The following is a 55,818-nucleotide window of genomic DNA, read 5'->3' as shown; positions in this document are numbered from 1 at the left end:
GATGTGCAAAAGCATGAAATGCGCCCTCGCAAGCGCCGAAGGCAGACTGTTCTGCAGGACGGTCGGTATCCCGGCTACGCCCCCACCCCCTATCACCCGCGAAATGCAAAGGCCCCGACGCTTATGCCTCGAGGCCTTTTGATGGCGAATGTCGTGTTAAAGCGACTCTCGGCGACGGCGATAGCCTTAAATTGTTGATCGGCCGCCCATGCTCTGTCCGGCATTCCCTACCCAAATGCCAAGCCTTTCTGACCTAGGTACAAGCCGATGCCTAACGAGCCGACTTGGTAAGGTGAGACATTTCCTCAGGCAGGCCGGAGTTGCCCTTTCTGCTCGCCGCAGCATCACGCCAAACGCCTGCACAGAAGGGCGGATTGCCGACATTCGCCGCGCAATCCGTTGAGAACTGCGATATACGGAAAGCGGACGAACGAATGTTCGCCCACTTCCTGCAATTCACATCAAGCGAGCGCAGCTTTCACCGTGCCCACCGGCACGCCCGTCGCGGCGCCCGATGCCCTGATATGTTCGGCAGAGCGCTGGATGTAGGCGCGCGCCTCCGGGTAGCCGTAGGGCTGCACCTCGTAGCTCGCATAGCCATAGTTGCGGGCTTCGTAAGCCGCCCAATCCTCGATCTCTCCGGTCGCGATGCGGTCCTCGTAGCTGTCGACCATGGCCATGTAGGCGTCATATTCCTCGGGCGTCAGATCCGGGTGCGCGGCGCGCCAGACGGGATCATTGATCTCGATGCATTGGCGGGGGCTGGCTGCGCGGGGGCGGTCCTCGCAGGAGGCCGCCATTTCGAGCGACAGGTTCAACGCGGGGTTGGCCCCGTGAAGGATCGGCAGGATGGCTGTAAAGTCCACGATGCCCTCGCCGCAGGCGCGGCCCTGGAAGTCAAGGCCACCAGGCGCGCGGGCGACATAAGCGTCCTTGATGTGGGTCTGGCGAATGTGGGGCGCGAGGCGCCGGGCCGCCCAGACCGGATGCTCTCCGCGTTGCAGCCCATTGGCCGTGTCGAAGACCGCGCCGGTGACGTCCTCACCCACAGCCTCGATCAGGCGCAGGATCTCGAAAGAGGTAATCTCGTCATGGGTTTCCATGTTCATATGCGAGCCATGCGCACGCAGCACCGGGGCGAGGCGGTGCATGATCTTTTCCATCGCCGTCAGCTGGTCGGCCCAGTCGATGTCGCTCCGGAAGCGATCGTTGGCAAGGCGGCCGGGGAACTGGCCCTTGAAGTTGCCCGGCGAGATCCAGAGTTCATGCAGGCCGATCCCGGCAACCAGCTCCACCATCCGGGTGAGGCCGGCGAGGATGTCGCCGTTTCCGGCGGCGCGCAGCTCGGGGGCCTCGGCGCTGCAATAGGGATTGATCTTGCCAAGGCCCGCTTCGAGGTAGAGGCCCATACCGTCGGCCTTGGCCTTCAGCTCACGCAGGAAGCCGGCGTCCAGCGTCGGGGACATGTCGAGAACGGTGGGAAAGAAGATCCCGTCGAGGCCCATCTCCCGCACGTGGTCGAGGCTGGCCATCGGGCCGCGCTTCAGGGCTTCGGGCAGTTTCTGCCAGTCGATACCGAGTTTCATGGATGGGTCCTTTCCGGGGGATCAGCTGCCGCGGCCCTTGGGGGCGAAGCGTTTTTCAAGGTAATGCTGGCCGATCTGCGCCACCGTGGTGATGCCGAGGTACCAGATGGAGGCCACGAACAGCAGTTCGATGACCAGGAAGTTGGCGGCGTAGATCTGCTGCGACATGGTCAGCAGGTCGCGCATGCCGATGACCGAGACGATGGCCGAAGCCTTGAGCATGCCGATCGCCTGGTTGCCGGTGGGCGGGATCACGAGGCGGACGGCCTGCGGCAGGATGATGGTGCGCATGATCATCATCGGCTTCAGCCCCAGCGCCTGCGCCGCCTCGCGCTGGCCCTTGCCGACGGCGTTGAGCCCGGCGCGGACGATCTCGGACATGTTGGCGGCCTCGTGCAGCCCAAGGGCGAGGAAGCCCGCCACCGCCGGGGTCACCAGCATGTTGATGTCCCAAAGGCCAATGCGAGGCACGAAGAGCGCGATATTGAACCACAGGAAGATCTGCACGATCAGCGGCACGCCCCGGAACCACCACACGAAGCCCGCCGCGATGGCCCGCAGCACGAGGTTCTCAGAGATGGCCATGGCGGCGACCACGCAGCCCACGACGATGCCGAAGACCATCGCGCCAATGGTGAGTTGCAACGTCAGCACCACGCCGTTCAGGACGCGCGGATCGACGAGATAGGCGGGGATCTCGCCCCACTGGATGCTCTGGCTCTGGGCGACGACCCAGGCCATTGCGAGGATGAGCAGAAGCGCGGCGCCGCCCGTTGCGATCTGCCCCCACCGGATCTTCAGCCGTGCGGGCGGGGCGCGGAAGTCAGCGTCGATGGAGGCCATGATCGATTACTCCACGGTGACGGGCATGGAGGCGGCGTCGTTAACCTTGACGGTCTCGACGGCGAGCGGGCCGAGGCCCCATTTCTCCATGATTTGTGCATAGCCGCCGTCGTCGACCATCTGCTGAAGCGCGGCGACCACGGTGTCGCGCAGCTCGGGGTTGTCCTTGTGGACCAGCATCCCGAGATAGCCCACAGCAAGCCGGATTTCCGGCAGTGCCTGAAGGCCGACGCCTTTGCCCACCTGGTTCTCGGTGGTGTAGACGCTGGTGGCATAACCGTTCACCGTCGCATCGGCGCGGCCGGTGCGCACAGATTGCAACACGTCCGGCATCTTGGGCAGGGACATGATCTGCATCGGCTCTTCGCAGCTTTCAGCGAAGGCGGTCACAAGGCGGTTCTGGAAGGTGCCCACGGGCACCGCGACGCGCTTGCCGCAGAGGTCATCCATCGACGACACGTCGAGCGGGTTGCCCTGCGCCACCATGATCGTGGTCGCATCATACATGTAGTCGATGACATCGACCTGCTTTTCCAGCTCCACGTCGTCGTTGATGCCCGAAATAGTCATATCGAAGCGGTTGGAGAGGATGGCGGGGACAATACCTGCACCAGCGCCGAGATCAGTCATCTGAACCTCGACCCCGAGGATCACGCCAAGCGCGCGGGCGATGTCGGCGTCGATGCCGATGAGCTTGCCTGCGTCGTCGTAGAAGCTGATTGGCGGCGTCAGGTCGGTGGCGACGCGCAGCACCCCTGTTTCCCGGATCGCCTCAGGCAGCGCTGCGGCGAGGTCTGCATTGGCTTCGACGCCCGGCAGGGCCGTGATCTCGTCCGAGGGATGCATGATCTCGGTCATCCCTTGGGCGAGCAGCGCAACGGGAGAGGTTACCAGGATGGCAGCAAGGGCCGGGCCGATGGTCTTGCGGAGGAGAATAGTCATATGGAAGGTCCCTGTTGGAGGAGGCGCCTGTTCCGACGCTACAGGGAGAAGGATTTACTCACGGCAAAACTTGCGCAACTTCTTTCGAAACTTATGGCGCGAGAAATCGGATAGATTGGCGCAGTGCGCCTGCGGACCCGGCGAAATGCGAGTCTCGTAATCATCTTGTCGCAAAAGCGGGCAGAGTGCGAACGGTGCCGACGATTCGGCACCGGCTTCGATGGAGAAGATCAGGTTTTGCCTGTCATGCGCTCGAGAATAGCGAGGAACTCGTCCTTTTCGCCGTCCACCCCCTCGTAGACGATGTTGTCAGCCATATCCTCGAGATGCACGGCCATTGCTTCGCGCGCGGCATCATAATCTTCGGATTTGAGGTGCTCGAGGATGACTGCGTGATGCGAAGTGCCGCAATTGCATTCGGTTTTGCGCTCATAGAGCGACTGAACCAGCGAGAGCCGGGTCAGAACATTCTCGAGCATGGTCAGAAGCACGTCGTTGCCCGCGTATTCCGCCAGCATATGGTGGAAATCCCCTGCAATCCGCTTTTTTTCCATGCTGTCGTGGCCGGAATGGACTTTGGTCTCGTTCTCCACGTGGCGCGCGAGGACGTCGAAGTCCTTCGCCTTGAGGCGGCCCGGGATGGTGTCCATCACGGCCATTTCCAGCACGCGGCGGGTCGCCAGGAGGTTCTGCGCCTCTTCCTTGGAGGGGGTCGCGACGAAAGAGCCGTGGTTGCGGCGCCGCTCCGCCAGCTTCTGCTGCGCCAGCATGGTCAGGGCACCGCGAACCACCGTGCGCGATGCTTTGAAGTGCGTGGCGAGCACGTCCTCCTTCAGCTTGTCGCCGGGCTTCAGCGAACCTTCGAAAATCGCCGCACGCAGAGTTGCGCAAATCACTTCGGAGATGTCGTCGGATAGAATCATGGTGTCTTTCATCGCAAACGCTCCTCGGTTCGACGCCTTGGCAGGGGCAGATCTATCGCTCCAGAGGGCGGAGTTACAGGGAATCCGTTCGCACAGCGCCTGAATTGGCCGCAGGGCAAGTGTATCTGCACATTAATTCTACGCAATGCTTGCGATTAGACTTACGCAAAAACTTACGCATTGATTTGCGCACAACCTCGCCGCAAGGGTCGATTCATGACATGACGCAACCAGCGGAGCACGAGATGATGTCCGACACCGGATTGCACATACGCAACGTAGACCACAGCTACGGGGACAAACAGGTCCTCCACGACGTCAGTTTCGACGTGCCCGACGGCAAGGTCGTAGCACTGCTGGGCCCCTCGGGTTGCGGCAAGTCGACCATCCTGCGCGCCATCGCCGGGCTTATCACACCCGATCGCGGCACCATCAGCCTTGCCGGATGCGACCTGACCCGGGTGCAGGTGCGCAATCGCAAGCTGGGCATGGTGTTCCAGAACTTCGCGCTGTTTTCCCACATGACCGTGGCCGAGAACATCGCATACGGCCTTGCCCACCTTCCAAAGACCGAGCGCAAGGCTCGGGTCGAGCGACTGCTCGAGCTGGTGCGGCTGATGCCCTTCGCAGACCGCTTTCCGCCGAGCCTCTCGGGCGGGCAGCAGCAGCGCGTTGCTGTGGCCCGGGCGCTGGCCACCGATCCCGCGGCGCTGCTCATGGACGAACCCTTTGGTGCGCTTGACCGTGCGCTGCGCGCCGAGTTGCAGGCCGAGCTGGTGCGGATGCAAGATGACGTGGGCATCACCACGGTCATGGTCACCCACGACCAAGAAGAGGCGCAGGCGGTCGCAGGCCAGCTTGTCGTGATGAACGACGGCCGGGTCGAACAGGTCGGAACGCCCGAAGAGATCTACGACCGCCCTGCCAGTCTCTTCGTCAACGGCTTTATCGGCCACGCCAACCAGGTGGCGGCCACCGTGACCGGGCCGGGAGGCCTGCGCACCGCCGACGGCACCGAGATCGCCATGAACCGCGCGGTGAACTTCATTCCCGGCGCGCCGGTGACCGTCACCTCGCGGCCCGAGCACCTCACGCTGTCCACCAGAATACATCCCGGCGCGATGCAGGCGCGGTTCGACCGGGCGGTGGTGATGGGCCAGTTCCTCACCATCGACGCCACGCTTGCCGATGGCACCGCCGTCAAGGCGCAGGTCCTGCGCGACGACGGCCCCCGTCCCGAGAAGGGAGAGGCCGTCTGGCTGAGCCCCGACACGTCCCGACTTCACGTTTTCCCCGCAAACACCAACGGAGCCTGATCCCATGACCAATATGTCCCGCCGCGCCTTTACCCTGACCGGCCTTTCGGCACTGGCCACCCCGGCACTGATCCGTCCCGCCCGCGCGCAAGGCGGCAGCCTCGTCGCCGCGACCTTCCCCGGCAGCTGGGAAGATGCCTATCGCACCGTTCTGACACCGATGGTGCAGGAGGCAGGCTATGAGCTGACCATCGCGCCGTCGATGGCGCAGGACCAGATCGCCCGCCTGATGGCCAGCCCCGGCCAGCCGCCCTATGACGCGCTTCTTGTGTCGCCCGGCCAGTCCGACATCCTGGTCAAGGAAGGTCTGATCGAAGAGATCGACCCGACCCGCCTCAAGAACTGGGACAAGCTGACGCCCGCCGCACAGGACGCCTGGGGCCCGCACGTGACCATCGAGGTCAACGGCATCGCCTACAACCCCGAGGTCGTGGACAAGCCGTCGGGCTACCGCGCGCTGTTCGAGGACGAGCAGTACGATTACAACCTCGCGCTCATCGGCTTTGGCTCGAACACCGCGACCATGGCCTACACCGAGATCAACAAGGCCTACGGCGGCACCTACGAGAACATGCAGCCGGTGTTCGACCTGCTGGAATCCTACCTGCCGAAGATCGGCGCCATCGCGACCTCGGGCTCCAACCAGATGACCATGTACCAGCAGGGCGAGATTGCCGTGTTCATGGCCTCCACCGGCAACGTGGCGCGCCTGCGCGAGCTGGGCATGCCTTGCGAGTTCGCCCACCCCGAGACCGGCTCCCCCTCGGTTCCGGTGGCCATCCACATGGTGAAGGGCGCATCAAACCCCGATGCGGTTTACGCCTACATGGACGCGGCCATCGACGCCGCGGCGCAGGTCCAGCTGGCCGAGCCACCCACCGCGATGATCCCGACCAACACCGAGGTGCCGTATTCCGAGGTCATCTCGCAGTTCGTCACCCCCGAGCAGGTTGCCAACGCCGTCTACCCCGACTGGCAGGCGATCAACGAACACCGCTCGGAATGGACCGAAACCTTCGACCGTCTCGTCGTTCGCTAAGCCTCGGGAGGCCGTGATGATCCGCAAAGACACCCTTCTGTCGTGGCCCATGATCGCGTTCATGGTGCTGTTCTTCATCTCGCCGCTGCTGCTGCTGGCCGGCATCAGCCTGCGGGGCGAAGATGGAAGCTGGGGCCTCGGGAATTTCGCGGCCTTCCTGTCCGACCCCTTCGCGCTCGGCGTACTCACGGGCACGCTGGGGCTGGGGGCGAAGGTCACCGCCTTCGCCAGCCTCGCGGCGCTGCCGCTGGTGATGCTCTATTGGCACTCGGGCAAGCGCATGCGCAGCGTCATCCTCATCTGCACGCTGCTGCCGATGCTGACCGCCAACGTGGTACGCACTTTTGCTTGGGTCGTGCTGCTGGGCCGCAACGGGCCGATCAGCCAGACCATCTTCGGTCTTGGCCTGTCGGACCGGCCGTTCTCGCTGCTGTTCTCGGAAACCGGGCTGATCATCGCACTGGTGCAGATCGAGCTGCCGTTGCTGCTGCTGCCGGTCTTCGCCGTGCTCAACCGCGCGGATCGCAAGACGCTGGAAGCGGCCGAGGTGCTCGGCGCCGGCCGCTGGCGGGCGTGGTTCAGCGCGATTTTCCCGCAGATCATCCCGGCCGTGCTGGCAGGCTGGGTACTGGTCTTTGCCTCGGCCACCACCTCCTACGTCACGCAAAGCGTCATCGGCGGTGCGCGTCTGATCTACCTGCCTCAATACGTCTATCGCGAGGTCGGGGTGCTGTTCCAATGGCCCATGGCCGCGGCGATCTCGATCCTTCTCCTGGCGTCCACCGGCGTCATCATGCTGTGCCTCACCATGCTGGCCCGTCACGAAAGGCTCCAAGGTCATGCTTGATACGCGCGCCAAGTTCTCCACCGCCCTCTACTGGGTCTTCGTCTGGGGCTGCGGCCTGCTGGTGCTGGCCTTCATGATCGGGCCGATCCTCCTGGCACTGGTGATGTCGTTCAACTCCGGCTCCACCCTGCGCTTCCCGCCCGAAGGCTTCTCCCTGCGCTGGTACGAAATGCTGTTCGATCCCATCGCCTCGGGGCCGATCCACACGGCGGCAAAGAACTCGATCGAGGTGGCGCTGTCGACGGTGGCGCTGGTGACGCTGATCACCGCCCCCGCCGCCTGGGCCCTGGCCCGCGCCCCCAAGCGGTTCTCGGGCTCGGTCGAGCCGATCCTGCTGGCCCCGCTGGTGCTGCCCAGCCTCGTCTACGCCTTGGCCGCGCTGCTGGCGCTGAGCCTTCTGGGCCTCGGGCCGTCCTTCATCGCGGTGCTCATTGGCCATGCGGCGGTCTTTGCCCCGCTGATGTTCCGCACGGTGCTGGGCCTTGCTCAACGCCAGAACCCGGCGCTGGAGGAAGCCTCGGAAACCCTTGGCGCCAGCCGGATCCGGACCTTTCTGCGGATCTCGCTGCCGGGGATTCTGCCGGGCATCTTCGCAGGGGCCTTCCTCGTGTTCATGCAGTCGCTCGACAACGTGTCGGTGACGCTGTTTCTCGGCGATCCGGGGCGGACCATGCTGCCCCTGCGCCTCTTCGCCATGCTCGAGGAAAGCCTAGATGGCCGGGTTGCCGCCGTGTCTGGCGTGCTGATCCTCGCCGCCGCCATTCTACTGGTCGTCCTGCAGCGCTTCGGCGCCCGGGATGCCCGCTGATCCAATGACTACAGAAAAGGACCCTGCCATGAACGTCCATACCTCCGGCGCGCGCCTGTCCATCGAAAGCCTGCTGGGTAATTTCACGCCCGACTTCGACTTCACCCCCGCCATGCCGATCCCGCCGTCGGAATACGCCGAGCGGATGCGCAAGCTGAAGCGCGAAGGCGTCTCGGCGGGCCTCGATGCCGTGGTCGTGCATTGCGACAGCGTGGGCTGGTTCCACGCGGCCCACGCCTACCTGCGGTATCTCTGCGACTGGATGCGCGAAGGCGTGCTGATCGTGCCCATGGACGAGGACAAGGCCCCCACGCTGCTGTCGTTCTTCACTCAGTCGGTGATCCTGCCGCCGGGCGGCGAGCCGGTGGGCGTGGATCGCATCCTGCAGATCGGAGCCGTGGGCCGCGAGTACGCCGACATCCCCGGTGACAGCAATGCCAAGACCATGCAGGCGCTGGTGGGGATCCTCGGCGAACTGAAGGCCGGCAATATCGGCTTCATCGGGGACAAGCGCTCGGCCGCGTTCCGCGCCGGGCTGGTGGCAGAGATGCCCAAGGCAACGATCAGTGACCAGCACGGCATCCTCGACCGGATGCAGCGCAACCGCACGCCGAACGAGATCGCCCAGTTCCGCACGGCGGCACAGCTGATCTCGATCGCCACGCAGGCGGCCTATCATGTCGCCCGCCCCGGCGTGACCGACTACGAGATCTACGCCGCCTTCACCATGGCGCAGATGGCGCGCGGCGGTGAGACCGGTGATGGCTACCAGATCGGCGCGAACCAGTGGGGCACCCATTGCGGCAAGCCCTACGGCCACACCATGCGCAAGGGCGACATCGGCAATCTCTACGTCTCGAACGTCACCTACCAAGGCTACACCGCCCAGACCGCCCGCATGTTCGCCTTCGGCGCGCTGACCGACCGGCAGGAGCTTGTGCTCGACGCCTGCACGCGCGGCGTCAAGGCCGCCGAGAAGCTGATCAAGCCGGGCACCCTCATTCGCGATCTCAACAACGCCGCCTTCGAGTCCTACATTGAAGCGGGCATGCTGACCGACGCCGAGGCCCGAACCATGCCCTACAACTGGTCCACCGCCGAGGATGGCGGCCCGCGCGAGATCCCGCACCAGTATATTCCGGACGCCGAGTACGAGGCGCAGGGCCGCAAGCTGATGCACGTCTACCCGGCAACCTTCGGGCCGCATAACCCCAACCTCGGCCATTCCGTCGGCATGGCGGGGGGGCAGAACGCCTTCAACATCTCCTCCCACAACTACGACAAGCTCGAGGAAGGCATGGTCTTCGTTCTGCACACCCAGTGGCTGGAACCCCAGTCGGCGGGCTGCAACATCGGAGACATGTACGTGGTTACTGCAGACGGGTTCGAGAACCTGTCGCGCCACACCCCGCTCGAGACTTTCCGGGTGGAGGCATGAAAGACATGACGATGACAAGCCACGCCTTTGATTTCGCCGATCTGACGCCGAAGGAGCGCTACAAGCTGCTCATCGGCACGGTGATCCCGAGGCCGATCGCGCTGATCACCACCGTGGCCGAGGACGGCACGCCCAACGCCGGCTCATTCAGTTTCTTCAACATCCTTACCCATGATCCGGCGATCATGGCGGTCGGGATCGAGCACAAGCCCGATGGCACTCCCAAGGACACGGCCGCGAACATCCTCGCCACCGGGGAGTTCACCGTTCATATCTCGGACCACGCGCTGGTGGATCAGATGGAGATCTGCTCGATCAAGTTCCCGGAGGACGTGGACGAGCTGACGCTTGCGGGGCTCGAAACCGTCCCGGGCGAAGTCGTGCGCTGCCCGCGCATCACCGCCGCCCCCGCTGCGTTCGAATGCCACCTGACGCAGACCGTTCCTGTCAGCCCCGCGCGCACGATCGTACTGGGCGAGGTCAAGCGGATGTTCGTCCGCGAGACTCTCGTCGACGTCGAAAACCACTATGTGGACCAGATCGGCATCGACGCGGTGGGCCGCCTCGGAGGACACCTCTACGCCCGCCAGCTCGACCAGTTCGAAAGGGTGACGCCGACGGCAGAGGCCTTCATGGCGGATCTGGAGGCAAAGGGCTAAGCACGGCCGCCAAATGGGAGCGCGGCACGCAATACGTGCCGCGCCTGCTTGACCCATTCGCCCCGAGGAGCGATCCCCGATTAGGGTGGCCGAGTTTGCGACCGTCCGCTAACGATCGAGAATGGACATGTGCCGAGGCAAGCAAAAAGGTCGGCTTTGGGCCTAGTCAACCAGTGACACCGGCGCTTTGGGGAGCCGCGGCGGCTTCAACCGGGGCCAGGTCTATTAGGCGCAAGGCTTGGTCAAGCTCCCCACTATCGAGGGCATGCCACGTTCGCCTCGGGCTGCGGGAGACTGAAGAGTGCGATGAAGTCTCGGCAAACAGCTGCCTCACCGAGGACTTCCAGGCCAACCGCCTCCGGCGTCACACCCCCGTAGAAGACAGCCGCAAGGGGCGGCGCGGCTTGCGCTTTGAAACGGAGGTCAGCCCGCCCTGCCGCCCCGCGTTCCACTGGCATGGCGCCGTCATCCAATCGTGCGGTAAACTGTGCCGTCCCGATTTCAAAGACTATGACCAGGGACATGCCGCGTGCGGCTGACGTATCCAGCATGGTGCGCAATGACAGCATGAAGGAGACAGGGGAGAGTGGCAGCGTCGGGTCGTGCAATGGCGATGCGGCGGCCCAGCGGCCGATCGCCTGCAGGATCGGCTCGACCGCGTAACCCCATTTCGTCAGGCCATAGAGCTGCGCCGGAGTTGGCTCGGGAGCGGTTGAGCGAACGACAACGCCATTGGCCTCGAGGCCAGCAAGGCGTTCTGTCAGCACCTTGGCGCTGACCCCTGGAAGGTCTGCGCGGATGTCACTGAAGCGGCGCGGCCCGAACATAAGCTCCCGCACGATCAGCATCGCCCAGCGCTCGCCAAGAAGCTCAAGCCCGAAGGCCGTGCCGCAGGCATCTGCATACCACCGTCCGTGGGGGAAATTTGCCGACTTAGTTACTTTTTGTTTCTTCATAGTTGCTTTTTGTAACTTAATGCCGCTACGCTGTCCATAATGACGATACGACAAAGGAGGAATGGCAATGCCGCAAATGATTTTTGTGAACCTTCCGGTCGCGGACCTGAGGCGATCTGTCGAATTCTACGAAGCCATCGGCTTTTCCCGGGACCCGCAGTTCAGCAACGATCAGGCGGCCAGCATGGTCCTGTCGGACACTATTTGCGTCATGCTGCTGACCCATGAGTTCTGGGCAACCTTCACGGATCGTCGCCGCGTCGATCCGGCGAAGGAGGCACAGGTGTTGCTTTGCATCAGCCGTGAACACAGGGCAGCCGTTGATGCCATCACCGATGCGGCGGTTTCTGCCGGGGGCACGGCCGACCCATGCCCGGCGCAGGACCACGGCTTCATGTATGGACGCAGTTTTGCGGATCCCGATGGCCATATCTGGGAGCCCATGTGGATGAGTGCCGAGGCCGCCGAGAATGGTCCGGCGGAGGTGTCCAATGCCGGTTGATCCCGAAGCCGCCATCACCATCACCGCCTACGACTGGGTGCCCGACTTTGCCCAGGGACAGGTCCGCGATCTGCGGGTGCGCTGGGCGCTCGAGGAAACAGGCCAGAACTACGCCGTTCGCTATCTCTCACAAGGGCAACAGAAGGAAGCCGCGCACCGCGCGCTGCAGCCCTTCGGCCAGGTGCCGACCTACGAGGAAGGTGATCTTGCGCTGTTCGAAAGCGGGGCAATCGTCTGGCATATCGCAGAGCGGTTCCCCGGTCTGCGGCCGACAGAGCCCGCGGGCCAGAGCTTGTCGCTGGAATGGCTGTTTGCCGCGCTGAACACTTTGGAGCCGCCGATCATGGATCGGGCACAGATGACGATTTTCGAAGTGGCAGAGCCCTGGGCCAGACCGCGCCTGCCGCGCATTGACGAGCGGATCAACGAACGCCTGCAGGAGGCGTCCGATCGCCTCGGCACCGCGGAGTGGTTCGGTGCCAGTTTCTGTGCCGGCGATCTGATGATGGTCAGCGTTCTGCGGATCATCGAGGGCGAGGGCCTCGTCGAAGCCTTCCCAAATCTTGCCGACTATGTCGCGCGGGCCACCGGACGGCCGGCCTTCCAACAGGCCCTGTCCGATCAGATTGCCGGCTTCACGGGCAATCCGCCGCCCGGTTTCGATGAATGGATGGCGGAGCTTAAAAGGAAACAAGGAGAACTCGCATGACCTACGTTGCCGGATTTCTGACCCCAGTGCCGAACGAGAACAAGCAGGCCTACATCGAAAGTGCCCGCAAGGCTTGGCCGCTCTTCAAGGAATATGGGGCCCTGCAAATCATGGAGACCTGGGGCGATCAAGTTCCCGCGGGCGAGCACACCGATTTCAGGCGGGCCGTCGCGCTGGAAGACGGCGAGACGGTCTGTTTCTCGTGGATGATCTGGCCTGACAAGGAAAGCCACGACAGGTGCGGCGCCAGCATGGCAACCGATCCGCGCTGGCAGGAGATGGACATGCCCTTCGATGGCAAGCGCATGATGTGGGGCAGCTTCACGCCGATCTTCGAAGACAAGGCCTGACGCCATGAACCAGACGGCACCAGAGCAGCTGACGATCTGGACCTTCGACTGGGTGCCGGAGGGGCCGCGGGGCTATGTGCGTGACTTGCGGCTTCGCTGGGCCTGCGAAGAGGCCGGGCTGAGCTATCGGATTGGCTCCGTGCCCTTCGAGGATCGCGGTGCAGAGCATCTTGCCATGCAGCCCTTCGGGCAGGTGCCCTACCTGACGGACGGGGATGTCAGCCTGTTCGAAAGCGGCGCCTGCCTGCTGCACCTCTCAGAGAAAAGCGAGCTGCTCATGCCGCGGGAAAGAGCGCTGCGGGCCGAAACCTTGTCTTGGATCCTCTCGGCCCTGAACTCGGTCGAGATGGTCAGCGTGCCCTGGTGGTTCGTCGGGCTGTCGTGCCCGACGGAGAACCCCTTGGAGGGCTGGCTGCGGGCCCGTCTCGCTGTGCTGGAAGACCTCCTGACAGCGCGCGACTGGCTGGTGAATGGTCGCTTTACCACGGCGGATCTGATGCTGGCCGACGTGTTGCGTCCGCCCTGGATACGGGGGATCGGTCATTATCCCGCAACCGATGTCTACATCGATCGGATTTGCGCGCGGCCAGCCTTTGCCAAGGCACATGCGGACCAGATCGCGCATTTTTCCAGGGCCGACAAGACCCGCGAGGCATGAACCGTGGCTTGCCGTTTCCGGGCAAAGACCACAACGCAAGGGAAGAACAAATGATGCCCCTGCCGTCGCCTTCACGGTCCTGCATGGGAGCCCTGCAGGCCTCTGCCCTTGTCGGAGCGATGGCCGCACCCGCGCTGGCGCAGGACACCGAAGGCCGGGCCATGTCCGGGGATCTAGGGATCCATGATCAGGTTCACGGCGATCTCGGCTCCGGCATGGTGCCATTTCTCGTGCTCTATGGGGGCATGGGCAGCATCGAAGGGGATTTCGGTGCTCACTTGCCGTCCCTCGCCGCAAGGCGCCCCGTGATCGGTGTGGAACAGCGGACGGGTGGACGTGACACGCTGGTCACCCTGGCGGCAATGCGCGCAGACACCCTTTCCGTGCTGGACGCGCTCGACGTCGGGCGGGCTCACGCGGTGGGCTTTTCCATGGGCGGCATGCTGGCGCTCGACCTGGCACTGTCCGCGTCCGAGCGGTTGGCCACGCTCACCGTGATATCGGTCAGCCAGAACCTCGACGGGATGCATCCGGCCATTGCGAAGATGAACCGGAATCCGACGACTGCGCCCTCAGCGGACGCGCTGAAGCTGCTGCCAAGCGAAGAGGATCTCGCGCGCATGCAGGCAGGTTTCTCGGACAACCCGGATGGCCCGGAGCAGTTCGGCCGCACCTTTGCGCAACTGCAGGCCTTCATCGTCAGCGACTGGGGCTGGAGCGATCAGGAGCTTGCCGCGCTCGCTGTGCCCACCCTGCTTGCCCTTGGCGACAGTGACTTCACCCCGGTCGAGCATGGCGCGCATATTGCGGCGATAACCGAGGCACAGCTGGCGGTTCTGCCGGACGCCACACACCTCTCGATCACATGCCGCTCGGACTGTCTGTTGCCCCTTATCTTCCTCCGGATCACCACGGCAGGAACCGGCGATGGTGCTTTCGACCGGAAAGGGGACAGGCCATGACAGGGCGCAAGGCCGTCGTATTCCTCTGGTTCGATACCGAGGCCGAAGCTGCTGCCGAGTTCTATACGGCAACCTTTCCGGACAGCCATGTGGACCGGATCGTGCGATTGCGGGGCGAGACGCCGAGCGGGCCCCCGGGCAGCATTCAGGTGGTTGAGATGGCACTGCTGGGCTTGCCCTATGCGTTGCTCAATGCCGTTCCGCATGTGCGGCCCAACGATGCCTACTCGCTTCAGGTCTATACCGAGGATCAGGCCGAGACGGACAGGCTTTGGAATGCGATCGTTGGAAATGGCGGCGACGAGATCATGTGTGGTTGGTGCAAGGATCGCTGGGGCTTTCGCTGGCAGATCACACCCAGGGTCCTGATGGAGGCGCTGTCGCATCCGGACGCCGTAGCCTCGGCCCGGGCGCAGTCAGCCATGATGAAAATGCGCCGGATCGAGATCGCTGCGATCGAGACGGCCTTGCGTAGCGAACCGCAAACATGACCGCTTGCTTGACGGAGATCATCAGGAGCGCGGGTTGCGGGAACGCCCCGAAGAATGCATTCGTGCAGGACATCGCGATTGCCTTGGAAACCGGTGTCGCTTCGGCCGAAACCTTCGATCCAGAGGTCACGTGGATCCGGTCTTCGGCAGAGACGGTCGAGGGTCAGGCCGCGGTCCTTCGGGCGTTGTCGTCGATCCTTCTACCGACGAAGATCATGGTCGAGCACGCAATCTCCCACGGCAAGGTCGGCATGGCCAGCGGGGAAAGAACCCTGGCAGATGGCCAAAAGCGTTCTTTCTGCCATGTATTCGAGTTCACGAATAGCAAGGCCGGAAGCGTGGTGTCGATCAAGACCTACCTGTGAAGTTGGCCATGCCTGCTGCCAATGGCTCAGGACGAACCCTGCGACCGGTCCTGCCCCAAACATGAACACGGTTTCAGCAGAGGATGTGGCGATAGTTGAACGGCTGTTGTGCGGAGCCACCGGCCTTTCGTCGCGCCTGGCGCGACGGTCGGCTGGGGGCCCAGAGCGCCGAGTTGCCGCACCAAGGTGGTCGCGCGGCACGCCGCAGTGCCGCATGGCCGGTTCGAGCCCACTTTGACCGATGCTGCGTCATGAGTCATTGGCGCGTTGCGCCGTTGGACGATGGTGTCCGAGCCCTGATCGCACGTGGGAGGTTTCTGACAGCTCTGGATATGATTCAGCCACTCTAAACCGTCGAGCAGTGTTTTGCGGAGTACGCAGTCTTGCCGGAAAATCGCGGTCTCGGTTGACTCGAAGTGTTGCTGGTGGCTAAACTTCAGACGTGCAACGACGCACCTGACATTATCAAGCATCGCAGCTGAGCATTTGTTCTGTTGCGATTTTTTTGTCGAATCACCGCCCGGATGCTCAGCCTGTGAGAATAAACAGGGAGACTATCCGAAATGAAAAAACACCTCACAACCAGTATGATTGCCGTTGCCGCAGCACTGTCGGCGCAGGCGGCATTGGCGGAAATCAAGATCGGTGCGATCTTCGATCTGACCGGCGGCCTGAACATCTACGGCATCCAGCAGGACAACGCGCTCGACCTTGCCGTCGAGAGCATCAACGCGGGTGGCGGCGTGCTGGGCGAACAGGTTGAGGTGGTCAGCTACGACTCCCAGTCCGAACTGAGCAAGTATACCCAATACGCCAATACATCCGTGCTGCGTGACGGGATCTCGGCCATGTTCGCCGGGCTGACCAGCTCATCCCGAGAAGCGATACGTCCGATCTTCCGTCGTGCGAATATTCCCTATTTCTACTCGTCGCTTTACGAAGGTGGCGCCTGCGACCGGCAGACCTTCGTGACGGGTTCGTCGGCATCGCAGCAGCTTCAGCCGCTGGTCGAATGGGCCGTCGAAGAGTATGGTCCGCGCGTCTACATCATGGCTCCGGACTACAATTTCGGCACGATCTCGGCTCACTGGATCAATGAATACGCTGAAGCGAACGGCGGCGAAGTGGTCGGCGAGGATTTCCTTGCCCTGACGGTCACCGACTACGCCCCCACGATCCAGAAGATCCAGCAATCCCGGCCCGATTTCGTGGTCGCGCTTCCCGTTGGTGCAAATCAGACCGGCTTTCTGGAGCAATTCGCGGCCGCAGGTCTGAAGGACAGCATCGGTGTGGTCTCCTCGAATTACGGATCGGGCAACCAGCAGGTCGTGGTTTCCCCGGAAGCAGGTGAAGGGCTGATCGCCAGCCAAGGCTACTTCATGCAGGTCGACAACCCGGCCAATGCCGAATTTGTCGAGATGTGGACCGCGAAATACGGCAATGACACTCCCATCGTTTCCGGCGCGGTTGATGTCTGGAACGCCGTTCATGTCTGGGCGGCCGCCGTCGAGGAAGCCGGTTCGGCTGACCCGGAAGCCGTGATCACGGCGCTGGAAAGCGGCATCACGTTCGACGCTCCGAACGGCACTGTGACGATGGAGCCGGGTTCGCACCATCTGCGCCAGAACATCTACATCGCGCGCGGTGACGACCGCCACGGTTTCGAGATCGTGGAAACGTTCGAAGACGTTGCGCCGACCTACGAGAACGAGATGTGCGATCTGCTCGCCAGTCCCAACCTCGCAGAGCATTTCACACCTGAAAGCAATTAAGCCAAAGGGCGCCCCGCGCCTGACAGCGGGGGCGCACATCCTTCAAGGGAGGAAGCCATGGAACTCGATTTCCTGGCGACAGTGCTGCTGTCGTCCTTGTCCAGCGCGTCGATCCTGCTGATCGCGACCATCGGCCTCGCGGTCGTCTTCGGCCTCATGGGGGTCATCAATCTTGCCCATGGCGAATTTCTGATGATCGGGGCCTACACAGCCCTGACCGTCACCCAGGCTGGGGTGCCCTACATCCTTTCGATTCCGATTGCGGTGGCTGTTACCATGGTCATCGGGGCCATCGTCGAGCTTCTGATCATCAACCGGCTCTATGGCCGATTGTTCGACACCATGCTGGCGACATGGGGTCTGAGCATCGTGTTCTACCAGCTCGCGGTTCTGATTTTCGGGACGGTGACTCCGGGCATCGGTATGCCGCAGTTCAGCATTGCCGTCGGTGAATACAGTCTTGCCGGGTATCCGCTTCTGATGATCGGTGTGGCCGCTGCAATGCTGATCTTCGTCTATCTTCTGATGACGAAATCCGTCTACGGCATGAAGGCGCGCGCGTCGATACAGGTGCCGCACATGGCACAGGCCATCGGCATCGAATCTTCCCGCACGAACATGCTGACTTTCTCGGTCGGCTGCGGTCTGGCGGGGTTTGCAGGCGCGGTTCTTCTCCCGATCGTGCCTGCAACACCCTCCATGGGATTTGCCTTCGTCATCAAGGCGTTCCTCACGGTCGTCGTGGCCGGTCCCGTCACCCTGACTGGCAGCGCAATCACCGCGCTCGGTCTAGGGGGAGGCGCATCCGTGACCGCAAGTTTCATGACCTCCGTCGTCGGCGACGTCTTCTTCTTCGTCATCACCGCACTGCTGCTCTGGCTCTACCCGATGGGTATCTCGGCCAAGTGGCGTCGCAAACTGTAAGGCCCGCCATGTCTATTTCTGAAAACCTCTACAAACACGCGGGTCTCGTCTTTCCGGCTGGCGCGGTGGTGCTTGCTCTCGTCTTTGCCGGACAGATCGACCCCTATCTGGCCTTTGTCGCGACGTCCTGGGTGATCTTCGGTCTCTTGGGGCTAAGCCTTGATGTGGTCTGGGGGCGTGGCGGATTGCTGAGCCTCGGCCAGACCGCGTTTTATGGCCTGGGTGGCTATTTCGGCAGTGTCGTCGCCATCAACCTCGCACCCGCAACCGGAAACAGCCTGATCTGGGCGCTACCGGCAGGCGCAGCTTTCGGGGCACTGGCGGCTGCGGCTCTCGGCTATGTCATCTTCTTCGCACGTATGGGGCCGCTGCAAAGCACCATCCTCTCCTATACATTCACTCTTTTGCTCTGGTCCGTGACCCAGACGTTCAAGCTCGATGTCGGCGAGGCCTCCATCGGTGGCGATAACGGTATGTCAAATATTCCGGGCATCGTCCTAGGCTTTGGCGAAGACGCAGAGCCGCTCGGGCCCAACGCGGCTTTCGCGGCGGCGATCGTCATCGCCGCACTTCTCTACTTCTTCACCCGCTGGCTGATGCGCGGCACTTTTGGCCGGATCGTGGATTGCATCCGGATCGACGCCGAAAAGACTGAACTGCTAGGCTATGACGTCAGGAAATACCAGCTTCTGAACTTTGCCTATTCCGGCGCCCTAGCCGGTCTTGCAGGCGCGCTGTTCGGTCTGTGGGCCAACTACCTCAACCCGTCGATCTTCTCGGTGCAGGAGGCTCTGCTGGTTCCGATCTACGTCCTCGTCGGGGGGCTCGGCACGCTCTCGGGCGCATTCCTTGGTGCGCTGGCTATCGGCGCGTTGTCCTTCTTTCTCGGCGGCGGAGCGGTTGGGGGCCAGACAACCCTGATCCTGGGGGGCGTCCTCATCCTGCTCGTTCTCTTCCTGCAAAATGGGATCCTCGGCGGATTGGGAAACCTGTGGCGCAAGTCGCTTTCTGATCCCAATGAGGCTGCCCGGAATGCAGGTGCGGTCAAGATCGACAGCACGGTTCTGGGTGAAATTCTGCAAGATGCCGCCAAGGATGCGGGACCGGCGAAAAACATGGGCACTGACGAAGCTTTCAAGCAATTCGGCGGAGTGATCCCGGTCAACAAGGTCACGCAAACGTTCACACCTGGCAAGCCCTACTCGCTGATCGGGCCCAACGGCGCGGGCAAAAGCTCGTTCCTGAAAACCTGCGTTGGCATGTACAAGCCCGAGGGCGGAACGGTCACGCTCGGCCATGACGACATCACCCATGCACCGATCTTTGATCGTGTGCGCAAAGGGATGGGGGTCAAGAACCAGAAACCACAGGTCTTCGGAGAGCTGACGGTTGCGGACAACCTCTGGACAGCCGCCTTCGCCCGGACGCACGACACAGACAAGGCCGAGGAAGTCGCGGCCAAAATCCTCTCCATGCTCGGTCTCGAAGGGCAATCGGGAGTCCAGGCATCAGCCCTGTCGCATGGACAGCAGCAATGGCTGGATATCGGTATGGTACTTTGCCTCGCCCCCCGCGTCGTCCTTTTGGATGAACCTGCCGCCGGCATGACCAACGAGGAAACCCGCGAGCTGTCATCGCTCGTCCGGACGCTCGCAAAACACACAACGGTCGTCGTGGTCGAACACGACATGGAATTCGTCCGGACGCTGGAGGGCCATGTGACGGTGCTTCATCAGGGTGAAGTCTTCGCCGAAGGCGATATCGAAACGCTTCGCGCCGATGACCGGGTTCTCGACATCTACCTAGGGAGGAGCGAGCATGTTTAAGGTTGTGAATGCCACAGGAGGCTACGGCAAGACCACCATCATCCGCAACGTCTCACTTGAGGTGAAAAGCGGCGAGGTCGTCGCCCTTCTCGGTCGCAATGGCGTTGGAAAATCCACGCTCATGCGCTTCGCGACAAACCTCATTCCTCCCATGGAAGGTCATGTCGAAATCGACGGCAACCCCGCGCCAAATTCGCCGGCGAAGCGGGCGAAATCGGGGCTCGGCTATGTGCCCCAGGGCCGCTTTGTCTTCCCCCGGATGACGGTGATCGAGAATATCGCCGTCGCTGCCGCAACCAACGGACACGATCCGAAGAAGGCGGTAGAAGAGGCGCTCGCCGACTTCCCCATGCTGCGCCCCAAGGCACACGATCTGGCCGGAGGACTATCGGGCGGCCAGCAGCAGGTTCTGGCCCTTGCCCGGGCGCTGGCGATCATGCCGCGTATCCTGTTGCTCGATGAACCTACCGAAGGTGTCCAGCCCTCGATCATCGACGAGATGGCCGGCATCCTGAAGCGGATCAACCGGGACAGGGGCATCGCGATCCTCGTCGCCGAACAGAACCTCGATTTCTGTCTGTCCATCGCCGAGCGCGCCTATGTCATGGAGAAGGGAGAAATCCGGATGGAAACAGACCGGGACGCTCTGCTGGCGGACAAGGAACTTCAGCAAGAGCTGCTGGGGGTCTGACATGAGCAGGCCCGAACAACTGACCGAGGATCAGCAAAAACGCATCAAGGCGACGCTGGCGCGCATCCGCGGCGGATTGGCTGCGATGCCTCAACCGCCCTCTGCCGAGCCCGCCCACGTTTTTCATCCGGAGAGTTTCAATGTCCCCAAACCCTGAGACCGTTACTTCCCAGGCCGACGCGCTCGCAAAAGGATCGACAACATCCGGCGATCTGACCAGAACGGCCTTGAGACGGGCCCAGGAGAGGGCTGACCTCAACGCTTTCGTTTCTCTGGACCCTGACGTTGTGCTGGATCAGGCCAAGGAATCGGACGCGCGCCGGGCTGCCGGAAAAGCCCTCAGCCCTATCGACGGCATCCCTATCGCGATCAAGGACAATTACCTCACGCGGGATTTTCCGACCACGGCCTGTTCCAAAGCGCTCCCGCGTGCTGCGACCGGTGTCGATGCGACTGTCGTGGCAAACCTACGCGCCGCAGGTGCCATCATCTTCGGCAAAACGAACATGCACGAATGGGCTTTTGGGGCAACAAACACGACTTCCAGCATCGGACCGACACGCAATCCGCACAATACCGACCATATCACAGGCGGCAGCAGCGGCGGATCGGCAGCAGCCGTCGCTGCCGGAATTGTCGGTGCCGCTCTGGGAAGTGACACCGGCGGGTCCGTCCGCATCCCCAGCGGGGCCTGCGGCGCATACGGTTTCAAGCCGACTTATGGCCGGGCGTCACGACATGGCGTGCTGCCGCTCAGTTGGTCGCTGGATGCGCCCGGCCCGATTGCACGCAGTCTCAATGACATCGCGCTTCTGCTCCCGTATTTTCTGGGGGTCGATCCAAACGATGCCTCCACCGCCCAAGCGAAACCGTTCAAGGAACAATCGGCTCCCGCCACGCCCCGGCTTCTGAATCTTGTGGGGAAGGGACTGGAACGCTCGGAAGAGGTCGATCTGGCGGTGCGGAAGGCTCTGGAGGGCGGGGAAGCGTCTGTGGAGGACGCTGAAATTCCAAATGTGCAAAGCTTCTTCGCCGCGTGGGAAGCGATCCTGCATGTGGAGGCGGCGTCGTATCACCAGAAACTCTTGGCGGATGAGCCTGCCGCGTTCACATCTGTCACGCGCGCGCATCTCGAAGCCGGGCGGCAGATCACGGCCACCGAAGCCATGCATGCCCAGAAACTGCGCGGGCGGTTTATCGAGCTGTTGCTGAACGATCTGGGGGGCTGGGACGCCCTCGTGCTTCCAACCCTCCCCGTGCCTGCACCGCGACACGGGCAAGACAGGCAACGCTTTGGCGGGCGCGATGTTACCACCCAGGACAGCATGACATGGTTCTGTTGGCCGGGAAACCTTGCCGGTTTGCCCTGCATCAGCCTACCGGTGGACACCTCCACAAATGGTCTGCCAATCGGTATGATGCTCATGGGGCGGCCCGGAAGCGACGAACGCCTTCTGAATATCGCAAATCAATTCGACAGGGACAGGTAACGGTAAATGGATGAGCAGAAAATCAGGGTTGGCGTTCTGTTCTCGCAGTCCGGACCAATGAAAGTGACGGAAGAGGCGCTTCTGAAGGGAACCCTGCTGGCAATCGAGGAAATCAACGAAGGCGGCGGGGTTGCGGGCCGTCAGATCTACCCCGTCATTCTGGACCCGCAAGGCAACGATCAGCGCTGTGCGCAGCTCGCCACAGCGCTACTCGTCAATCAGGGTGTGAATGTGATTTTTGGCTGCTGCCTGTCGGCCAGCCGAAAGCGGGTTCTGCCGGTTGTCGAGCGCTTCAACGGATTACTTTTCTACCCTTCCGTCTACGAAGGATTCGAGTATTCCCCAAACGTCATCTATGGCGGAGCCGTGCCCAATCAGCTCGTTCTGCCGCTGATGCAGCACATCTATGCTGAGCATGGGAAACGCATCGCCCTGATCGGCACGGACACCCACTATGCGCGGGAAATCAACCGCATCGTGGGTGCGTTCGTCGCGGAAAGCGACGGTGAGATCGTCTGCGAAATCTATGTACCATTCGGGACCGATGCGGAACTGGCGGCGGCCAAACTGCGCGAAACCGCAGCGGCGCGACCCGATGTCATACTGTCGACAGTGGTTGGTGAGGAAAGCGTCACTCTTTACTCCGCCTATGCGGAGTTGGATGAGCCGGACAAGAAAGCCCCTATCGCCTCGCTGACAACCACAGAAGCCGAACTCCAACAGATGCCCGAAGCGGCCCGCGCGGGACACATCACGGTGTCACCGTACTTCAGCACGACCGACCGGGAGGCAAACAGCCGGTTTGTCGCCAAGTTTCATGAGCGTTTCGGAGCGGACCAGATTCCAAGCGTCTATGCCGAAACCACTTATGCCCTGGTTCACTTCTTCGCCGATGCCGCGCGGGTTGCCGGTCAGTTCGACACCGACAGCCTGATGTCCGCGCTCTCCGGTGCCGTCTTCAAGGCACCGGGCGGCGACCTGTCGGTCGATTTGGAAACAAACCACTTCACGATGCGCCCGCAGGTCGGCAGATCGACCCGAAGTGGAGAGTTCGACATCGTATGGAGCAGCGCGCAAAGCGTCCGTCCTGACCCCTATCTGGTGACCTACGACCGGTCGATTGGCGAGTTGGAAAGTGCATGAGCATTTCCGGCACCAACGATCAAAATCTCCTGCGGAGGTTGCGCCAGAAACGGGTATTGGTCATCCATCCCGACGACGAGGATCGCCGCATCCTGTTGGCGCAACTCCGAAGGATCGGCTGTCAGACCGAAAAGCTCGCATCCCCGCCGGACACACTGCCCCGCGAAGTCGATGTTGTTCTCTTTCTTTTGCTCCGCAACCAGACTGACGGCACCGTGCAATGGATGGCCGAGAGCTCGAATATCACCCGCATTGCAATCATTTCCTATGAAACGCCGGAAATCCTGACTGCCCTTGAACGTCTTCATGTTCACGCGGTTCTATCGAAACCCATTCGGATCTTCGGTGTGCTCGCCGCCCTGACCAATGCCGTAAGCCTTACTCAGCACGAAGCCCGGCTTCAGCAAAGGATCAGGTCTCTGGATGAAACGTTGAGGGCCCGGAGGCGTATCGAAAAGGCAGTCGCTATACTTTCTAAACGACACGGCATTACTGAAGAACGGGCTTACAAACGGATCCGAGACAAGGCGATGAAGGACAACGCAACTATTGCAGATATTGCCGACGCTGTAATTGCCTCCGATGATGTTTGAGGTGAAATCGCAAAAAGCCGCACCTGTCAGTTTTTCGGCAAGAAGTCCGGCCAAAAGCCTCCGAAACCGGACGCTTCACCGTGCACGGCGAAAGCCCGCCTTATCCCGTTGAGCGGACCTCGGCCCGTCGTACATGCAGCGCCGTGGCCTGAACGACCGCTTCGGTGAAGCCGCACAGCAGCGTCCAGCATCATCGCAAACGTCTGGAAAGGGCCGAGAGCGACTACAGCCCCGGCGCGCCAGAGCGAGGCGCCTGCCGCGCCGCTGCAGATCTGCTACAAGCCCTTTCTGGACCTCAACGGAGGCATTGTAGATGATATGCCTGCGCGCTGAGCGACGTCGGCAAGCTCGCCCAAGAACACGAAGGTTCCTTGGAACTGAACAGACTACCAGCAGTAACCACGGTCCCCCATCGACGGTAGCGTTCTGAAGCATCCGCATCGTGCAGCAATCCGTTTTCAAGGAGGTACCCCACCGTCTTTGTGGTGACGTGTAGCTCCTGTGCGACGGCGCTGCTGGAGATGGGCGTCACCCGCCGCTTCTCCAGCGTCGGCACCATGCGCCTTGACAGGCACTCTTGCACCAGAGCCCTTAATGACCGGGAAGAACTTCTTTTTGCGCTCGTATGCCACAAGCATTCGCTGCGTCACGAAGCCCATCGGAACGATACTGCCATCAGCGCCTGACGCTTTGCGAGGCCGCGGCGCACCAAGCCCTCTGCGTTGCGTTTGGCAAAGCTCTTGAGCGGAAATGGCTTCTGCGCGTTCAACGCAGCCTTTCCCTCCGACGGCACCCCAAGCACCAGCACTCCTCTTCTGACCGAGAAATGGTCGAAGACGTGCCGCCGCACGACGTCACGCAGGGGTTCAAACTCGTCACCGAGACGCCGGCTCTTCAGCCATGTGGTCCAAGGACCGAAAAGCCGACCGAAGAAACGCCCATCCACGCCCTCCTCACGCGCCATCGCCGCGAGGCAGCCTGAGAGAGCCACAGGGCCGCTCTTCAGCACGTCGTAGCCTGAGGCGCCGAAACTCCTCCAGTCGGCCTCGCTGTGCCCCGTCAGCGAGGCGTCTGGTCCCTTGGTGATCCGCAGCCCCAGCACCTCGCATGCGCGCGACACCACATTGAGCTCGAGACGGTCGGTCCATCGATCGCCCCGCCCTTTCAGGATGCAGTCGGTGAGGTACTGCTCGAAAGGGCTGAGTCCTGCGTTGATCATCGGATGATCCACGCCCCATCCGTAGTGCTTCCGAAGCTGCGCCGAGAAACCCCTGGCATCTTTGCTAAATCTCTCTGGCGGAAGGTTCACCAGCATGCAGCCGTGCTCGGGGCAGCTTCTGATCGATGAGAATTTCCACTGCAGGCGGCGCGGTACACGCCACGATTCAGCTGCAGACGGCGACTCCGCCCTTACACACTCGGGACAGACACGGACCCGCAAGCGTTGAAAGCTCTGGCGGGAGGCAAACTCGTCTCGCAGTCGGAAATGCCCTTTACCAAGATGGCAGACAGACACCCGCTCCAACGCAGCCGCATCGCACCCGGCCAGCTGCGCCAATTGCCCTATCGCGACCTTCTCCCCCCGGAACAAGGGATCGATCGGAAAGGCAATGTCGCCGAAGAAGCGCTGCATGCGGCTTGCGCCTCCCCTCGCCGCGGGTCGGGGCAACAAGGACGATGCCGGCTCGAACGCCGCATGCCGCACAGTCAGCGGCAACTGAGGAAAGGTATTTCAGGGGAGGCAGGGAGGCTTTTGCCCAAACAAGACCTCCGAGATCAGACAATGGCAGGATTGTCCTGACCCTACGATCGCGGGCTCAACGGGCAACGCCACTCCGTGTTCTGGACGTTCCGTCTGCGCGGTCGGGCATCTGACATGAAAGTCGGTCTTTCCAGAAACCCCACACCGCGAAATGAAAAGGCCCCGACGCTTTCGCGTCGAGGCCTTTTGAATGTCGAATGTCATGCTAAAGCGACTCTAGTCGAGCGACACAGCCTTAAAAGCTTGGTCGCCCACCCATGCTGTGCCAAGCATTCCCGAGCCAAATGCTAAGCATTTTTGACCCAAGGAACGCCGTTGGGCGGCGAGCCGCTTTTGGTGAGCGTGGCACATGTCTGCAGCCAGCCGTAGGTCGAGCTTCCTTTCGAGTAACCAAGACAGATGAAACGGGCCTTCATCCTGGGAGCAGTGGACGACCAAGGGGCGGACCTTTCTGCTCTTCCCTGCCAGGCCGCGTGCGGATCGCCTCAGCCAGGACTTGCAGCGCGCTATTTGACGAGCAGTTCGATTCGCTTGCCGGCGCTGCGGTCGGGCCCTGCGTCGACCATTGCCTGGAGACACAACACATCAGGCTTATTGACGGATTGTCTCACAATATGTCAAAAGTCCTGCGGAGGGACATCCGATCGGTACTTTGGAGGAGTACGCCGCATCGGGCATTTCGCGCACAGTCGCATCCTGACCGGGCGAACGCCGTCAGAGACACGCCCGTCCCGCCACAACTTCCAAGGAGGACATCATGAAGACCGCACTCGTCGCAGCCATAGCGATTGCCACCGGCCTCACCGGGCCCGCATGGGCACAGGACTCGTATCCCGAGCAGCCAATCACCATCATCGTGGGTGCCTCGCCCGGCGGAAGCACGGACTACCTCGCCCGTCTGATCGGCGACGCGATGGCGCGGGAAATGGACGCCGACATCGTCATCGAGAATGTCCCGGGGGCCGGCGCCACCATCGGCATGCGCCGCGTCGCAACCTCTGACGCCGACGGCTACACGCTCGGCTTCGGCAACATGGGGCACCTTGCCGCGAACGTGGCCGTCCACGAGAACCTCGGCTTTGACCCGCTGACCGACTTCGCGCCGATCGGCAATGTCGCGAATGTCCCGATGGTGCTCTCGGTGAGCAACCGGGGCGGCATGAAAACCCTCCAGGACTTCCTCGACTACATGGGCGAGAATCCCGGCGCTGCGAACTTCGGCACCTCGGGCCCCGGCTCCACCGGCTGGCTCGCCCCGTCCTTTCTGCTGGACGTGACCGATCTTGAGGCACAGCTCGTGGCCTATCAGGGCGCGGGTCCGGCATTGAATGACCTGATCGCAGGCGTCATGGACGCGCAGATGGACCAAACCGTCCTGATGATCCCCGTCCACAACGATGGCCAGGCCACAGCCGTGGCCATCTCGGGCGACGAGCGCATCGAACAGCTGCCGGACGTACCGACCTTTGCCGAAGCGGGTCTGCCGGAATTCGACATGGTGGTCTGGAATGCCCTGGTCGCACCGGCGGGCGTGCCTGAAGAGGTTCTCGGCACGCTGGAGGCGGCGCTGGACGCCGCGCTCGACAGCGAGACAGTGCAGACGGCCTTCAGCGAGCGCGCTATCCAGACCCCGGCAGCCAATGACCGTGGCTCCGAGGCGCTTGGCAATCGTATCAAGCGCGAAGTCGAACGCTGGATTTCGGTCCTCGAAGATTTCAACGACGGCCAGTAAGCCAAGCCCCCGATCCACGGCCTTACCCCGCCCGGCGCGCGCCCTCTCCCCGCGCCGGGCGGGCACGTGGACACTGACAGGAGAATGTTTATGTCCAGAGACCTGCTCGGAGGAATGCTTGCCGCGGGACTTGTCGGGGCCATCGGCCTCTTTCTGGTCTTCGCGCAGCCAAACCTCAAGATGGGAACCGCGTCGGCCATGGGGCCGGGCTATTTTCCCCGCCTGGTCGGTTATGCCCTGCTTCTGGTTGCGGCGCTGATCGCGCTTTTCGACCGTAGCACGCAGCCGGAACAGATCGCTTGGCGCCCCGCTGGAACGATCCTCGCGGCTGTGCTGCTTTTTGGCCTGCTCGTGCAGCCCTTCGGATACATCGCCGCCGCCATTGCCTGCACGGTCGCAGCGGCTCTCGGTGACACCGGCTTTAAAGCCCTGCCCTCGCTCGGCGTGGGACTGGGGATCGCGCTTTTCGTCTGGCTTGTCTTCGACCTGGGCCTTGGCATCCGCATGCCCGCCGTCACAGCACCCTGGAACTGACCATGCTCGAGAACCTCGCCATCGGCTTTGCCGCCGCCGCCACCGTACAGAACCTCATGTGGTGTTTCGCAGGGGTCTTTCTGGGCACGTTCATCGGCGTGCTTCCCGGGGTCGGCGCACTTGCCGCGATCTCGCTCCTGCTGCCCATCACCTATTACCTCGAACCCCTCACCGCCATCGTCATGCTCGCCGGGATCTTCTACGGTGCCGAATACGGCGGCTCGATCTCCGCCATTCTGCTCAACCTTCCGGGCACGACCTCGTCGGCGGTGGCCTGCCTCGACGGCTACCCGATGGCCCAGCAGAAGCGCGCCGGCGTGGCGCTCTTCATCACGGCGATTGCCTCCTTCATCGGCGGCACGATCGGCATCGTGCTGCTGACCGTGGCGGGGCCCGTCTTTGTGACAGTTGCGCTGAACTTCAGTGCGCCCGAGTATTTCGCGCTGATGGTGCTTGGGCTGATCGCGGCCTCGACCATTTCCCAAGGGTCGCGCCTAAAGGGACTGGCCATGGTCCTCGTCGGACTGGGCCTGGGCACGGTGGGCATGGATATCAGCACCGGCGTCTCGCGCTTCACACTTGGCGTGGACGAGCTTTTCGACGGGATCAGCATCGTGGCCCTGGCGATGGGCCTGTTCGGCGTGGCCGAAATCATCGCTTCGGTCCGGCACGGAGGCAAGCGGGCACCGGTGCCGAAGTTCTCCATGAGGGACATGCTGCCCACGGCCAAGGAGATGCGGGCCACCACGACCCCGATCCTGCGAGGCGCGTCCTTCGGCAGCTTCTTCGGGGCGCTTCCCGGCACCGGCGCAACTGTCGCTTCGTTCATCAGCTACTCTTTCGAAAAGCAATTTTCCAAGACCCCGGAGCGGTTTGGAAAAGGCGCGGTCGAAGGGATCGCAGCCCCTGAATCGTCGAACAACGCCGCCGCGATCACGGCTTTCATCCCCACATTGACGCTGGGCATTCCGGGGACCGCGAGCATGGCACTGATCCTGGGTGCATTCATGATCCACGGCATCACCCCGGGCCCATCGCTCATGACGGCGCAGCCCGACCTGTTCTGGGGTCTGATCGTCAGCTTCTGGATCGGGAACCTGCTGCTGCTGGTCCTGAACATCCCACTGATCCGCATCTGGGTCGCATTGCTCCAGATCCCCTATCGCTACCTCTATCCCGCGATCATCACTCTGATCTGCGTCGGGGTCTACAGCCTTGATCGCTCGGTGTTCGACGTGTTTCTGGTGCTCGGCCTGGGCTTGCTGGGATACGGCATGCGTCTGCTCGACTTCGAGCCGGCAACGTTGCTGCTGGGCTTCGTTCTTGGCCCCCTGCTGGAAGAGAATTTCCGCCGCGCTCTCGTCATCTCGCGCGGAGACTTCGGGATCTTCATCGACCGCCCTATCGCAGCCGGGGTGCTGGGGATCTCGCTTGTCCTGTTGCTTTGGACCGTGTGGCAGGGTCTGCGGCGCAGGCGCAAGACCGATGCCGATCGACCCACCTGATGCCGGGCAACCAGCAGGACACGGGCAAGGGCGGGGGCTGAAACCGGCCCCCGCCGTTTCATTTTCAGGACCAGAAAAACGCATCCGGACGAGCGGCCTGCGCGCCTCGCACAGACGAAGGCCCGCAGCGAACAATCGCGGCGGGCCTTTCCCAAGTCTCAGGTTCCATCAGATGCGCGGTAGACGGCGCGTCAGGCCTTTGCAGCCCCTGCCTCGGCCTCCTGTGCCGCGAGGTACCCGAACGCGACCTTCGAGGCATTGCGGACGTGCAGCCGGGAGATTTCTTCCGCCTTCTTCGCATCACGATCCTTGAAGGACTGGATCAGGCTGTCAATCTCGGCGAGGCTCTTGGGCAGGCGCTCCTCGTCCATCAGTGAAGTCGCACGCAGGAGGTTGATCCGCGAATGAAGCCCCCGGAGGATCTCCCAGACGTGGGTGTTGCCGCAATTTCCCAGAATGGTGTCGTAGAGCCGTGCCTTGGCCTGCAGGACGCCATTCTGGTCCTGCCCCTCGGCAGCGCGGCGCAGATCGGCCGCGGCAGCTTCGCAATCGGCAATCTGCTCGTCCGATGCCCGCCCCACGAACCCGTTGGCAGCGAAGCCCTCCAGAAGGCTCCGCAGTTCGTAGAGTTGCCGGGCGTCCTCCAGCGAAATCGTCGCCACCACCGGCCCTCGATGGGGCACGATGTTGACCAGCTTCTCTGCCTCGAGCTTGCGCAGCGCTTCGCGGACCGAGGCCCGACTGACGCCCAGCTCTTCGCAAAGTTCTCGTTCCACGAGACGTTCACCCGGGCGATAGACGCCCGTGGTGATCGCGTTACGCAACGCGCCCTCGACGCGCTGACGCAGGGTGTCCGGATGAATTACGCCTAACTTAGCCATGCTCTACCAATTTTGTCTGGCAATATGATTATATTATACCACCACGATGAACAAGCCGACAAAGCGCAACTCGAGTTCCGTCAGACGCGGCGAAGCTCTTCAGCGACGATGGGCGCTGCCAGCTCCGCGCCATGCATCCCTATCAGGTTGACGATTTCCAGGACCTCCATGAGCTCCTCTTTCGTCGCCCCGTAGCCAAGCGCGTTTTTCATGTGCATCCGCAGCCCTGGCACGTACAGGTGTGTCGCGGCGGCATCGAACGCGCAATAGACGAACTCCTTCATCTTGGGCTCCAGCACCCCCTCGCGCCAGGGATAGGCGGAGAAATCGAGGTAGCCTTCGAACAGCTCGGGATCGAGTTCGAGGATTCCGTCCCAGAAACTGTGCCAGTAGCCCCGGTCACGGGTGAAATCGGCCTTCAGCCGTTCCTGATGTTCGCTAAGCGGTTCGGGGCCGGTGCGGGCGCCGGTCTCTTCCAGCACCTCCAGCAGTAGGGGCACCCCGATGTTGCACGCGTGGATGCCAAGCGTGGCTGTCAGCGCTAGCACCTCGGAGAGTTCCTCGGGGGTGGCCCCGGCGTCGATGGCGGCGCGGGCGTGGCGCCGCACGCCCGGCGTGTAGAGATGGGTGGCGGCGGCCGAGGCCGCCAGGCCGATCAGCGCACGGTTCTTCGCGCCGAGATGGTTCTTGCGCACCGGCACCATCGCCATGCGGTGCCAGACCCCGAGGAAGCCGGGCGACAACTCTGCCATCGCCTCCTGCTCCTTATCCCAGAAGCCGAGGTCGTCCTCGATCTTGCGGCGCAGCGCTGCAACGTCGATCATTTCGTGGCCTCGGCGAACTGCTCGGCGGTCACCTTGTCGGCCCAGGAGGATTTCCCGAGCGAGATCGCGGTGTGGATCATGTATGTGTCGGCAGTGGCCCCGTGCCAATGGTTCTCGTCCGCAGGGATCCAGACCGTGTCACCGGCGCGGATTTTCTGCGCAGCGTCGCCCTCGCGGCAGATCCAGCCCTCGCCTGCAAGCACCTGCAGGATCTGGCCATGTTCATGCGTGTGCCAGTCGGTGCGGCAGTTGGGCGGAAAGAACACGTTGTTGATGGTGTTGCCGTCGGTCGTGGGCATGACCGGATCGGCCCAGACATCACCGGTGAAGGTGGCGTTGCGCTGCTGGGATGCCGCGCCCTCTTGGCGTCCGGGAAAGATCTGCATGATCGGGCTCCTCAAGATTGGTGCAGGCGCACGCCGCCGGAGACATCTCCGATGGCATCCACCACACGGTTGGAAATTACATCGCCATAGCCAAGCGCGGTCGCCAGACCAAAGCTGGCCATCGGACCCGCGGTGTTGAGCGAGGTCACGCCCAGCTCGTGCAACAGGTCGGCATAGAGCACGACATCCTTGGTCATGAGTTTCGAGGTCAGGCCGCCTTCAAGATAGTCGCCATCCACGATCTTGGGGAAGCGGTTCAGCGTGGCGAAGTTCACCCCGCTCGAGGCGTTCAAAACGTCGAGCAGCTGGTGCAGGTTCAGATCCGCCTTGCGGCCCGCCACCATGACCTCGGCCGTGGCTGCAAGGCTCACGGCGTTCAGGAAGTTGTTCAGCAGCTTGGTGGTGTGACCGGCGCCGCTCTGCCCCATGTGGACGACCTTGCTGGCGATCGCCGCGAACACGGGCGCAAGCCGCGACAGCGCGTCTTCGGTGCCGCCCACCATAAGGGTCAGCGCGCCCTTCTCGGCGGCAGCGGCCCCGCCCGAAATCCCGGCATCGACGTAATCGACACCCTTTTCGGCCATCAGCCCCGCAAGGCGCCGGGTGGAACTGGCCGAGGCGGTGCTGAGGTCGACGACAATCTGGCCCTTGCGGACATGGGCAAGAACCCCATCGTTGCCCTCGACCACCTTCTCGACCACGTTGCTGTCGGGCAGAGACATCAGAACGATCTCGCAGCCCTTCGTGACCTCCGCCACCGAAGGCGAAACATTCGCGCCGCAGGCCCGCACCGCCTCCTCATTAGGATCGAAGCCCAAGACCGGGGTGCCCGCGTCGACGAGGCAGCGCGCCATGCGCCCGCCCATGTTGCCAAGGCCGATGAAGCCGATTGTTGATTCACTCATGTGTGTCATCCCGGGTTTGTCGTGGAACGCGGGCCGCTGCCGGCCCGCAAAGCATGGGAGACCACGCTCAGGCGCTTTCGGCCTGCGCGGCATCCCATTCCGCCATAGCGGCAGTGGCGGTGCGGAAGGCAGCCAGCGTCGCCGGCGCGCCGCAGTAGACCAGCGCCTGCAACAGCACGCTCTGGATTTCGCTGCGCGACACGCCATTGTTGAGCGCGCCCTTCACATGCACCGAAAGCTCGTGATGCTGGTTCATGGCCGTGAGCATGGCGATGTTGAGCATACTGCGGGTCTTGAACGAAAGGCGGTCGTCGCCCCAGACTTCGCCCCAGCAGAACTCGGTGACCATGCGCTGGACCGGCCGGTTAAAGTCATCGGCGCCCGCCCAGGATCTCTCGACGTGACCGGCTCCCAGCACTGCCTTGCGGTTGTCGAACCCCTTGTGGAACATTTCGCTCTCGTCAGTCATTTCATCAACCTCGTATTTTCTTCTGTTCGGGAGTTTGCTGCGCGGTCGCAGGCCGGTAGCCGATCATCGCCTTGACCTCGAGATACTCGTGCAGACCGGCCTCGCCCCATTCGCGCCCGTTTCCGGACTGGCGGAATCCGCCGAAGGGGGCGTGGAAATCTGCCGGCGGATAGTTGATGTGGACCTGTCCGCCTACCAGCCGCCGGGCCACCGCCTGCGCGCGCTCCTGGCTTGCCGACTGGACGTAGGCGGCAAGCCCGTAGTCAGAGCTGTTGGCCAGGGCGACCGCCTCGTCCTCGTCCTCGTAACTCAGGATCGAGAGCACCGGACCGAAAATCTCCTCGCGGGCGATGGTCATCTCCGGGGTCACGCCGGTGAAGATCGTCGGACGAACGTAAAACCCGCGCTCCAGCCCCTCGGGACGGTTCGGACCGCCGCAACAGAGCGTCGCGCCCTCGTCAATGCCGGACTGGATCAGGCGCCGCACGCGATCGAACTGCGCGCGGTTGACCAGCGGGCCAAGGTCGGTCTTGGGATCGGTGGTCGGCCCCAGACGGATCTGCTGAGCCCGCGCCACCGCCAGCCCGACCACCTCGTCGAGGCGGCTGCGGGGCACAATCATCCGCGTCGGGATCGAGCAGGACTGACCCGAATTGGTGAAGCAGGCGGCCACGCCCTTGGGCACGGCAGTGGCGAAGTCCGCGTCCTCCAGCAGGATGTTGGCCAACTTGCCACCGAGTTCTTGCGCGACGCGCTTGACCGTGGGCGCCGCCGCCTCGGCCACGCGGATGCCCGCCCCGGTCGAGCCGGTGAAGGACACCATGTCCACCAGCGGATGCGACGCGATCGCCGCGCCCACATTGGGCCCGTCGCCGTTCACAAGGTTGAACACCCCGGCGGGCACACCCGCGTCATGCAGCACCTGCGCGAAGAGCAGCGCGCTGGTGGCCGAGAACTCGCTGGGCTTGAGTACCATCGTGCAGCCCGCCGCCAACGCCGGGGCCACCTTGACCACGACCTGGTTAATTGGCCAGTTCCACGGGGTGATCAGGCCGCAGACGCCCACCGCCTCGTGGCGCAGCCGGGTCGTGCCGCGATCCTTCTCGAAGGCGAAGGTCTCCATCACCTCTAGCAGCGCGTTGATGTGCAGCGGTCCCCGCGGAACCTGTCCCTGCCGCGAGAAGGTGATGGGCGAGCCCATCTCTTGGCGCATGGCCTCGGCGAAGCTTTCGCTGCGCTCCTCGTAAAGCTTCAGCGCACGCCGCAGCAGCGCGACACGCTCCGCCGGGTCGCTGTCGCGAAAGGCGGGCAGGGCACGGTGGGCGGCGCGCACGGCACGGTCCACGTCCTCGGCGCTGCCAATGGCAAGCTGGCCGAACTCTTCCTCGGTGGCCGGGTCGATCAGGGCGAAGGTCGCGGTCTTCGCCGGCTCGACCCAAGCGCCGTCTATGTAGAATTTCGTCAGGTCTGGAAAAGTCATGTCAGGCATCCGGATCCATCAGCTTGTACATCTCGGTGTGATCGGTGCCCACAGTCACCTCGGGGCGTTGCGCGATACCGTGCCACAGCGCGATGCCGTGCTGTCCAAGCTTGAGATCATAGGACAGATCCCGCGCCAGATCGGCTGCGATCCCCAGATCCTTGTCCATGAGCTTGAGGGCGAAACCTGAGCCGAAGCTGCCGCTCAGCATGAACTGGGCAACCTTGTTTTCGGACGTGTTGGACCGACCGGACGACGCGTTGAGCACACCGGTCATCACCTCCGGATCAATGCCGAAGCGCCTCGCCACATGCAGCGCCTCAACCGTCGCCATCAGCCCGCTGGCGGAAACGTAGTTGTTCAACGCCTTCGCCGCGTGTCCCGAGCCGGCCTCGCCGATGTGCAGGATCGAGCCGCCCATGGCGTCAAGAACCCCCTGCCAGCGCGCCTTCAGCTCTTCGGGGCCACCGACGAGGATCGCCAGGGTCCCCTCTTCGGCTTTCTTCACGCCACCGGAGACAGGTGCATCGAGATAGCCGAGACCCTTCTGTCCAAGCGTTGCGCCGAGCGCGCGCGAGCGGGTCGGCACCGAGGAGCTCATGTCGATGACCGTTGCCCCGGGCTTCATCTGGTCGGCAAGACCCTGCGTCAGGAGCACGGCCTCGACGATGTCGGAGTTCGGCAGCATCGTAATGAGGACATCCGCCTCGCCAGTGCTAGACGCATCGAGCGGAAGCGCGCCCATCTCCTTGCAGAGCGCGTCGGTGCGCTCCTTGTCCATGTCGCTCAGCAAAAGCTTGTATCCGGCGCGATTCAGGCAACGGGCCATGGGTGCACCCATCATCCCGAGACCTATGAATGCGATCGTCTGACTGGGCATTCTTGAGTTTCCTTGCGTTGTCGGCTCTTCAGGGGGACCGGTTCGGATCGCTCAGCGCAGCGCCGAGAAGTCGGTCGGGGCGAGGAAGCTGTTCTCTACACGGGTGACGATCGGGCGCTCTGCCTCGGTCTCGCCCCGGCGGCGGATCCAGTCCTCATCCGCCTGAAACGCGTTCCAGACCTGCTCCCGCTGGGCCATGCTGTCCCACTTCAGCAGGTAGGTCAGGCTGTGGTTGTCCGCGCCGACCAACGTCGTCCAGAAGCCGATCTGCTCGATCCCGTAGTGATCGAAGAAGCCGAGGGTGATGTTGCGGAACCGGTCGAGCAGCGCAGGCAGACGGGTGGGTTCACAGTAGTAGACGCGCATTTCAACGATCATGGAAGAAGTCCTTTCTTTGCGGATCGCGGGGATCCAAGTGATGTCAGGAAGTGGCCGGGCGCTGGGGCAGATCGAGCCTTGCGATCCACCCTTCGGTGTCGTCGAACGCCGGCGGATAGAGTGACAGAACCGCCGGGTCGTGTCCGGGGATGATATGGTTCGGAGACTCGGACAGGGCCCGCACCCGAGCATAGCCCTCGATCATGTCGCCGACGTTGTAGACCACCGGGTAGGGCAGCTTCTTGTCCAGGTTCTCAAAGTAGTGCGCCGCGTCCGAGGCCAGCACGACCCAGCCGCGCGCGGTCTTGACGCGCAGGATCTGCAGCCCGTCGGAATGCCCTCCGACGCGGTGAAGCGTGATCCCGGGCGCCAGTTCGTCCTCGGGGGTGCGAAAGCGGATGCGGCCGGCAAAGAGCCGGTCGATCATCTGCTTCACGTCCTCGACCGCGTAGGGGTGGTTGAGCTCCGGGTGGCACATGCAGCGCCCGGTGCAGAACGCCATTTCCTGCTCCTGGACGTGAAAGGCCGCATCAGGGAAGAGATGATGGTTGCCGGCGTGATCGTAGTGCAGGTGAGTCAACGCCACGTCGGTCACGGCAGCGGCATTAATGCCGAGGCGCGCGAGGCCTTCTTCGACGGGGCGGGTGATGCGCCGCTTGCGCTTGTCGGCCATCGCCTGATCGAAGCCCGTGTCGACGATGATGGTACGTTCGGCATTCCGCACCACCCAGACGAAGTAGTCCATCGCCATGGGGCCGTCATGGATATCGCCGCCGACGAAGTTCTCCCGCGCCTGCCGTTCGTGTTCTGCGTATTTGATCGCGTAGATCTCGTAGGCGTCGGATGTCACACGCCGTCCCTCCCTCGTCGTACAAGCACGCTCAATCCCTCCTGACAGAGCGCATGCTGACAACGTGCACATTGTCTGACAATTCGTCAATATGCCAAAAAATTAATTTCTCGCATGCAGGCAGGAGAACATCCTAAAACATTGAATTTACGAATAAACTTATGAAATGATCGCAGGCTGACTTCCGCCGAGCCGGGCTAACCTAAAACTGATTTACAAGAAACATATTGACTTATTGTCCGACAATGAGTCAGGTTTTGCTAGAGGAGACATTCGCTCTGGCCGGATCGGGCTCGCGCAAACCAGGGACATCCACATGACACGTGGATTTTCGGAACTGCGGGCAACGCGAGAACCGGGGCGTTGCGACGACGGCGCATCCGTCAAAATCTTCGGGAGGAACCATGTTCAAGATCACATCACTGGCACTTGGTGCCACGCTCCTTGCCGGCATGGCCGGTACATCCGCACAGGCGGAAACCATGCGCTGGGGCGATCACTTCCCCCAATGCTGCAATATGTTCACCAAGTCGTCCGAGTGGATGGTTGACGAACTGTCGGAACGCACTGACGGCGAGCTCGAGTTCAACATCCAGTTCGGCGGTGTGCTGGCGTCCGTCCGCGAGATCCCCACCGCGATCGAGACCGGGTTGATCGACATCGGCAATGTGGTGGTGCCCTACTTCCCTGAGCAGATGCCCGTGAACAACGCCCTGCCCTTCTTCACCCCGAATACACTGACCCAGCGCGAGGTCGGCGAGCTGTGGCTTCAGTGGCACGAGGAAGTGCCCGCCTTCTCCGAGGAACTGGAGCGCTACAACCAGAAACTCCTGACGGTCCGGGCGCTGCCGAACTACGGCTTCATCTGCACCCAGCCGATCCGCAGCCTGGCGGATTTCGAGGGCAAGCGCATCCGAACCTACGGCATCGCCCTGCCCGCGCTGGTCGAGGCTCTCGGTGGCGTGCCGGTCAGCTTCGTCGATGTCGAGATGTACGAGGCGATGAGCAACAACATTCTGGACTGCTCGGCCTCTGACATCGGCTTCGTCGAGGCCTTCCAGCTGCACGAGGTCGCCAGCTACTTCGTCGACGTACCGCTGGGCGCGAACTGGGGACAGATCATTTCCATGAACCTCGACAAGTACAACGCCCTGCCGGACGACCAGAAGGCAGTGCTGGAAGAGCTGAAGTATGACCAGCTCGAAACCCAGCTCAAGCTCTTCGAGGCCGAGGAAGCCCGCATCAAGCAGCGCTGGCAGGATGAGGGCCTTATCGAGATCATCGACTTCCCCGATGAGGAGTTCCTTGAGGCGACCCTGTCGAACCCCGGCGTGCAGGCCGCCCGCGACAGCTGGAAACAGCGCGTGATGGCTTCGGGCATGCCCGAGGAAGACGCACAGCGCGTCATCGATGACATCACCAAGTAATTGCAACCGGAACCGGACGGGAGCGGGGCCGCACGCCCTGCTCCCCTTCGCTCGGAAGAAGGGTCACGACGGATGACAAGCACCTTCAATACCGTCTACGCGCTATACGGCAAGGTTGCCCTTGTCGCGGCACTGATCGCCGGAGCTGCCACCTTTGCAATCATGTGGCTGATCGCGCTGAGCGCGCTGCTGAGAACCTTGTTTAACGCCCCGATCCCTGCCTCGGTGGAGATCAGTCAGGCCCTGCTGGTCCTGTGCATCACCTTCCCGCTTGGGTTTACCCTGATGAAACGCGAGCACGTGCGCACCGTCGCGCTGGCGCAATTGATGTCCGAGCGCGCGCAGATCGCCGCATATGTCACTTGGATGCTTCTGGGCACGCTGGTCTTCGCAGCCGCCACCTACGGTACATTCCAGTACGGGCTCCGCTCCTACAAGATGAACGAGATGGTCTGGGGTGCCGCTCTGCAGTTCCCGCTGTGGCCGTCGAAGCTGGCCGTCAGCATTGGCTGCGGCATGCTGGCGATCCAGTTCGCGCTTGAGACGGTTGGCGCCCTGCTGGTTCCCGGCTTCGTTCCCATCGAAACAGACTCGGCGAACGCCGACCCCGAGGCCGCCAATGTCTGACCTGTTTATCGGCTTCGCCGGCACCGGCCTGCTTTTCGCGATCATCATTTGCGGTGCGCCTATCATGCTCGCCCTGATCGCCGTCGGCTTTGCCGGCATCATGATCATGAACGGCTTGGTGCCGTCGGTGTCGTTGCTGGGCACGATGATCTACCCGGTCGTCAGCGCCTTCCACTTCAGCGCCATCCCGATGTTCCTGCTGATGGGCTTCTTCGCCATCCGCGCCGGCATCGGAGATGATCTCTTCGAAGCATGCTCAAAGTGGTTCGGCCGCCTGCCTGGCGGGCTTGCGCTGGCCAGCACCGGCGCCACTGCCGCCTTCGGCGCCGCCTCCGGCTCCAGCGTGGGGACCGCGACCCTGTTCACCCGGCTCGCCCTGCCCGAAATGATCCGGCGCGGCTACGACCGGGGCTTCGCGGCTGCCTCCATCGCCATCGCCGGCACGTTGGCCGTACTGATCCCGCCAAGCGCGCTGGTCGTGGTTTACGGGATCCTCACCAATGCTGCGATCGGCAAGCTCCTGATTGCCGGGATCGTGCCTGGGATGATCTTTGCGGCGCTGCTGGCCACGACGGTGCTGACCGTCGCTCTCATGTCGCCGCACAAGGCGCCGGCCAGCGACCAGCGGTTCACGCTGAAGGAACGCCTGTGGTCGCTGCGCATGATCGGTCCGCTGGCGCTGGTGATCTTCATCATGCTGGGCGGACTTTACGCCGGCGTGTTCACGCCCACGGAATCCGGAGCGGTCGGGGCCTTCGCCACCTTCATCATGGCCATACTGCGCTGCGGCCCGCGCGGCATCCAGCTGGGCAAGGCCCTGACCGAAACGGTGGTGCTGACGGCAATGATCTTCGCGATCATCCTCGGCGGACTGATCTTCGCGCGGTTCCTTGCCCTGAGCGGCGTGTCGGTCTTCATCCAGGACGTGCTGGTGAACGGCGGGCTGGATGTCTGGGCTGTCGTGACCATCGTGACGCTGGTCTACCTGCTGATAGGGATGCTCATGGACGCCCCGTCTCTGCTGGCGATCTCGCTGCCGATCACCCACCCGGTGATGATGAGCCTCGGCTACGACCCCATCTGGTTCGGCGTTTACGTCATCGTCCTGGCCGAGATCGGCGCAGTCACACCCCCCATCGGCCTGAATTGCTTCGTCGTTAAAGGCGCCGCCGGAGACCTCGTGACACTCGAGCAAATATTCAGGGGGCTCATGCCCTTCCTTGCGACCGCCTTCGTTATGCTCGGACTGCTTCTTGCCTTCCCAGAGATTGTGCTCTGGCTACCCACCAAAATGTAAGGCCATGCACGGGGCACAGCAGTCCAGTCAGCCAGAGGCCTCGCCGTCAAGCGGGGCTTCGCCACAGAAGAGGCGGCCCCCCTGACGGCTCGTTGGAAAACCAAAGTTTCTACGCGTCAATGCTGACTTGCTGTTCTTCCAAGATGCCAATAATCCTCTCATCTCCGGAATGGCTTTTCCGCAACGTCTGATCCCAGACGTCGACGACCGCATGCTGGTAGAGCAGCACCAGGAGACATTTTCGCTCAAGGTGGCTCTCGAAGATCAGCTGCCGCCAGGCGGCCTGGGCACGCAGTTTCGCGACCAGAAACCCTCGCGCGCTCGCCCTCGATCGGGCGGGGAACATGCGAGTCGCGCGCGTCCGCTCGGGCGGGACGTACGGCCCCCCAAAATCTTCGTCATACATAAGCTGTTGCTCCCGGCACCACAGGCATACCTGCCGGTGCAACGGGGTCCTCTTTCATGGAGACACGGAGCCCCGGCCCGCAGAAGTCTCTGCACGCTTGACCGGGGCCGAAAGTTGGGTCATGAATGAGGTGTATCGGGCAACAACTTGATACACCTAAAGGGCCTTAGGAGCGTCAACTCCTCGGGTCCTTTGCTTTTCTAGGTCATGGTCACCCCTTCCTCTTCGTGGATTGGGAACAATTCTTCCGGTGACATGCCCACGGCGTGTGCAATTGCTTCTTCGATGCGCTGAGACCGACACATCCGCTTACCGACCAAGGTCAGCGCAGAGTCACTCACACCAAGTTCACGCGAGATCTGCGCCAGTGACGTTCCGCGGATTCGAAGTTCCGCCTTGAGACGCTCGTGGGCGTCCAAATCCGCTTTTGTCGGGGTGCGCATCGGGGCGTTCTCCTGGTTCCGAGAGAGCAAAAACAGCCGGGCTCATCATCCAGCTAAGGAACTCCATCCGAAGCAGTCAATCTTTCAAGATATTGTCGTAAAACAAAAACCACCCAGACCGTTTGGTCCGCACGGACCAAACGGTCCGATGCCCTTGTTTTCCTGACCGCTGACCAGCATTCCGAGCTAAGGTTCCTGATAAGGGTAAACAGCTCAGACACCGGATCAGCGGATTTGGTCACGCCACAGGAAGATCACGAATCGATCGCTCGGCGGCTTGGTGCGGCCAACCTCTTGGCCATTCGTGCGTCCACGGGACTGAGCCAAGCACAGTTCGCCGCGGCGATCGGGCTCTCGGACCGCACCCTACGCCGCTATGAGCGCGGGGAACGCGAGCTGCCTCTGGCTGCGCGGCTGGCTATCATTCAGGTGTTCAAGATCGACCCCCTTGCCGGCGACCAACTGGCCGCTGCGGTTGGACTACGCGACGCTGACCTGTCTCTAGGCGCAACGGCGGAGCCTGGGGTAGAGGAAAGTTTGTGGGTGAAGCTCAGGCGAGAAGGGCTGGAGTTCAGGGAGCGGAACTACTCTCCCCTTGGCCAGCTTCTCCTGAAGGTCCGAACCTGCGCATTTGCCAGCGCGACTTTGTACTTCGCCGCGATGCAGATCGTGCTGGGGCTGGAACTCTCCCTCGGCTTCGCAACCAATGGCATGATCTGGGCATTTATCGGAGCCTTCTGCGTGATCGCGCTCTTCTTCTTTTCGGTCATCGGCGAGCTTCCCCTACTCAAGGTCGCCAGATATCTTCTGACGGGCCACAAGGGTCGCCGGGCTCCATAAGGGGCGCTAGAGGACAGTGGGCGCGGAGCGGTCGTTCGCCTCGGCTACGTTCCAATCGCCCAGCAGAGGTGAAAGCCGACATTCATACCGGGCCAAGATCACGGGTTGTTCTGCGTAGCCGCATGACCGCTTCGAGCCCAACTTGACCGATGCTGCACAGGGCGCGAATGTCGGTTTTGAAGAATTAAGCTTGTGAGACTGAAGCGAGGAAATTGCGCGCCAGCGCGGCGTCAGTATGGCATCCATTTGACGGCGGCCATTGCTCCGCCGATGCATCGTCGCTCTCGTCAATCCTGATTTCCTGATCCGGTTACCTCCTAAGGTTGAGACCAAACATGTCACCCTTTCTAACTTTGCTAACTTCTCTTTTCCTATCCCTCGGCGTCGCGAGTTCGGCTTGTGGCCAAGCGGGTCAGGACACGTCCAGCAGGGCCGCTGTCCCGAAAGTAGAAAAGGAGGGCGTCTGGCAACCGACTGAGGGCGGCACGCAGGTGCCGCTGTGGCCTTCGGAGGTTCCGTTGGCGAAACCGGATAGCGGCGATCATCCAGAATACACCGGTAATGGGTCGCCGCTCGTCGCTGGGCGCAAATGGCATTGGGCGACCTACGTCACCCGGCCGACCATGACGATCAACAAACCAAAGGGGCGCAACACCGGTGCGTCCATGCTGGTGATCCCGGGCGGCGGCTTCTATGCGGTGGCGACCGATCTCGAAGGCACGGAAATCTGCGACTGGGTCGTCCGTCAGGGCATGACCTGCGCCATGCTGGAATACCGGACGCCGCAAGTATGGCCACGCGAAGACGGTCAGCACAAACGACCGGAGGTGCTGCTGGGGCTGGAACACGCACAGCGCGCGATCAGCCTGCTGCGGGAACGCGCCCCGACCTACGGCATCGATCCGCACAAGATCGGCGCGATCGGATTTTCTGCCGGCGCCTATCTCGTCATCGATATGAGCAATACCGTCGAGGGGACCTACCGGCTGACCGACGCAGCCGACCGTCCCCCCCCCGGCCCGACTTTGCCATCGTGGCGTATAACGCGCGAGTTCTGGACAACAGCAAGGGCAAGAGCAATCTGGGCCTACAGCCTTGGGTAAAGATAAGCACGGAGGCGCCGCCCACGCTCATCATTCACGCGAAGAACGTCCAGGTCGACGATGTCCGGCAGCTCATGGCCTACGCGCTAACGCTGAACGAGGCCGGGGTGCCCGTCGATATGCGCCTTTACGCCACGGGCGGGCATGCCTTCGGAATGCGACCTACAGCAGATCCGATCACGCGCGAATGGCCGGGTGAGGTCAGGCAGTGGATGGAGAACATCGGCGTGCTGGGACGATCGCGTTCAGACAACTGATATCGTGTCCGCTTTGAGCAGAGAACTGAAGAGTACCGAATAACCGGCATTGGTGGCAGGAGTCACAAAGTCCTGCCTCTCGGGGGCAACGCTCCCCTCTTTTCTTCCACCAACTAGGCGCAAATCCCTCTCGTGAAAGGATCAACCATGTCCGTCGAAATCAAGACCGTTCCAGACCTTCAGGTCATCAAGCGTCAGAGGCGATTGAGGATCGCAGACGTTGCGAGTGCAGCCGCTGATCTTGGGCCCGAAATCGACAAGGCCATCGCAACCAAGGAACTCAAGTCAGCTGGACCGTGGATCTTTGTGTTTCATGGCCTCCCGCACGACCCGCATTCATTGTTCGACTGGGAAATCTGCAGACCCGTCGAAAGCCAGGCCGCCTCTGCTATGCCTGACATTGACCCGCTGCCTTCGCGGCGTGTGGCCGCCACCATGTTCGAGGGGCCTCTGTCGAAGATTTTCATCGAGGGTTATGCACCACTTCTCGCGACGATCGCCGAGAAGGGTCTCGCCTTGTCCGGCGAGAGCAGGGAAGTCTACCATCACTGGGAGGGCGAGCCGGAACAGCCTGCCAAGATTGAGTTGCAGTTTGCCTTGGCCGAAGCACCAAGCTCCGAAGAACGCAACCCTGGCTGATCGGCAGCCTCGAGAATGAAGATATAGAGCCGCGACTCTCTCGGAAAAAACGCTGAGTGGCGGCTCAATGATCCAGTCAAGCGCACCGAGCTTGCCGTAAACTCAGAGCAGAGCTGACCTTCAGGTTCGACCAATGAACGGCAGCTTTGTTCCGCGGTGCGGACCTTAGACTATCGCAAGGATTCGCGAGCGCAGCGAACGGCTGCTTCGATGGCCGCGCAGCTCGGCCAGCAGCTTTTCGATCCGGCGGGCGCAGACTCGTGAGTCGTTCTTCCGGTTTGCGTGGCCCCCTCCGCTGGTCGGAACAGCACGGACGATGCCGGCTCGAACGCGGCATACGGCACGGTCAGCGACAGTTAAGGAAAGGTATTTGCGGGGATAGCAGCGAGGCTGCTTGGCTAGGTGAGACGTCCGAGATCAAGCAGAGGCAGGAATGTCCTGACCTTACCATCGCGGGCTCTACTGGCAACGCCACTCCGTGTTCTGGACGTTCCGTCTGCGGGGGCAGGCATCTGACATGAAAGTCGGTCTTTCCAGGAACCCCACATTGCGAAATGAAAAGGCCCCGACGCTTTCGCGTCGAGGCCTTTTGAATGTCGAATGTCTTGCTAGAGCGACTCTCGGCGACGGGGATAGCCTTAAAACCTTGGTCGCTCACCCCTGCTCTGCCAAGCATTTCCGACCCAAATGCCAAGCATTTCTGACCCAACACACACCGTTATCCGACGAGCCGATTGGGGTGAGCGTGACACATGCCTGCAGCCCAATCTACATTGTCAACGAGGACGGCCCCGAGACCGGCTGATCATGGAATTGATGCTACTCTTGGCGCCGACCTCCAGCTCCATCAGAGGCTCGACGACATTGCCGATCACCTCGCAAAGCAGTTTTGGCAGTCACGCTCTTCTCTACCACCGCATGTTAGTCCATCATGGGTTTCGTGATCGGGGTCATCCTTTGGTTCATCTTGGCTCAGAAATCCGACCCTTACCGAGAAACCTGATGGCCACCGAAAGTTTCACTTAGGCTTGGCACGTCACAGTCTGCACTCACCTAGAATTTCATTATAGCGGCCAAAATCACCTTTCAGAGCAAGAAGTCTGACGATCACTACAGACACCGAACACATTAATTGCAAACTGCGCTCCTGACTAACCGACTATTTGTCGCTACGGGGTATTGAAGTTTCGCTGAGAGCACGCCAACTTACCTGTAACGCCCCTGTAAGGGGCCCCGGCAGAGTCGCGTTGTCGGACGCGCCCCACTCTACCCAAAGGGGGATTCCGGCGATGGCTTAATGTGCGCATAGCGGCTCCTATCAGGGCTAGCGCACACGGGATGGTGGAGGCGCGCTAATGCGAGCAACTTTCATTCTCGAGGCCAGGACGAGTGGTTCGGAGTACCGAATGCACGCGCAGCTAGACCTTTTCGGTCTTGCCTGGCTGTTGAGGTTCTTCGGGCTGTGAGGCCAAGAGGGGGTCGTTCCTCGGAACGGCCCCTTTCCTCTTCCAGCAGAAGCCGGCATGCTTGGAAATTAATCCGCCCCTTTGTTGTACTTGTTACCCATGCTGAAAACTGATCTGACTGTCCTGAAAGAATATCTCCGGCACGCTCCATCAGAGAACTTCTTGCTAGCAATTTGGGGGCTCTATACATTCTGGAGAGGTGACGTTAGGCTCGCAAATAGGGTAATAGATATTCCCCCAAATATAGCTGAAATGCGAAAAACTGACAGGTTCATCATTCTTCCATGGGAAGCCATCGGCCTACTTTCGATATACCTTGAGGCGTATGACAACCTCACTGACAGCAGCCTGCTACCCAAAACCCTGAACATGAGAGACTGGCGCACAATCTCCGGATTACTTAATCAGTTCAAACATATCGCAAACTATCAATCTTTGGACGGAATTGGTGAAGACACTGACGGTGTCCTTGAGATGATACCACGCATTCTGTGGCAACAGGTAATATGGCAACAAGGCCATGACCATGTACGCTCAATGATACGAAGCTCATTCATCAACTTTGGTCCGCGCGCAAAGTATGTCTTCAACAAAAGACACGGGATAAGTGCGGAGAAGTTTTTCACTATCAGTTTCGTACTATCCAAACACTTTCAAAGCTCACCTTACTTTAAGAACTTTGATTACTTTTCGTCTATTGGCGTCACAAAGCGCGACTTCAATACGTACTTTAAGATTACATCTCGGACACCAAAGGCCGCTTCCAAACAAGAGAAGAGCATACCGGGACTTTTCAAGGATCGCGTAGATTTCAGACAAAACCGCATCTACGACTTCCCGCTGTTTAACGTTGGAGATGCACTCAAACCTGTCCTCATGTGTCCGTTCCCAGAACTCTTGATCTACAGGGCCACCTATTTTGTTTATTTCGACATAATGGGGGCGACTTCTAAAGAGACTCCTCGAAGCCTTCGAAAAGATGCTTTCGAAGCGAAAGGAGAAATGGATAATCGCTTTGAAAAGTTCTGTGTAACTTTAGCCGCAGCAACATTATCTGCACCATGGAGCGCGGAGGGCGACTTTCAATACGGCCCAGCAGGCACTAAAAAACACAGCTCCGATGTCATGATTTCCCATGACGGAGTGATCAAGATTATCGGGGAATGCAAATCCAAAAAGATGAAGATAGATATTCGACTCTCCCCTCGGCCGGTAAGAGACCACCTCGAGCAAGTACGTGATATTTCTGACGGCATCGTGCAGCTATGGCTATTCGCGAGAGACTTGCGAGAAGGCAATGTCAACAAGGACGGCGCGGAGTACGAACCCGACAACAACCTCACTGGGGCACTAATTACGCTAGAAGAATGGGCCGACCACAATCATGTCTTCATCGCAGAGTGTCTGAGGGAAGCAAACGAAATCAATAATAGCCGCGCAGGCACACCAAAGCACGTTGAACCACAGGACAGAATCGAGGTTTGTATAATTTCCGGATCACAGTTTGAAGATATGCTTTGGAAGGTGCCGACTGAAGAGCTGCAGAAGTACCTAGGAGAGTTCGCTTCGTATCAGTCATCCGGCATCGGACCAGGCTTCAAGTATAGCGGAACTTTGGATCGGAAACTTCGCGACAAGCACCCGTTGGCGGACCATTTGGACCAGATCCTCCCGCTGATGCAGGTGGTGAAGGATCAGGCTGAAGCGGCGCGAAAATTAGCGAATTGAAATAATGATATGAACAGCCAATCCGGCGGCATGCGACGCATCAGTCAGGACGCAAAGTTGATCCAGAAATGAACCACACCGGCGTATCGAAGGCTGGCTTCGGTTATTTTTATGGATGTATTTATTCATTATCGTCAGCCCCCATTGAAAGCGGTAAGCAAGGACGGGCGTAGTCAACTTCTGCAAGACGATATCTGAGGGCACCGCTTCCGCTCGAAGATGTTAGCTCTGTTACGAAGCAAACAGACTTTTCAGGAACGCTGCCTGTCCCCTGCGCTTCCTCGAAGATTGCGGCAGCGACATCGCCCCCCCAATCCACAGCGACGATCAGCATTATTGCGAGGAATGCGCGAAAAATATGCGCCTGCGTCAAGCGAACATAGGTAATCTTCTTATTGTTGAGCGGGTAATTTAGCCTCGTAGCGTCAATTAATTTAATAGCTGTGGCCGCTCGGATATCTTTCTCACTGAATACATCTGATAGATCGGCTTCCCCGATCGAATTAACCACGCTCGGCGCGGTCGCGCGCGCAGCGTACCAGCCTGCCATTAGAACGTAGACCAAAACGATGGCGAAGAGCACAACATCGATGGCCAGCACTGGGTTTCGGAAACTGTCAGATACGGTTGGACTTAAAGCTCCAATCACGGGAATCACTGCCGCGAGGAAAGCTAGATACAACGCTGCCTTAGTATCCGCGCTCTGCCGTCGCCGAACCTCTGCGTCATGCAAACTGATTGCCATCTCCATCGCCAACCCGGCATCCTTCACAAGCAACTCAGCTGTAACGACCCTCTCCGGTGGCTTGGCTACCTCCCCTGATGCATGAGGGAAGAGCATATTCAGGATGGCTCCAATTACCCATCTAAGCTTACGGGGCTCACTCATTTGACCAACGCGTCAACAAGTGCCGACGCGATCGACACTCCTTCAACCTGCTCCAACCAAGCCCACTGCCCGTTCGGGTTGGCCTCGAGAAACCAAAATTTTCCGTCGCAATCTTCGACCAGGTCCACGGCTGCGAAGCGCAGACCGAGCCTCCGAACCACCGCCACACAAGCGTTCGCGACTGCGGTTGGGAGAGCGATGCGCTCGTGGACAAGGTCCGTCCGTGCACCTCGACGCCAATCGACCTGGGTCTCTTCGTGCTCTTGAGAGTGAATTGCGACCGCGATTGCAACTTGATCCACGACGGTGACGCGGAGATCGCGACGCTTGGGAACCAGCGACTGAACGATTACTGGGACGGCCTCAAATGCCGCACGATCACCCTCGCTTAGACTGGCAAGCTCCGAGGTGAAGATAACCTGCCCAGGACCGTTAGGTGCGTCAACCAAGGCGCGACGCAGTGGCTTGATCACGCATTGATGCCGTTCCAAAAGGCCGCGCGCAGCGTCGAAGTCGTTTCCGATGACGGTTGGCGGAACTGGGAGGCCGCACGCGCGGGCTACAGAAAGCTGGCGAGGCTTGTCCTCCGCACGCAGTATGGCGAAGGGAGAGTTTAACCAGCGTCCCTCCAACGCGTTCCAAAGGCTACGCGTCGTGGCGCTCCATTCGTGCACCGCGTACGCACGCGCGTCGCCGCCTTCGATCGTTTTTGGCTCAGGCAGTTCCGGGCGTCTGTAGTAAGCTGCTGCAAACCCGGTGAGTGGGTGAGCGACACCGCGGATCGAGATCGTTCCATTCAGCGTCGCGTCCTCCGCGAAGGTGATGATCGTTTCGGGCAAGTCCTCGGTGTTTACCCGAAGGAAAGGCACGCCACGATTGCGCATCTCGCGCACGAGGTAGTCGGTCGTAATGTCCTTCTTGTTCGTCGCGAGCAGAACGCCGCCAGAATGCTCAAACAAGCATTTCAGCCGTGTCATCGGCTTCCCGTCCCGCATCAGTTTTTGTTTGAAGTGACGCAACCAATGCGCCCAAAGCTTGGTCTTCCCGCTCCAGCTCGGCCTCAGTCTTGGTTTGCAGCATGTTGGTCGTGGAGAACGACTCATCATCCTGCTCGGTATGCGTTAGCGTCTTAGTCACCAGTGAAAGCTGAGAGTTGGGCATATCTATCGCGTGGCGTTCACCCGCGTTCGTCGGGACCATCCACATCTCATGCTCATTGCAATAGCGGCCAGGCATGGATGGCTCGTTGCGACGCGGGGTGCCGTATCGAAGCAATATCGGCACGGTCTTCTCGTTATCGCGGCCTTTCTTAGAATTCATTTTCACTCTCGTCTCACAATGAACCACAGATCAACGCAACAGCATATGCCAACCCCTATCCAACCGAACTGTCAGCATGAATGTCGCGAAAGTCGATACTTTCCCGAGGGTGGCTTTTCGGATCAACGAGATTCTGCACGCTTTGAGAACCTTGGCAACTCGGAAGCTGCGCCGCAGTACTTAGCTAGGCTATGAGCGACGACCTTGCAGGGGTCCGAAAGTGGCGATTGCGCACTGCTGTCGTCAAATCTCTACGAACATCCTCCACCTGCTACTCCCAACCAGCATCCATGAAGTCCTTCAAATTAAAGTCGGGGTCGCGGGCGCCTATACGCTCAACCTGATCTTGAACTGACCGCAACCGTTCGAGCAGGTCTTGTTCTGCCCGCATCCGAACGAGTTCGGAAATCAACTGCGCTCGTAGCTCACGATACTTCACACCCTCCACGTCCACCTCGCTCATGGCCAAGAGCAAGCTCCTCAGGCGTTCGATGTCATCATCCATAGCTCGCGCTCCTAATGAGTGCCCCATGCGCGGCGACCTGCGATCGTTCGTAGGCGCGAACATGTCGCCCGCCGCAGCTAACTGTCGGGACCCCTTCCCTATCCAGCCTTCGCGCCAAATGGATCGGGGCTACCTTCGACGCCTTGGCGAGCTGCCCTAGTGTAAGAAACCGCGCCTCGAAGTCCCGAATGCTGGTCCTGGTGATCAGGGTGTGTCGGTGATTGGTGTCGGCGTTCACACACTTCGCGTGGCCAAGATATCCAGCATCCCGAAGCGCCCGAATGGCCCCAACCCCGATCTTCAAGTAGGCTGCGGCCTCAAGCGGCGTCAGATCGCGCAGCGCGAGCGGGACGTCACCCGCGCCGACTTCAACCTCTTACGGAACGAGGATCGCCTGGAGTCCTGTCACGTCTGCCACACGGGCGAGCCCCTCAATTTTTCCCTCCCGCCAGAGCGTGATCAGGCGTACCAAACCAATACGATGGTTTCGACAATGATCTCGAAGCAAGAGATAGGTCCCGACACCCGGCACTTCATGCAGTGCAGCCACCTCTGCCAAGATCAGGCCCACATCTTCAGCGTAGACATAGCGCAGCGCAGTGCCGAACCTGATCGACCGCAGAACTCCCTTGTCGATCAGCCCCTTCACCTGCGTCGGCAAAACGTTCAGCGCAGCAGCCGTGGTTTTGAGGTTTCGCAACCCACCCCAGAATTCGAGCGCCCTGTCGAGCTGCTCCGGCGTCGTTTCCGTCAGGGCTTCGGTCTCTGTATCGGAAAGACCATCGACGTGACCGATCAGCCGCTTCAACAGCGCGACCCCGAGGCCGGTTTGCCTGCGCGCTGAATCAAATGACATTCGCTGGACACCGGGCACCGGCCTGCCCAACACGCGCCTGTTGGGCTTCATCGTGTAGCTGCGCACCGCGAAGGCGTGGACGCAGGCGACCAGGCGTTGCAGCTCCGGGCGCTCGTGTGCAGCGCGGAGCCAATGGTAGAACGCGCCGAGGTCAGTCGAATAATACGGCCGGCGCGAGCGGGAGCGCGCTTTGAGCTCCTCCATGCAGCGAAGGAGGCTCTCCGAACCGGCGGAAAGAACCCGCAGCCCCTCGACGCAAAACTCGCGCTCCTGAGCCTGACCGTACGATGAGAAATGCTGCAAAGGCGCGCCGCAGATGGCCGCACCCAGCGTCATACAGGCCCCGTGGAGATGAGTGAGCTCCAAGCCGCTGAGCCAGTCAGCCTGCGGCGCCCCGTAAATCCTGCCGCGGGCGTAGGTTTCGAACTCGGTCGCCTCATATACCTGCTGCCGATCCGCGGCCTGCTTCACCAGATCGCGGTGGAGATCGACCTGGGCCACGACATCATAGGTTTCGTGCGAGGTTGCAGCACGCGGCAGGTCCAGAAGAGCCGTTTTGTGGCGCGCGCACCCGGAAAGGCACAGGACATTCCACTCGAGCAGCTGATGCGCCCCATACCGTCCCATTTCCGCAAGAGCCTCTTCTGTGCATGTCGGGCAGACCCGGCTGGACGTGCGCCGGAACACGCCCGTGCTGCTCTTGGTGCGACCGACCCGGTAGTGACCGGTCCGAACCTGCTGTGCGCTCCAAAGCTCAAGATGAGGCAACTCAAGGCCCCCGACGTCGGCGAGCAGAGCAAGCTGGTCCGGGTGGCCGGAACAAAGAAACGGCCACCGCATTCCCATGTCGGAACATAGGTCTCGCGGCCTGACGCCATTTCGGGCGGCGAGCCGGGAGCCGATGCTTGCGGGAGTTTCCCCGTTGAGCGGAGAAACGGTCAGCGCCAGCCGCACATTGTGCATGTCGTCCTCAGACATCGTCGCCCCCGTCATCGAAACACCGGCGCGGATCAATCCGGTGGAAATCCTCGGCGAGAAACGGGTTCAGTCCCGGGCCGAAGGCAGTTCGCATGTGATAGACCTCCGCGAAATGCCGCCTGGACAGACATGCCTCCAGGCCGTCGGACCGGAGAGCACGCGTCAGCGCCTCTACGATGAACTGAGCGAGCAACCCAAACTCGTAGTCCGCCGCCAGCATGAGGCGTGACGCGAACTCCGCCGCCCTGACATCGTCATCACGCTGCACCTTCGCCCTGTCGCAGTAACGCGCCACAAGGCCAAGGACCTGATCCTGCCCAGCATATGGCGACAGGCGTTCGATCTCGATCGGATACATGCGGCGTGCCAGCTGCGCGTCCTGATTGATGATCGACTTGAGGCCGGGCATTCCGGTCAGAAGCAGTCCGACGGGCCACTGACTGTTCTCCATCAGGGACTTGAGCGTATTGACGATGGCCTGCCGCTCCTTGTCGGTCTGGTGCTGGGCCAAGTCCTGCGCCTCGTCCATGTGCATGAAGAGGGTCTTCCGCAACTTGAACTGCTGCTTCACGAGACCCCAGATAACAGCCGCTGACCGATCGCGGACGAGCGGATAGCCCGCCGCGTGCAGCGCAGCCGTCGCGACGAACTTCATCGTGGCCGGCGAAGGCACTTTGAGGCTGATCATCTCATTCACGCCGTCCAGGTTGTCGTACACCAATCTTTTCCGGTAACGCCGCCTCAGCTCCTGAATTGCCGTCGTCTTGCCCGCCCCTGAGCGACCGACGAGGACGATGCCCCTGAGGTCGGACACAATGCCCTCAGCGAGGTCCGCGCGCCTCTGTTCGAGCAACTGGTCGAAATACTCATCGAGGCGGTCGTAGGCCATGGTCGGGACGTAGGCGCCCCGAATGTCCTGAATGATCTGCCGGACCTCAGGACTACTCTTGTTCGTCTTCATCACTGAATCTCCATTCGATTTCGGGATCATTCGGCAGTTGGACCTGGTCGGAAGAGTGGTCGACCGTGGGCTCCCCCTCGATGCTTGCCCCCTTTGACGCAGTAATGTCCGAGAGCGAGCTGGTCAGGCTTGCCGTCCCCGCGGCCGCCGGTTTCTCGATGACCTCGCCGGGGACGACCCCGAAACTCAGGCCATAGAAGCTTTCGTGCTCCGCCCTGCGAATGTCTTTTGCAGACACGGTCAGCGGGCCAATCTGGCGCCACGCGCGTTGGTGATCATCGATCTGCTTGATGCGCTCAAGGGCGGCATCGACGACCTCGATATGGAGGCGTGCGGCAGCCTTGTTCGACCGCCGCAATTCGCGGATGGTCGCCTCCCAAACGGCGAGCGAAGTTCCACGCGCATTCGGCAATCCAGCCGGAATTGTGTGCCATGCATCATCGAACCAGGCAGAGACGTACCCCATGTCCTCAGGGTCGATGCGAAGATCGATCTGCTGCGCCCCCCTCCGCTGGAAAAAGGCGGCGAGCTTGCGGCTCGTGTAGGCTATGCCACAGACAAGGACGCCGTGACGACCAAGCTGACGCTTCTGCGGGATACCGAGGAAATGGCGGAGAACATGAGGTGATTTTGCCGGGCTATGCCCGTAGAGCGCCATCAATCGGTTCCAGGTGTCGGCGGGTGTCGCGTATTCCAAGCCACGATGCGCACGATGGTGGTAGGCATCGACGACGAAGCGCACCATAAGTTCCACAATGCTGTCCGCGGTATGCACCACGTACTTGTCAGACGGGTAGTCGCCGCGCTCCTGCGGATTGCTAAACGTTCTGCCCGTCAGGAGTGGCATGAGCATCGTCACGAATGTCCGGAAGACGCGTTCAACGCGTCCCCGCAGCTTGGGCACACCTGCTGGCAGCACTTCATACCCGATCCCGAGGTCTGCGAGCGCCGCCTTGAACTCCGGGTTGACGAAGGAAGCTCCGTTATCCACCACCACGTTGAAAATGTGGCCGTGCTGGCTCCACTCTGTCTTGCACCCCAGCTGTTTGGATATCTCGCTCTTGTTCCGCATGGCCAACCATAGGGTCGCCAGTGCGGTCTCGTGGCTCGGCATTCTCGCCATCTTGATGGCCAAGATCACCCTCGTCGCGGCATCGATTGCGACGCAGACCCAGAAGCGCCCTGTCCGAAGTTCGTCAAACTTCGGCTCGCTGACATCGATCCCGGCTTCTTCCAGCATGGCGATGAGGTCGATCTGCCACTCGTCCATTTCGATGCGCTGCAAGGGCGCTTCGATCTCAAGACCCTGACCGTAAGGTCCCAACTTGTTCTTGGCCTTCGCTACTCCTTCCCGAGCCGCGCAGGTTTCAAACTGGTCGAGTTCGGCGATGCGTCGTCGCACCGTACTCTGGCAAGTCTCCCGCTCCGGAAGCTGGTCACTCAGAGCAAGCGACTTGTTCAAGTCACGAATAATTCGATTTGCCTCATCCGCGATGTGCGGGATGTTGAGCCGGCCCGGATGCAGGTATGTCTTGATCGCAGCCTGTATGGCACTCTCGACCTGAGACGAGACCCGCTTGGCATTACCCCCGTTAAACCGGCTCTTCTTGACGAAGCACATGGGATCACGTGTTTCCTGCCAAAGTCGCACCGAAGCCATTAGGGCCGTGCGACCGGGATGCTTCTTGGAGAGAAGTTTCCCCAGCTCCGCCCCATCCCCACCATGGCGTATCTGCTCCAATATCTTGGCCTCGACACGTTTTTCCAACTGAGGGAGGAATGCGACGCAGGGGTCATTGGAGCGGTTTACCTCGCCATTCGCCTCCGCTTCGAGAAAGCAATCGACATAGAGCTGCTTGCGGAAGATCTCGGCTTTTTCGGCTGCGTCCATCCGGCTGATGAGCGCGCTGCTCGCCAAGGCGCGGCGCGCGGCTTGCGCACCGGAAAAATAGCCGTACTCAATGGACGCCTTGCCCTCATCGATCATGCGTTTGACATCGGCATGGCTGAAGCAGAGCAAATCCGAACTGCCGTCCAATGGACGCAGTTCCAGCGTGCTATCCAAGACGCCGCAGACCACATGCACGGTGCCGCCCACGACCAGCGCATCTGATTTACTGATCCGTAGCCTGACTGCCATCAGTGCACCTCCGGCATCGAGAGCATGCTGGCCTCGGTCACAGGAACGGACAGGTTCGTCATGGCGGCCCCGTTGAAGATCGCCTTGAAGCCTGCGCGGAATGCCCTCCCCTCCAGACAGGTCGCGGCAACAACCTGCCCCAGAGACATTTCGCGGTTCATGCCACGGAGCACCTGCTGAACCGCCGCATCTGCTTCGGCATCCTCGACCTGTCGAAACATGTGCAGCAGCTCCGCGTTGCGCACTTCGGCCGCGGAGAAGCTACTATCCGTTACGAGCAGTGCATCGTCCGCGAATTGCTTCGCGGTCTGCGCCCTGATCAGCGCGAACTCACGGTCGAAACCATTTCGTTCGACCAGCCCATCCGGTTTGACGGCAATCGCGATCCTTTTGCCGTCGTCCAACGTGGCCAGGAAATCGAAGGTGTGTGGCTTCAGCTTCCCATCTTGGTTTCTATAGGTGACCTGCGGCGGCTGATCCCAGATATCGACGACCGCATGCTGGGAGAGCAGCACCAGGAGGCACTTGCGCTCAAGGTGGCTCTCGAAGATCAGCTGCCGCCAAGCGGCCTGAGCACGCAGTTTCGCGACCAGAAACCCTCGTGCACTCGCCCGCGATCGGGCGGGGAACATGCGAGTCGCGCGCGTCCGCTCGGGCGGGACGTACGGCCCCCCGAAATCTTCGTCATACATAGGCTGTTGCTCCCGGCACCGCAGGCATACCTGCCGGTGCAACGGGGTCCTCTTTCATGGAGACACGGAGCCCCGGCCCGCAGAAGTCTCTGCACGCTTGACCGGGGCCGAAAGTTGGGTCATGAATGAGGTGTATCTGGCTACAACTTGATACACCTGAAGGGCCTTGGGAGCGTCAACTCCTCGGGCCCTTTGCTTTTCTAGGTCATTGTTGTTCCCTCCTCTTCGCACGCCGGAAACAACTCCTCCGGCGGCATGCCCATGGCCCGAGCAATGGCTTTTTCGATGCGCTTAGACCGACACATACGCTTGCCGACCAAGGTCAGCGCAGAGTCACTGACGCCAAGTTCTCGCGAGATCTGCGCCAGTGACGTTCCGCGGATTCGAAGTTCCGCCTTCAGACGCTCGTGAGCGTCCAGATCTTCCTTTGTCGGGGTGCGCATCGGGGCGATCTCCTGGTTCTGAGAGAGCAAAAAAGCAGGACTCTCCATCCAGTTAAGGAACTCCATCTAAACTGGTCAATCTTGCAAGACGCTGTCTTAAAACAAAAAACCATCCGGACCATTCGGTCCGCACGGACCAAATGGTCCGCCCGCGTTGTTTTCTTGACCGCTGACCAGCGTGGCCGAGCTAAGGTTCCTGAGAGGCACGAACAGCTCAGGCACTGGATTCACCGGATTTGGCTACTCCACAGGAAGATCACGAATCGATTGCTCGGCGGGTTGGTGCGGCCAACCTGCTGGCCGTTCGTGCATCCACCGGACTGAGCCAGGCCCAGTTCGCCGCGGCCATCGGGCTCTCGGACCGCGCCCTACGCCGCTACGA

General features: G+C 61.4%; 59 protein-coding genes (1 of these 59 running past the window's edge). 33 read left to right on the top strand and 26 right to left on the bottom strand.

What is annotated here, in order from left to right:
- Positions 1–461 precede the first annotated feature (461 nt).
- The 4 genes from IEX41_RS07895 to IEX41_RS07880 all read right to left on the bottom strand — a co-directional run bounded on the left by IEX41_RS07895 (position 462) and on the right by IEX41_RS07880 (position 4,306).
- Positions 462–1,586, bottom strand: coding sequence for a sugar phosphate isomerase/epimerase family protein (locus IEX41_RS07895; RefSeq protein ID WP_188789672.1), 1,125 nt, complete (start codon positions 1,584–1,586; stop codon positions 462–464).
- A gap of 21 nt (positions 1,587–1,607) precedes the next feature.
- A complete protein-coding gene (locus tag IEX41_RS07890; RefSeq protein ID WP_188789671.1) occupies positions 1,608–2,429 on the bottom strand; it encodes an amino acid ABC transporter permease in 822 nt (273 codons plus the stop codon).
- Positions 2,430–2,435: 6 nt separating this feature from the next.
- Positions 2,436–3,371 carry an ABC transporter substrate-binding protein gene (locus tag IEX41_RS07885; protein ID WP_188789670.1) on the bottom strand — a complete coding sequence of 312 codons (936 nt, stop codon included), beginning with the start codon at positions 3,369–3,371 and terminating at the stop codon, positions 2,436–2,438.
- A gap of 230 nt (positions 3,372–3,601) precedes the next feature.
- The gene (locus IEX41_RS07880) at positions 3,602–4,306 is read right to left on the bottom strand and encodes a GntR family transcriptional regulator (protein WP_188789669.1); all 705 of its coding nucleotides are present in this window, start codon (positions 4,304–4,306) and stop codon (positions 3,602–3,604) included.
- A 209-nt stretch (positions 4,307–4,515) separates the two neighbouring features.
- Here IEX41_RS07880 and IEX41_RS07875 point away from each other — a divergent pair, with 209 nt between their 5' ends.
- Genes IEX41_RS07875 through IEX41_RS07850 form a run of 6 tightly spaced genes read left to right on the top strand, consistent with a single transcriptional unit; the run spans position 4,516 to position 10,401 of the window.
- A complete protein-coding gene (locus tag IEX41_RS07875; protein WP_188789668.1) occupies positions 4,516–5,610 on the top strand; it encodes an ABC transporter ATP-binding protein in 1,095 nt (364 codons plus the stop codon).
- A 4-nt stretch (positions 5,611–5,614) separates the two neighbouring features.
- The gene (locus tag IEX41_RS07870) at positions 5,615–6,649 is read left to right on the top strand and encodes an ABC transporter substrate-binding protein (protein WP_188789667.1); all 1,035 of its coding nucleotides are present in this window, start codon (positions 5,615–5,617) and stop codon (positions 6,647–6,649) included.
- A gap of 16 nt (positions 6,650–6,665) precedes the next feature.
- On the top strand, positions 6,666–7,496 hold the full coding sequence (locus IEX41_RS07865) for an ABC transporter permease (RefSeq protein ID WP_188789666.1): 831 nt from the start codon (positions 6,666–6,668) through the stop codon (positions 7,494–7,496).
- Positions 7,489–8,304 carry an ABC transporter permease gene (locus IEX41_RS07860; protein WP_188789665.1) on the top strand — a complete coding sequence of 272 codons (816 nt, stop codon included), beginning with the start codon at positions 7,489–7,491 and terminating at the stop codon, positions 8,302–8,304. The genes IEX41_RS07865 and IEX41_RS07860 overlap by 8 nt, the downstream gene beginning before the upstream one ends.
- Positions 8,305–8,332: 28 nt before the next feature.
- Positions 8,333–9,742, top strand: coding sequence for a M24 family metallopeptidase (locus IEX41_RS07855; protein ID WP_188789664.1), 1,410 nt, complete (start codon positions 8,333–8,335; stop codon positions 9,740–9,742).
- On the top strand, positions 9,739–10,401 hold the full coding sequence (locus IEX41_RS07850) for a flavin reductase family protein (protein WP_229673025.1): 663 nt from the start codon (positions 9,739–9,741) through the stop codon (positions 10,399–10,401). The genes IEX41_RS07855 and IEX41_RS07850 overlap by 4 nt, the downstream gene beginning before the upstream one ends.
- A gap of 254 nt (positions 10,402–10,655) precedes the next feature.
- Here the strand turns inward: IEX41_RS07850 and IEX41_RS07845 are convergent, their stop codons facing one another.
- Positions 10,656–11,357: a winged helix-turn-helix transcriptional regulator gene (locus IEX41_RS07845; RefSeq protein ID WP_188789663.1), complete on the bottom strand. Its 702-nt coding sequence runs from the start codon at positions 11,355–11,357 to the stop codon at positions 10,656–10,658.
- A 67-nt stretch (positions 11,358–11,424) separates the two neighbouring features.
- Between IEX41_RS07845 and IEX41_RS07840 the strand changes: the two genes are divergently transcribed.
- The 15 genes from IEX41_RS07840 to IEX41_RS07770 all read left to right on the top strand — a co-directional run bounded on the left by IEX41_RS07840 (position 11,425) and on the right by IEX41_RS07770 (position 23,833).
- Positions 11,425–11,859 (top strand): VOC family protein, encoded by a 435-nt coding sequence (locus IEX41_RS07840; protein ID WP_188789662.1) that lies wholly within the window; start codon positions 11,425–11,427, stop codon positions 11,857–11,859.
- On the top strand, positions 11,849–12,568 hold the full coding sequence (locus IEX41_RS07835) for a glutathione S-transferase family protein (RefSeq protein ID WP_188789661.1): 720 nt from the start codon (positions 11,849–11,851) through the stop codon (positions 12,566–12,568). The genes IEX41_RS07840 and IEX41_RS07835 overlap by 11 nt, the downstream gene beginning before the upstream one ends.
- The gene (locus IEX41_RS07830) at positions 12,565–12,918 is read left to right on the top strand and encodes a DUF1428 domain-containing protein (RefSeq protein ID WP_188789660.1); all 354 of its coding nucleotides are present in this window, start codon (positions 12,565–12,567) and stop codon (positions 12,916–12,918) included. The genes IEX41_RS07835 and IEX41_RS07830 overlap by 4 nt, the downstream gene beginning before the upstream one ends.
- Before the next feature lie 4 nt (positions 12,919–12,922).
- Positions 12,923–13,576 (top strand): glutathione S-transferase family protein, encoded by a 654-nt coding sequence (locus IEX41_RS07825; protein WP_188789659.1) that lies wholly within the window; start codon positions 12,923–12,925, stop codon positions 13,574–13,576.
- Between the two features lie 83 nt (positions 13,577–13,659).
- On the top strand, positions 13,660–14,538 hold the full coding sequence (locus IEX41_RS07820) for an alpha/beta fold hydrolase (RefSeq protein WP_188789658.1): 879 nt from the start codon (positions 13,660–13,662) through the stop codon (positions 14,536–14,538).
- Positions 14,535–15,029: a VOC family protein gene (locus IEX41_RS07815; protein WP_188789657.1), complete on the top strand. Its 495-nt coding sequence runs from the start codon at positions 14,535–14,537 to the stop codon at positions 15,027–15,029. Before IEX41_RS07820 ends, IEX41_RS07815 begins: the two co-directional genes overlap by 4 nt.
- A gap of 62 nt (positions 15,030–15,091) precedes the next feature.
- Positions 15,092–15,394, top strand: coding sequence for a hypothetical protein (locus tag IEX41_RS07810; RefSeq protein WP_229673023.1), 303 nt, complete (start codon positions 15,092–15,094; stop codon positions 15,392–15,394).
- A 563-nt stretch (positions 15,395–15,957) separates the two neighbouring features.
- Positions 15,958–17,166 carry an urea ABC transporter substrate-binding protein gene (locus IEX41_RS07805; protein ID WP_188789655.1) on the top strand — a complete coding sequence of 403 codons (1,209 nt, stop codon included), beginning with the start codon at positions 15,958–15,960 and terminating at the stop codon, positions 17,164–17,166.
- 57 nt (positions 17,167–17,223) lie between these two features.
- On the top strand, positions 17,224–18,090 hold the full coding sequence (locus IEX41_RS07800; RefSeq protein ID WP_188789654.1) for an ABC transporter permease subunit: 867 nt from the start codon (positions 17,224–17,226) through the stop codon (positions 18,088–18,090).
- 8 nt (positions 18,091–18,098) lie between these two features.
- Positions 18,099–19,916 carry an ABC transporter permease subunit gene (locus tag IEX41_RS07795; protein WP_188789653.1) on the top strand — a complete coding sequence of 606 codons (1,818 nt, stop codon included), beginning with the start codon at positions 18,099–18,101 and terminating at the stop codon, positions 19,914–19,916.
- Entirely contained in the window at positions 19,909–20,607 is a 699-nt protein-coding gene (locus IEX41_RS07790) for an ABC transporter ATP-binding protein (protein ID WP_188789652.1), read from the top strand. The genes IEX41_RS07795 and IEX41_RS07790 overlap by 8 nt, the downstream gene beginning before the upstream one ends.
- A 1-nt stretch (position 20,608) precedes the next feature.
- Positions 20,609–20,764: a hypothetical protein gene (locus IEX41_RS07785; protein WP_188789651.1), complete on the top strand. Its 156-nt coding sequence runs from the start codon at positions 20,609–20,611 to the stop codon at positions 20,762–20,764.
- Positions 20,748–22,097, top strand: a complete 1,350-nt coding sequence (locus IEX41_RS07780; protein WP_188789650.1) for an amidase — start codon at positions 20,748–20,750, stop codon at positions 22,095–22,097. The genes IEX41_RS07785 and IEX41_RS07780 overlap by 17 nt, the downstream gene beginning before the upstream one ends.
- Positions 22,098–22,103: 6 nt before the next feature.
- Complete coding sequence (locus IEX41_RS07775) at positions 22,104–23,240, top strand: transporter substrate-binding domain-containing protein (protein ID WP_188789649.1); 1,137 nt, start codon at positions 22,104–22,106, stop codon at positions 23,238–23,240.
- Entirely contained in the window at positions 23,237–23,833 is a 597-nt protein-coding gene (locus IEX41_RS07770; protein ID WP_229673021.1) for an ANTAR domain-containing response regulator, read from the top strand. Before IEX41_RS07775 ends, IEX41_RS07770 begins: the two co-directional genes overlap by 4 nt.
- A gap of 646 nt (positions 23,834–24,479) precedes the next feature.
- Here the strand turns inward: IEX41_RS07770 and IEX41_RS07765 are convergent.
- Positions 24,480–25,538, bottom strand: a complete 1,059-nt coding sequence (locus tag IEX41_RS07765) for a TniQ family protein (protein ID WP_373285620.1) — start codon at positions 25,536–25,538, stop codon at positions 24,480–24,482.
- An 814-nt stretch (positions 25,539–26,352) separates the two neighbouring features.
- On the opposite strand from IEX41_RS07765, the gene IEX41_RS07760 reads away from it, so the two are divergent.
- The 3 genes from IEX41_RS07760 (at position 26,353) to IEX41_RS07750 (ending at position 29,366) form a co-directional block, all read left to right on the top strand.
- On the top strand, positions 26,353–27,327 hold the full coding sequence (locus IEX41_RS07760) for a Bug family tripartite tricarboxylate transporter substrate binding protein (protein WP_188789648.1): 975 nt from the start codon (positions 26,353–26,355) through the stop codon (positions 27,325–27,327).
- Positions 27,328–27,417: 90 nt separating this feature from the next.
- Positions 27,418–27,861, top strand: coding sequence for a tripartite tricarboxylate transporter TctB family protein (locus tag IEX41_RS07755; RefSeq protein ID WP_188789647.1), 444 nt, complete (start codon positions 27,418–27,420; stop codon positions 27,859–27,861).
- Between the two features lie 2 nt (positions 27,862–27,863).
- Positions 27,864–29,366 carry a tripartite tricarboxylate transporter permease gene (locus IEX41_RS07750; RefSeq protein ID WP_229673011.1) on the top strand — a complete coding sequence of 501 codons (1,503 nt, stop codon included), beginning with the start codon at positions 27,864–27,866 and terminating at the stop codon, positions 29,364–29,366.
- Positions 29,367–29,557: 191 nt separating this feature from the next.
- On the opposite strand, the gene IEX41_RS07745 is transcribed toward IEX41_RS07750, so the two are convergent.
- The 9 genes from IEX41_RS07745 to IEX41_RS07705 form a co-directional block, all read right to left on the bottom strand.
- On the bottom strand, positions 29,558–30,247 hold the full coding sequence (locus tag IEX41_RS07745; protein WP_188789646.1) for a GntR family transcriptional regulator: 690 nt from the start codon (positions 30,245–30,247) through the stop codon (positions 29,558–29,560).
- Positions 30,248–30,327: 80 nt separating this feature from the next.
- On the bottom strand, positions 30,328–31,071 hold the full coding sequence (locus tag IEX41_RS07740; RefSeq protein ID WP_188789645.1) for a carboxymuconolactone decarboxylase family protein: 744 nt from the start codon (positions 31,069–31,071) through the stop codon (positions 30,328–30,330).
- Positions 31,068–31,457: a cupin domain-containing protein gene (locus IEX41_RS07735; RefSeq protein ID WP_188789644.1), complete on the bottom strand. Its 390-nt coding sequence runs from the start codon at positions 31,455–31,457 to the stop codon at positions 31,068–31,070. The genes IEX41_RS07740 and IEX41_RS07735 overlap by 4 nt, the downstream gene beginning before the upstream one ends.
- A gap of 11 nt (positions 31,458–31,468) precedes the next feature.
- Entirely contained in the window at positions 31,469–32,371 is a 903-nt protein-coding gene (locus IEX41_RS07730) for an NAD(P)-dependent oxidoreductase (RefSeq protein WP_373285618.1), read from the bottom strand.
- A 58-nt stretch (positions 32,372–32,429) separates the two neighbouring features.
- Positions 32,430–32,831 carry a carboxymuconolactone decarboxylase family protein gene (locus IEX41_RS07725; RefSeq protein WP_188789642.1) on the bottom strand — a complete coding sequence of 134 codons (402 nt, stop codon included), beginning with the start codon at positions 32,829–32,831 and terminating at the stop codon, positions 32,430–32,432.
- 4 nt (positions 32,832–32,835) lie between these two features.
- Positions 32,836–34,311 carry an aldehyde dehydrogenase family protein gene (locus IEX41_RS07720; protein ID WP_188789641.1) on the bottom strand — a complete coding sequence of 492 codons (1,476 nt, stop codon included), beginning with the start codon at positions 34,309–34,311 and terminating at the stop codon, positions 32,836–32,838.
- Position 34,312: 1 nt separating this feature from the next.
- Positions 34,313–35,191 carry an NAD(P)-dependent oxidoreductase gene (locus tag IEX41_RS07715; RefSeq protein ID WP_188789640.1) on the bottom strand — a complete coding sequence of 293 codons (879 nt, stop codon included), beginning with the start codon at positions 35,189–35,191 and terminating at the stop codon, positions 34,313–34,315.
- Positions 35,192–35,242: 51 nt separating this feature from the next.
- Entirely contained in the window at positions 35,243–35,569 is a 327-nt protein-coding gene (locus tag IEX41_RS07710; protein ID WP_188789639.1) for an NIPSNAP family protein, read from the bottom strand.
- Between the two features lie 43 nt (positions 35,570–35,612).
- On the bottom strand, positions 35,613–36,419 hold the full coding sequence (locus IEX41_RS07705; RefSeq protein ID WP_229673009.1) for an N-acyl homoserine lactonase family protein: 807 nt from the start codon (positions 36,417–36,419) through the stop codon (positions 35,613–35,615).
- Positions 36,420–36,823: 404 nt separating this feature from the next.
- Between IEX41_RS07705 and dctP the strand changes: the two genes are divergently transcribed.
- The 3 genes from dctP (at position 36,824) to IEX41_RS07690 (ending at position 39,770) form a co-directional block, all read left to right on the top strand.
- Entirely contained in the window at positions 36,824–37,846 is a 1,023-nt protein-coding gene (gene dctP, locus IEX41_RS07700) for a TRAP transporter substrate-binding protein DctP (protein ID WP_188789637.1), read from the top strand.
- 72 nt (positions 37,847–37,918) lie between these two features.
- Positions 37,919–38,473 (top strand): TRAP transporter small permease subunit, encoded by a 555-nt coding sequence (locus tag IEX41_RS07695; RefSeq protein ID WP_188789636.1) that lies wholly within the window; start codon positions 37,919–37,921, stop codon positions 38,471–38,473.
- Entirely contained in the window at positions 38,466–39,770 is a 1,305-nt protein-coding gene (locus IEX41_RS07690; protein WP_188789635.1) for a TRAP transporter large permease, read from the top strand. Before IEX41_RS07695 ends, IEX41_RS07690 begins: the two co-directional genes overlap by 8 nt.
- 109 nt (positions 39,771–39,879) lie before the next feature.
- Here the strand turns inward: IEX41_RS07690 and IEX41_RS07685 are convergent, their stop codons facing one another.
- On the bottom strand, positions 39,880–40,176 hold the full coding sequence (locus IEX41_RS07685) for a hypothetical protein (RefSeq protein ID WP_188789634.1): 297 nt from the start codon (positions 40,174–40,176) through the stop codon (positions 39,880–39,882).
- A 200-nt stretch (positions 40,177–40,376) separates the two neighbouring features.
- Positions 40,377–40,619: a helix-turn-helix domain-containing protein gene (locus IEX41_RS07680; RefSeq protein ID WP_188789633.1), complete on the bottom strand. Its 243-nt coding sequence runs from the start codon at positions 40,617–40,619 to the stop codon at positions 40,377–40,379.
- Between the two features lie 234 nt (positions 40,620–40,853).
- On the opposite strand from IEX41_RS07680, the gene IEX41_RS07675 reads away from it, so the two are divergent.
- The 5 genes from IEX41_RS07675 to IEX41_RS07660 all read left to right on the top strand — a co-directional run bounded on the left by IEX41_RS07675 (position 40,854) and on the right by IEX41_RS07660 (position 46,652).
- On the top strand, positions 40,854–41,459 hold the full coding sequence (locus IEX41_RS07675) for a helix-turn-helix domain-containing protein (RefSeq protein ID WP_188789632.1): 606 nt from the start codon (positions 40,854–40,856) through the stop codon (positions 41,457–41,459).
- Positions 41,460–41,977: 518 nt separating this feature from the next.
- Positions 41,978–42,562, top strand: a complete 585-nt coding sequence (locus IEX41_RS21485; protein WP_229673008.1) for an alpha/beta hydrolase — start codon at positions 41,978–41,980, stop codon at positions 42,560–42,562.
- Positions 42,563–42,636: 74 nt separating this feature from the next.
- Complete coding sequence (locus tag IEX41_RS21480) at positions 42,637–42,819, top strand: alpha/beta hydrolase family protein (protein ID WP_229673006.1); 183 nt, start codon at positions 42,637–42,639, stop codon at positions 42,817–42,819.
- 147 nt (positions 42,820–42,966) lie between these two features.
- On the top strand, positions 42,967–43,458 hold the full coding sequence (locus tag IEX41_RS07665) for a GyrI-like domain-containing protein (RefSeq protein ID WP_188789631.1): 492 nt from the start codon (positions 42,967–42,969) through the stop codon (positions 43,456–43,458).
- 1,718 nt (positions 43,459–45,176) lie between these two features.
- A complete protein-coding gene (locus tag IEX41_RS07660) occupies positions 45,177–46,652 on the top strand; it encodes a hypothetical protein (RefSeq protein ID WP_188789630.1) in 1,476 nt (491 codons plus the stop codon).
- Positions 46,653–46,773: 121 nt separating this feature from the next.
- Here IEX41_RS07660 and IEX41_RS07655 read toward each other — a convergent pair whose 3' ends face one another.
- The 9 genes from IEX41_RS07655 to IEX41_RS07615 all read right to left on the bottom strand — a co-directional run bounded on the left by IEX41_RS07655 (position 46,774) and on the right by IEX41_RS07615 (position 55,502).
- A complete protein-coding gene (locus IEX41_RS07655; RefSeq protein ID WP_188789629.1) occupies positions 46,774–47,403 on the bottom strand; it encodes a hypothetical protein in 630 nt (209 codons plus the stop codon).
- Positions 47,404–47,537: 134 nt separating this feature from the next.
- Positions 47,538–48,518, bottom strand: a complete 981-nt coding sequence (locus tag IEX41_RS07650; protein WP_229673004.1) for an MvdC/MvdD family ATP grasp protein — start codon at positions 48,516–48,518, stop codon at positions 47,538–47,540.
- Complete coding sequence (locus IEX41_RS07645) at positions 48,493–48,861, bottom strand: hypothetical protein (RefSeq protein WP_188789628.1); 369 nt, start codon at positions 48,859–48,861, stop codon at positions 48,493–48,495. Before IEX41_RS07645 ends, IEX41_RS07650 begins: the two co-directional genes overlap by 26 nt.
- Before the next feature lie 271 nt (positions 48,862–49,132).
- Positions 49,133–49,366: a hypothetical protein gene (locus IEX41_RS07640; RefSeq protein ID WP_188789627.1), complete on the bottom strand. Its 234-nt coding sequence runs from the start codon at positions 49,364–49,366 to the stop codon at positions 49,133–49,135.
- A gap of 376 nt (positions 49,367–49,742) precedes the next feature.
- A complete protein-coding gene (locus IEX41_RS07635; protein WP_188789626.1) occupies positions 49,743–51,200 on the bottom strand; it encodes a TniQ family protein in 1,458 nt (485 codons plus the stop codon).
- Complete coding sequence (locus IEX41_RS07630) at positions 51,193–52,161, bottom strand: ATP-binding protein (protein WP_188789625.1); 969 nt, start codon at positions 52,159–52,161, stop codon at positions 51,193–51,195. Before IEX41_RS07630 ends, IEX41_RS07635 begins: the two co-directional genes overlap by 8 nt.
- Positions 52,142–54,301 (bottom strand): TnsB C-terminal domain-containing protein, encoded by a 2,160-nt coding sequence (locus IEX41_RS07625; protein ID WP_188789624.1) that lies wholly within the window; start codon positions 54,299–54,301, stop codon positions 52,142–52,144. Before IEX41_RS07625 ends, IEX41_RS07630 begins: the two co-directional genes overlap by 20 nt.
- On the bottom strand, positions 54,301–54,993 hold the full coding sequence (locus IEX41_RS07620) for a TnsA endonuclease N-terminal domain-containing protein (RefSeq protein ID WP_188789623.1): 693 nt from the start codon (positions 54,991–54,993) through the stop codon (positions 54,301–54,303). The genes IEX41_RS07625 and IEX41_RS07620 overlap by 1 nt, the downstream gene beginning before the upstream one ends.
- 200 nt (positions 54,994–55,193) lie before the next feature.
- Positions 55,194–55,502 carry a helix-turn-helix domain-containing protein gene (locus IEX41_RS07615; RefSeq protein WP_229673002.1) on the bottom strand — a complete coding sequence of 103 codons (309 nt, stop codon included), beginning with the start codon at positions 55,500–55,502 and terminating at the stop codon, positions 55,194–55,196.
- A gap of 170 nt (positions 55,503–55,672) precedes the next feature.
- Here IEX41_RS07615 and IEX41_RS07610 point away from each other — a divergent pair, with 170 nt between their 5' ends.
- A protein-coding gene (locus tag IEX41_RS07610; RefSeq protein ID WP_188789622.1) for a helix-turn-helix domain-containing protein crosses the window boundary here: on the top strand, positions 55,673–55,818 show its beginning. Its footprint extends 460 nt past the window's final position; the window shows 146 of its 606 coding nt (coding positions 1–146); it begins with the start codon at positions 55,673–55,675; its stop codon lies beyond the right edge, outside the window.

This window comes from Salipiger pallidus, assembly GCF_014643635.1.
Lineage (GTDB): Bacteria > Pseudomonadota > Alphaproteobacteria > Rhodobacterales > Rhodobacteraceae > Salipiger > Salipiger pallidus.
The sequence above is the reverse complement of the archived record's forward strand: the minus strand, read 5'-3'. Positions and strand labels throughout refer to the sequence as shown.

Coding starts and splice junctions, on each gene's coding strand:
- IEX41_RS07895 (WP_188789672.1), bottom strand. CDS start 1,586: ATGAAACTCGGTATCGACTGGCAGAAACTGCCCGAAGCCCTGAAGCGC.
- IEX41_RS07890 (WP_188789671.1), bottom strand. CDS start 2,429: ATGGCCTCCATCGACGCTGACTTCCGCGCCCCGCCCGCACGGCTGAAG.
- IEX41_RS07885 (WP_188789670.1), bottom strand. CDS start 3,371: ATGACTATTCTCCTCCGCAAGACCATCGGCCCGGCCCTTGCTGCCATC.
- IEX41_RS07880 (WP_188789669.1), bottom strand. CDS start 4,306: ATGAAAGACACCATGATTCTATCCGACGACATCTCCGAAGTGATTTGC.
- IEX41_RS07875 (WP_188789668.1), top strand. CDS start 4,516: ATGACGCAACCAGCGGAGCACGAGATGATGTCCGACACCGGATTGCAC.
- IEX41_RS07870 (WP_188789667.1), top strand. CDS start 5,615: ATGACCAATATGTCCCGCCGCGCCTTTACCCTGACCGGCCTTTCGGCA.
- IEX41_RS07865 (WP_188789666.1), top strand. CDS start 6,666: ATGATCCGCAAAGACACCCTTCTGTCGTGGCCCATGATCGCGTTCATG.
- IEX41_RS07860 (WP_188789665.1), top strand. CDS start 7,489: ATGCTTGATACGCGCGCCAAGTTCTCCACCGCCCTCTACTGGGTCTTC.
- IEX41_RS07855 (WP_188789664.1), top strand. CDS start 8,333: ATGAACGTCCATACCTCCGGCGCGCGCCTGTCCATCGAAAGCCTGCTG.
- IEX41_RS07850 (WP_229673025.1), top strand. CDS start 9,739: ATGAAAGACATGACGATGACAAGCCACGCCTTTGATTTCGCCGATCTG.
- IEX41_RS07845 (WP_188789663.1), bottom strand. CDS start 11,357: ATGAAGAAACAAAAAGTAACTAAGTCGGCAAATTTCCCCCACGGACGG.
- IEX41_RS07840 (WP_188789662.1), top strand. CDS start 11,425: ATGCCGCAAATGATTTTTGTGAACCTTCCGGTCGCGGACCTGAGGCGA.
- IEX41_RS07835 (WP_188789661.1), top strand. CDS start 11,849: ATGCCGGTTGATCCCGAAGCCGCCATCACCATCACCGCCTACGACTGG.
- IEX41_RS07830 (WP_188789660.1), top strand. CDS start 12,565: ATGACCTACGTTGCCGGATTTCTGACCCCAGTGCCGAACGAGAACAAG.
- IEX41_RS07825 (WP_188789659.1), top strand. CDS start 12,923: ATGAACCAGACGGCACCAGAGCAGCTGACGATCTGGACCTTCGACTGG.
- IEX41_RS07820 (WP_188789658.1), top strand. CDS start 13,660: ATGGGAGCCCTGCAGGCCTCTGCCCTTGTCGGAGCGATGGCCGCACCC.
- IEX41_RS07815 (WP_188789657.1), top strand. CDS start 14,535: ATGACAGGGCGCAAGGCCGTCGTATTCCTCTGGTTCGATACCGAGGCC.
- IEX41_RS07805 (WP_188789655.1), top strand. CDS start 15,958: ATGAAAAAACACCTCACAACCAGTATGATTGCCGTTGCCGCAGCACTG.
- IEX41_RS07800 (WP_188789654.1), top strand. CDS start 17,224: ATGGAACTCGATTTCCTGGCGACAGTGCTGCTGTCGTCCTTGTCCAGC.
- IEX41_RS07795 (WP_188789653.1), top strand. CDS start 18,099: ATGTCTATTTCTGAAAACCTCTACAAACACGCGGGTCTCGTCTTTCCG.
- IEX41_RS07790 (WP_188789652.1), top strand. CDS start 19,909: ATGTTTAAGGTTGTGAATGCCACAGGAGGCTACGGCAAGACCACCATC.
- IEX41_RS07785 (WP_188789651.1), top strand. CDS start 20,609: ATGAGCAGGCCCGAACAACTGACCGAGGATCAGCAAAAACGCATCAAG.
- IEX41_RS07780 (WP_188789650.1), top strand. CDS start 20,748: ATGTCCCCAAACCCTGAGACCGTTACTTCCCAGGCCGACGCGCTCGCA.
- IEX41_RS07775 (WP_188789649.1), top strand. CDS start 22,104: ATGGATGAGCAGAAAATCAGGGTTGGCGTTCTGTTCTCGCAGTCCGGA.
- IEX41_RS07770 (WP_229673021.1), top strand. CDS start 23,237: ATGAGCATTTCCGGCACCAACGATCAAAATCTCCTGCGGAGGTTGCGC.
- IEX41_RS07760 (WP_188789648.1), top strand. CDS start 26,353: ATGAAGACCGCACTCGTCGCAGCCATAGCGATTGCCACCGGCCTCACC.
- IEX41_RS07755 (WP_188789647.1), top strand. CDS start 27,418: ATGTCCAGAGACCTGCTCGGAGGAATGCTTGCCGCGGGACTTGTCGGG.
- IEX41_RS07750 (WP_229673011.1), top strand. CDS start 27,864: ATGCTCGAGAACCTCGCCATCGGCTTTGCCGCCGCCGCCACCGTACAG.
- IEX41_RS07745 (WP_188789646.1), bottom strand. CDS start 30,247: ATGGCTAAGTTAGGCGTAATTCATCCGGACACCCTGCGTCAGCGCGTC.
- IEX41_RS07740 (WP_188789645.1), bottom strand. CDS start 31,071: ATGATCGACGTTGCAGCGCTGCGCCGCAAGATCGAGGACGACCTCGGC.
- IEX41_RS07735 (WP_188789644.1), bottom strand. CDS start 31,457: ATGCAGATCTTTCCCGGACGCCAAGAGGGCGCGGCATCCCAGCAGCGC.
- IEX41_RS07730 (WP_373285618.1), bottom strand. CDS start 32,371: ATGACACACATGAGTGAATCAACAATCGGCTTCATCGGCCTTGGCAAC.
- IEX41_RS07725 (WP_188789642.1), bottom strand. CDS start 32,831: ATGACTGACGAGAGCGAAATGTTCCACAAGGGGTTCGACAACCGCAAG.
- IEX41_RS07720 (WP_188789641.1), bottom strand. CDS start 34,311: ATGACTTTTCCAGACCTGACGAAATTCTACATAGACGGCGCTTGGGTC.
- IEX41_RS07715 (WP_188789640.1), bottom strand. CDS start 35,191: ATGCCCAGTCAGACGATCGCATTCATAGGTCTCGGGATGATGGGTGCA.
- IEX41_RS07710 (WP_188789639.1), bottom strand. CDS start 35,569: ATGATCGTTGAAATGCGCGTCTACTACTGTGAACCCACCCGTCTGCCT.
- dctP (WP_188789637.1), top strand. CDS start 36,824: ATGTTCAAGATCACATCACTGGCACTTGGTGCCACGCTCCTTGCCGGC.
- IEX41_RS07695 (WP_188789636.1), top strand. CDS start 37,919: ATGACAAGCACCTTCAATACCGTCTACGCGCTATACGGCAAGGTTGCC.
- IEX41_RS07690 (WP_188789635.1), top strand. CDS start 38,466: ATGTCTGACCTGTTTATCGGCTTCGCCGGCACCGGCCTGCTTTTCGCG.
- IEX41_RS07685 (WP_188789634.1), bottom strand. CDS start 40,176: ATGTATGACGAAGATTTTGGGGGGCCGTACGTCCCGCCCGAGCGGACG.
- IEX41_RS07680 (WP_188789633.1), bottom strand. CDS start 40,619: ATGCGCACCCCGACAAAAGCGGATTTGGACGCCCACGAGCGTCTCAAG.
- IEX41_RS21480 (WP_229673006.1), top strand. CDS start 42,637: ATGGCCTACGCGCTAACGCTGAACGAGGCCGGGGTGCCCGTCGATATG.
- IEX41_RS07665 (WP_188789631.1), top strand. CDS start 42,967: ATGTCCGTCGAAATCAAGACCGTTCCAGACCTTCAGGTCATCAAGCGT.
- IEX41_RS07660 (WP_188789630.1), top strand. CDS start 45,177: ATGCGAAAAACTGACAGGTTCATCATTCTTCCATGGGAAGCCATCGGC.
- IEX41_RS07655 (WP_188789629.1), bottom strand. CDS start 47,403: ATGGAGATGGCAATCAGTTTGCATGACGCAGAGGTTCGGCGACGGCAG.
- IEX41_RS07650 (WP_229673004.1), bottom strand. CDS start 48,518: ATGACACGGCTGAAATGCTTGTTTGAGCATTCTGGCGGCGTTCTGCTC.
- IEX41_RS07645 (WP_188789628.1), bottom strand. CDS start 48,861: ATGAATTCTAAGAAAGGCCGCGATAACGAGAAGACCGTGCCGATATTG.
- IEX41_RS07640 (WP_188789627.1), bottom strand. CDS start 49,366: ATGGATGATGACATCGAACGCCTGAGGAGCTTGCTCTTGGCCATGAGC.
- IEX41_RS07635 (WP_188789626.1), bottom strand. CDS start 51,200: ATGTCTGAGGACGACATGCACAATGTGCGGCTGGCGCTGACCGTTTCT.
- IEX41_RS07630 (WP_188789625.1), bottom strand. CDS start 52,161: ATGAAGACGAACAAGAGTAGTCCTGAGGTCCGGCAGATCATTCAGGAC.
- IEX41_RS07625 (WP_188789624.1), bottom strand. CDS start 54,301: ATGGCAGTCAGGCTACGGATCAGTAAATCAGATGCGCTGGTCGTGGGC.
- IEX41_RS07620 (WP_188789623.1), bottom strand. CDS start 54,993: ATGTATGACGAAGATTTCGGGGGGCCGTACGTCCCGCCCGAGCGGACG.
- IEX41_RS07615 (WP_229673002.1), bottom strand. CDS start 55,502: ATGGAGTTCCTTAACTGGATGGAGAGTCCTGCTTTTTTGCTCTCTCAG.